Origin of the sequence: Thermomonas flagellata (genome assembly GCF_022419185.1) — a bacterium.
GTDB classification, from domain to species: Bacteria; Pseudomonadota; Gammaproteobacteria; order Xanthomonadales; family Xanthomonadaceae; genus Thermomonas; species Thermomonas flagellata.
Genome location: NZ_JAJOZK010000005.1, coordinates 1 through 56,069, shown reverse-complemented (window position 1 = coordinate 56,069; position 56,069 = coordinate 1). Strand labels below are relative to the sequence as shown.

General features: G+C 74.9%; 47 protein-coding genes and 1 tRNA gene (1 of these 48 running past the window's edge). 23 read left to right on the top strand and 25 right to left on the bottom strand.

From position 1 onward, the window contains the following. Positions 1 to 1,562, bottom strand: the 5' portion of a protein-coding gene (locus ML340_RS06265; protein ID WP_240097804.1) for a serine hydrolase domain-containing protein. 16 nt of this gene lie to the left of the window's left edge; 1,562 of the gene's 1,578 nt are visible here — the first part of the coding sequence; the start codon lies at positions 1,560 to 1,562; its stop codon lies beyond the left edge, outside the window. A gap of 111 nt (positions 1,563 to 1,673) precedes the next feature. On the opposite strand from ML340_RS06265, the gene ML340_RS06260 reads away from it, so the two are divergent. From ML340_RS06260 to ML340_RS06245, 4 genes are read left to right on the top strand one after another with little or no spacing between them, the layout of a single operon-like run. Further along, positions 1,674 to 3,086, top strand: a complete 1,413-nt coding sequence (locus tag ML340_RS06260; RefSeq protein ID WP_240097802.1) for a C40 family peptidase — start codon at positions 1,674 to 1,676, stop codon at positions 3,084 to 3,086. Then, the gene (locus tag ML340_RS06255) at positions 3,083 to 4,180 is read left to right on the top strand and encodes a dipeptide epimerase (protein WP_240097800.1); all 1,098 of its coding nucleotides are present in this window, start codon (positions 3,083 to 3,085) and stop codon (positions 4,178 to 4,180) included. The genes ML340_RS06260 and ML340_RS06255 overlap by 4 nt, the downstream gene beginning before the upstream one ends. A gap of 59 nt (positions 4,181 to 4,239) precedes the next feature. After that, a complete protein-coding gene (locus tag ML340_RS06250; RefSeq protein ID WP_240097798.1) occupies positions 4,240 to 5,028 on the top strand; it encodes a L,D-transpeptidase family protein in 789 nt (262 codons plus the stop codon). Beyond that, entirely contained in the window at positions 5,025 to 6,272 is a 1,248-nt protein-coding gene (locus ML340_RS06245; protein ID WP_240097797.1) for a dicarboxylate/amino acid:cation symporter, read from the top strand. Before ML340_RS06250 ends, ML340_RS06245 begins: the two co-directional genes overlap by 4 nt. Before the next feature lie 12 nt (positions 6,273 to 6,284). Here the strand turns inward: ML340_RS06245 and ML340_RS06240 are convergent, their stop codons facing one another. The 5 genes from ML340_RS06240 to modA are packed head-to-tail and all read right to left on the bottom strand — an operon-like array spanning position 6,285 to position 10,218. Further along, positions 6,285 to 6,707 (bottom strand): EamA family transporter, encoded by a 423-nt coding sequence (locus ML340_RS06240; RefSeq protein ID WP_240097795.1) that lies wholly within the window; start codon positions 6,705 to 6,707, stop codon positions 6,285 to 6,287. Positions 6,708 to 6,709: 2 nt separating this feature from the next. Further along, positions 6,710 to 7,690, bottom strand: a complete 981-nt coding sequence (locus ML340_RS06235) for a bile acid:sodium symporter (protein ID WP_240097793.1) — start codon at positions 7,688 to 7,690, stop codon at positions 6,710 to 6,712. Further along, on the bottom strand, positions 7,687 to 8,751 hold the full coding sequence (gene modC, locus ML340_RS06230; protein ID WP_240097791.1) for a molybdenum ABC transporter ATP-binding protein: 1,065 nt from the start codon (positions 8,749 to 8,751) through the stop codon (positions 7,687 to 7,689). Before modC ends, ML340_RS06235 begins: the two co-directional genes overlap by 4 nt. A gap of 2 nt (positions 8,752 to 8,753) precedes the next feature. Further along, positions 8,754 to 9,434, bottom strand: coding sequence for a molybdate ABC transporter permease subunit (gene modB, locus ML340_RS06225; protein ID WP_240097789.1), 681 nt, complete (start codon positions 9,432 to 9,434; stop codon positions 8,754 to 8,756). Positions 9,435 to 9,444: 10 nt separating this feature from the next. Next, the gene (gene modA, locus ML340_RS06220; RefSeq protein WP_240097788.1) at positions 9,445 to 10,218 is read right to left on the bottom strand and encodes a molybdate ABC transporter substrate-binding protein; all 774 of its coding nucleotides are present in this window, start codon (positions 10,216 to 10,218) and stop codon (positions 9,445 to 9,447) included. Between the two features lie 302 nt (positions 10,219 to 10,520). Between modA and thrA the strand changes: the two genes are divergently transcribed. The 9 genes from thrA to ML340_RS06175 all read left to right on the top strand — a co-directional run bounded on the left by thrA (position 10,521) and on the right by ML340_RS06175 (position 20,385). Continuing rightward, on the top strand, positions 10,521 to 13,013 hold the full coding sequence (gene thrA, locus ML340_RS06215) for a bifunctional aspartate kinase/homoserine dehydrogenase I (RefSeq protein WP_425608290.1): 2,493 nt from the start codon (positions 10,521 to 10,523) through the stop codon (positions 13,011 to 13,013). Continuing rightward, positions 13,010 to 13,939 carry a homoserine kinase gene (locus ML340_RS06210; RefSeq protein WP_240097786.1) on the top strand — a complete coding sequence of 310 codons (930 nt, stop codon included), beginning with the start codon at positions 13,010 to 13,012 and terminating at the stop codon, positions 13,937 to 13,939. The genes thrA and ML340_RS06210 overlap by 4 nt, the downstream gene beginning before the upstream one ends. Then, complete coding sequence (gene thrC / locus ML340_RS06205) at positions 13,936 to 15,234, top strand: threonine synthase (protein ID WP_240097784.1); 1,299 nt, start codon at positions 13,936 to 13,938, stop codon at positions 15,232 to 15,234. The genes ML340_RS06210 and thrC overlap by 4 nt, the downstream gene beginning before the upstream one ends. Before the next feature lie 91 nt (positions 15,235 to 15,325). Beyond that, positions 15,326 to 15,402, top strand: a tRNA-Arg gene (locus ML340_RS06200). Between the two features lie 78 nt (positions 15,403 to 15,480). After that, complete coding sequence (amaB, locus tag ML340_RS06195; protein ID WP_240097782.1) at positions 15,481 to 17,013, top strand: L-piperidine-6-carboxylate dehydrogenase; 1,533 nt, start codon at positions 15,481 to 15,483, stop codon at positions 17,011 to 17,013. 31 nt (positions 17,014 to 17,044) lie between these two features. Then, positions 17,045 to 17,335: a DUF4190 domain-containing protein gene (locus ML340_RS06190; RefSeq protein ID WP_240097780.1), complete on the top strand. Its 291-nt coding sequence runs from the start codon at positions 17,045 to 17,047 to the stop codon at positions 17,333 to 17,335. A gap of 4 nt (positions 17,336 to 17,339) precedes the next feature. Next, positions 17,340 to 18,395, top strand: a complete 1,056-nt coding sequence (locus ML340_RS06185; RefSeq protein WP_240097778.1) for a quinone-dependent dihydroorotate dehydrogenase — start codon at positions 17,340 to 17,342, stop codon at positions 18,393 to 18,395. Further along, positions 18,392 to 19,438 carry a UDP-N-acetylmuramate dehydrogenase gene (gene murB, locus ML340_RS06180; protein ID WP_240097776.1) on the top strand — a complete coding sequence of 349 codons (1,047 nt, stop codon included), beginning with the start codon at positions 18,392 to 18,394 and terminating at the stop codon, positions 19,436 to 19,438. Before ML340_RS06185 ends, murB begins: the two co-directional genes overlap by 4 nt. A 44-nt stretch (positions 19,439 to 19,482) precedes the next feature. Then, positions 19,483 to 20,385 carry a DMT family transporter gene (locus ML340_RS06175; RefSeq protein WP_240098045.1) on the top strand — a complete coding sequence of 301 codons (903 nt, stop codon included), beginning with the start codon at positions 19,483 to 19,485 and terminating at the stop codon, positions 20,383 to 20,385. Between the two features lie 12 nt (positions 20,386 to 20,397). On the opposite strand, the gene ML340_RS06170 is transcribed toward ML340_RS06175, so the two are convergent. Continuing rightward, complete coding sequence (locus ML340_RS06170; protein WP_240097774.1) at positions 20,398 to 23,103, bottom strand: serine/threonine-protein kinase; 2,706 nt, start codon at positions 23,101 to 23,103, stop codon at positions 20,398 to 20,400. Positions 23,104 to 23,200: 97 nt separating this feature from the next. Between ML340_RS06170 and ML340_RS06165 the strand changes: the two genes are divergently transcribed. Next, positions 23,201 to 24,088: a GGDEF domain-containing protein gene (locus ML340_RS06165; RefSeq protein ID WP_240097772.1), complete on the top strand. Its 888-nt coding sequence runs from the start codon at positions 23,201 to 23,203 to the stop codon at positions 24,086 to 24,088. A gap of 16 nt (positions 24,089 to 24,104) precedes the next feature. On the opposite strand, the gene ispG is transcribed toward ML340_RS06165, so the two are convergent. Beyond that, on the bottom strand, positions 24,105 to 25,349 hold the full coding sequence (gene ispG, locus ML340_RS06160; RefSeq protein WP_240097770.1) for a flavodoxin-dependent (E)-4-hydroxy-3-methylbut-2-enyl-diphosphate synthase: 1,245 nt from the start codon (positions 25,347 to 25,349) through the stop codon (positions 24,105 to 24,107). 50 nt (positions 25,350 to 25,399) lie between these two features. Between ispG and xseA the strand changes: the two genes are divergently transcribed. Beyond that, positions 25,400 to 27,010, top strand: a complete 1,611-nt coding sequence (xseA, locus tag ML340_RS06155; RefSeq protein ID WP_240097768.1) for an exodeoxyribonuclease VII large subunit — start codon at positions 25,400 to 25,402, stop codon at positions 27,008 to 27,010. A 13-nt stretch (positions 27,011 to 27,023) separates the two neighbouring features. Here xseA and ML340_RS06150 read toward each other — a convergent pair whose 3' ends face one another. Further along, positions 27,024 to 29,636: an EAL domain-containing protein gene (locus ML340_RS06150; protein WP_240097766.1), complete on the bottom strand. Its 2,613-nt coding sequence runs from the start codon at positions 29,634 to 29,636 to the stop codon at positions 27,024 to 27,026. A 481-nt stretch (positions 29,637 to 30,117) separates the two neighbouring features. Here ML340_RS06150 and ML340_RS06145 point away from each other — a divergent pair, with 481 nt between their 5' ends. Genes ML340_RS06145 through ML340_RS06135 form a run of 3 tightly spaced genes read left to right on the top strand, consistent with a single transcriptional unit; the run spans position 30,118 to position 33,188 of the window. Then, a complete protein-coding gene (locus ML340_RS06145) occupies positions 30,118 to 30,378 on the top strand; it encodes a hypothetical protein (RefSeq protein ID WP_240097764.1) in 261 nt (86 codons plus the stop codon). Between the two features lie 25 nt (positions 30,379 to 30,403). After that, positions 30,404 to 32,170 (top strand): ABC transporter transmembrane domain-containing protein, encoded by a 1,767-nt coding sequence (locus ML340_RS06140; RefSeq protein ID WP_240097762.1) that lies wholly within the window; start codon positions 30,404 to 30,406, stop codon positions 32,168 to 32,170. A gap of 7 nt (positions 32,171 to 32,177) precedes the next feature. Beyond that, positions 32,178 to 33,188, top strand: a complete 1,011-nt coding sequence (locus ML340_RS06135) for an NAD-dependent epimerase/dehydratase family protein (protein WP_240097760.1) — start codon at positions 32,178 to 32,180, stop codon at positions 33,186 to 33,188. 10 nt (positions 33,189 to 33,198) lie between these two features. Here the strand turns inward: ML340_RS06135 and ML340_RS06130 are convergent, their stop codons facing one another. From ML340_RS06130 to ML340_RS06065, 14 genes are all read right to left on the bottom strand, one after another. Continuing rightward, positions 33,199 to 34,824 (bottom strand): isovaleryl-CoA dehydrogenase, encoded by a 1,626-nt coding sequence (locus ML340_RS06130; protein WP_240097758.1) that lies wholly within the window; start codon positions 34,822 to 34,824, stop codon positions 33,199 to 33,201. 124 nt (positions 34,825 to 34,948) lie between these two features. Further along, entirely contained in the window at positions 34,949 to 35,155 is a 207-nt protein-coding gene (locus tag ML340_RS06125; RefSeq protein WP_240097756.1) for a cold-shock protein, read from the bottom strand. Positions 35,156 to 35,241: 86 nt separating this feature from the next. Further along, positions 35,242 to 36,000: an S-methyl-5'-thioinosine phosphorylase gene (locus tag ML340_RS06120; RefSeq protein ID WP_240097754.1), complete on the bottom strand. Its 759-nt coding sequence runs from the start codon at positions 35,998 to 36,000 to the stop codon at positions 35,242 to 35,244. A 57-nt stretch (positions 36,001 to 36,057) separates the two neighbouring features. Further along, on the bottom strand, positions 36,058 to 36,615 hold the full coding sequence (locus ML340_RS06115; protein ID WP_240097752.1) for a hypoxanthine-guanine phosphoribosyltransferase: 558 nt from the start codon (positions 36,613 to 36,615) through the stop codon (positions 36,058 to 36,060). Next, the gene (gene nagZ, locus ML340_RS06110; RefSeq protein ID WP_240097750.1) at positions 36,612 to 37,664 is read right to left on the bottom strand and encodes a beta-N-acetylhexosaminidase; all 1,053 of its coding nucleotides are present in this window, start codon (positions 37,662 to 37,664) and stop codon (positions 36,612 to 36,614) included. The genes ML340_RS06115 and nagZ overlap by 4 nt, the downstream gene beginning before the upstream one ends. Further along, complete coding sequence (locus ML340_RS06105) at positions 37,658 to 38,200, bottom strand: CYTH domain-containing protein (RefSeq protein WP_240097748.1); 543 nt, start codon at positions 38,198 to 38,200, stop codon at positions 37,658 to 37,660. The genes nagZ and ML340_RS06105 overlap by 7 nt, the downstream gene beginning before the upstream one ends. Positions 38,201 to 38,203: 3 nt before the next feature. Continuing rightward, positions 38,204 to 39,547 carry a 23S rRNA (uracil(1939)-C(5))-methyltransferase RlmD gene (gene rlmD / locus ML340_RS06100; RefSeq protein ID WP_240097746.1) on the bottom strand — a complete coding sequence of 448 codons (1,344 nt, stop codon included), beginning with the start codon at positions 39,545 to 39,547 and terminating at the stop codon, positions 38,204 to 38,206. A 90-nt stretch (positions 39,548 to 39,637) separates the two neighbouring features. Next, positions 39,638 to 40,111, bottom strand: coding sequence for a hypothetical protein (locus ML340_RS06095; RefSeq protein ID WP_240097744.1), 474 nt, complete (start codon positions 40,109 to 40,111; stop codon positions 39,638 to 39,640). Positions 40,112 to 40,122: 11 nt separating this feature from the next. Continuing rightward, on the bottom strand, positions 40,123 to 40,494 hold the full coding sequence (locus tag ML340_RS06090; RefSeq protein ID WP_240097742.1) for a hypothetical protein: 372 nt from the start codon (positions 40,492 to 40,494) through the stop codon (positions 40,123 to 40,125). Between the two features lie 110 nt (positions 40,495 to 40,604). Further along, on the bottom strand, positions 40,605 to 42,965 hold the full coding sequence (locus tag ML340_RS06085; RefSeq protein ID WP_240097740.1) for a plasma-membrane proton-efflux P-type ATPase: 2,361 nt from the start codon (positions 42,963 to 42,965) through the stop codon (positions 40,605 to 40,607). Then, positions 42,962 to 44,149, bottom strand: coding sequence for an acetate/propionate family kinase (locus ML340_RS06080; protein WP_240097739.1), 1,188 nt, complete (start codon positions 44,147 to 44,149; stop codon positions 42,962 to 42,964). The genes ML340_RS06085 and ML340_RS06080 overlap by 4 nt, the downstream gene beginning before the upstream one ends. Further along, positions 44,146 to 45,594: a bifunctional enoyl-CoA hydratase/phosphate acetyltransferase gene (locus ML340_RS06075; RefSeq protein ID WP_240097737.1), complete on the bottom strand. Its 1,449-nt coding sequence runs from the start codon at positions 45,592 to 45,594 to the stop codon at positions 44,146 to 44,148. The genes ML340_RS06080 and ML340_RS06075 overlap by 4 nt, the downstream gene beginning before the upstream one ends. 3 nt (positions 45,595 to 45,597) lie before the next feature. Then, complete coding sequence (locus ML340_RS06070) at positions 45,598 to 46,218, bottom strand: YdbL family probable chaperone protein (protein ID WP_240097735.1); 621 nt, start codon at positions 46,216 to 46,218, stop codon at positions 45,598 to 45,600. A 19-nt stretch (positions 46,219 to 46,237) separates the two neighbouring features. Next, entirely contained in the window at positions 46,238 to 48,253 is a 2,016-nt protein-coding gene (locus tag ML340_RS06065) for an intermembrane phospholipid transport YdbH family protein (RefSeq protein WP_240097733.1), read from the bottom strand. 33 nt (positions 48,254 to 48,286) lie between these two features. Between ML340_RS06065 and ML340_RS06060 the strand changes: the two genes are divergently transcribed. Next, complete coding sequence (locus ML340_RS06060) at positions 48,287 to 48,958, top strand: response regulator (protein ID WP_240097731.1); 672 nt, start codon at positions 48,287 to 48,289, stop codon at positions 48,956 to 48,958. Between the two features lie 8 nt (positions 48,959 to 48,966). Here the strand turns inward: ML340_RS06060 and fabB are convergent, their stop codons facing one another. Beyond that, positions 48,967 to 50,175, bottom strand: a complete 1,209-nt coding sequence (gene fabB / locus ML340_RS06055) for a beta-ketoacyl-ACP synthase I (protein WP_240097729.1) — start codon at positions 50,173 to 50,175, stop codon at positions 48,967 to 48,969. Positions 50,176 to 50,177: 2 nt separating this feature from the next. Continuing rightward, the gene (fabA, locus tag ML340_RS06050) at positions 50,178 to 50,693 is read right to left on the bottom strand and encodes a 3-hydroxyacyl-[acyl-carrier-protein] dehydratase FabA (RefSeq protein ID WP_240097727.1); all 516 of its coding nucleotides are present in this window, start codon (positions 50,691 to 50,693) and stop codon (positions 50,178 to 50,180) included. 207 nt (positions 50,694 to 50,900) lie between these two features. On the opposite strand from fabA, the gene zwf reads away from it, so the two are divergent. Genes zwf through glk form a run of 4 tightly spaced genes read left to right on the top strand, consistent with a single transcriptional unit; the run spans position 50,901 to position 55,952 of the window. Further along, positions 50,901 to 52,370: a glucose-6-phosphate dehydrogenase gene (zwf, locus tag ML340_RS06045; protein WP_240097725.1), complete on the top strand. Its 1,470-nt coding sequence runs from the start codon at positions 50,901 to 50,903 to the stop codon at positions 52,368 to 52,370. An 8-nt stretch (positions 52,371 to 52,378) separates the two neighbouring features. Further along, positions 52,379 to 53,092, top strand: a complete 714-nt coding sequence (gene pgl, locus ML340_RS06040; protein WP_240097723.1) for a 6-phosphogluconolactonase — start codon at positions 52,379 to 52,381, stop codon at positions 53,090 to 53,092. Further along, positions 53,092 to 54,951 (top strand): phosphogluconate dehydratase, encoded by a 1,860-nt coding sequence (edd, locus tag ML340_RS06035; protein WP_240097721.1) that lies wholly within the window; start codon positions 53,092 to 53,094, stop codon positions 54,949 to 54,951. Before pgl ends, edd begins: the two co-directional genes overlap by 1 nt. Beyond that, on the top strand, positions 54,948 to 55,952 hold the full coding sequence (gene glk / locus ML340_RS06030; protein ID WP_240097719.1) for a glucokinase: 1,005 nt from the start codon (positions 54,948 to 54,950) through the stop codon (positions 55,950 to 55,952). Before edd ends, glk begins: the two co-directional genes overlap by 4 nt. The last annotated feature ends 117 nt before the right edge of the window (positions 55,953 to 56,069 follow it).

Below are 56,069 nucleotides of genomic sequence, written 5' to 3'. Positions count from 1 at the left end.
ACCCGCACGAAGCGCAGGTGCTCGTAGTCGGAACTGGTGTCGCCGGCGGGGTTGAGCCGCTGCATGCGCAGCAGCGGGCGGCCGGACGTGCGTGCGAACAGCAGCACCGGATCCTCGTCCACCGCCTCGTCGTCCCACTTCACCACGTAGCGCCCGTCGAGCAGGCCGACCCGGCCGTGCATGCGCGGGGACTTGGCCGACCGCCACTCGACGCCGTCGCCGGCCGGGCACAGCGCGACCTCCCCGAACCAGGGATCGCGCCAGCGGCCCAGCCACGGCCGCAGTTGCGCCGGGGTGGCCGCGACCCGGCGCGCGATGTCGGGCACCGCTGCCGCGGGACTGCCGGCAGGGGCGGCGGCCGGATGCGCCAGTTCATCGGCGTAGCCGGCGACGCCGAGCGAGCGCGCCGGCGCGGTGAACAGCTTGAGCAGCACCTCGCCCAGCACGCTGCGCGCCTGGCCGGCATCGCCGTTGATCATGAACACGAAGCCGGAACGGGCATCCGGCAGCATCAGCAGCATCGAGTACATGCCGCCGAGGGTGCCGGTGTGCGAGACCGTCCACTGCCCGTCGGCATCGGCCAGGCGCAAGCCCAGCCCGTAGGCGAGCACGTGGGTGTTGTCCCAACGCCGGCGCAGCACGGGCACCGGCATGGGGGTGTGCGCGCGCAGCATCTGCGCACGCTGCTCCGGCCCCAGCCACTGCAACTGCGCGGCCTCCGGGGCCAGCCAGTTGCGCAGCCAGGCCAGCATCGCCTCAAGGTCGCAGCGGATGCCGCCGGCCGCGGCGGCGGCGCTCTCCGGCACCTGCGCCGGATCCGGCCGGGTCGGCACGTTGCGGCCGTCGCGGCGCGCATGCGGCTGCGCCACGCTGCCGGCATCGGCCAGCGCGAACGCGCCGACCCGGCAGCCGTCCAGTCCGAGCGGGGCGAACACCTCGCGCCGCAGCAGGTCCTCGTAGGACGCCCCGCCGACCGCGGCGGCGACCTCGCCGGCCACCACGTACAGCAGGTTGTCGTAGGCGTAGCCGGCGCGGAAGTCGTAGGCCAGCGGGATGTGGCGCACGCCACGCACGATGTCGGCACGGGTGAACAGGTTCGGCTCCGGCCACAGCATCAGATCGCCGCCGCCCTCGGCCAGCCCGCTGTTGTGCACCAGCAGGTCGCGCACGGTGATGTGGCGGGTGACCCAGGGATCGGCCATCGCGAACCCGGGCAGGTGGCGCACCACCGGATCCTCCCAGCGCAGGCGGCCCTGCTGCACCAGGCGCGCCAGCAGCGCGGCGGTGAACGCCTTGCTGTTGGAAGCGATCTTGAACTGGGTGTGTACGGTGATCGGATCGCCGCTGCCGACCCGGGTCTCGCCGAAGGTACCGCGGTAGAGGACCTGGCCGTCGGCCACCACCCCGACCGCGATCCCCGGCAGCTGGTAGCGCGCCACTACCTCGCGCACCGCGGCGTCGATCGCCTCCGGGCTCGGCACCGCGACCTGCGGCTGGGCCGCAGCGAACCCGGCCGCGCACAGGCAGGCGAGGCCGGCGAGCAGGCGCAGCAGGACGGGCATGGCAGCACTCAGGCAATGGGAGGGAGACGATGATGGCATCCATCGATGCCGACGGTCGCCGGACTGCGGCGGGATTGCTAGGCTTGGGCCGATCCCGGCCATCGCCTGCCCATGCCCTTGCCTGCCCGCCACCTTCCAACCCTGCGCGCCGCCCTGCTGGCGCTGCTGCTGCTCGCCACGGCACCGGGCTGGGCGCAGGCGCCGGAGCCGCGGGCGCGACGCCTGTTCGCCATCGAGGAAGCCCAGTTGAGCCCCGACTACTGGATCGCGCGCGTGGCCGAACCCGACGCGGTGCTGCTGCCGCCGCAGGCGATCGCGGCGCGCAACGCCCGCCTGCTGCGCGAGGACCCGTCGATGCACGACCTCGCCGCGCTGCCGGCGCAGATCGACGGCACCCGCGTGCGCGCATGGATCGACGCGCTGGCCAGGCTCCCGGACGCGCCGCTGTGGGACGTGCAGGGCCAGCCGGTGCCGGCGCCGACGCTGGCCGCGATCGCCGCCAACCGCGCGCTGGCGGCGATCCCGGCGGAGCAGCCGGCGCGCTTCGCGCTCGCGGTGCGGCGCGCCGACCTGCGCGCGTTCCCGACCGATCTGCGGGTGTTCAGCCGGCGCGGCGAGACCGACATCGACCGCTTCCAGGAGAGCGCGCTGTTCCCGGGCGATCCGGTGCTGGTGGCGCACGCCAGCGCCGACGGCGCCTGGCGGTTCGTGGTCAGCCCGCGCTACGCGGCCTGGGTGCGCGCGGAGGCGATCGCCGAGGGCCCGCGCGCGGTCGTGCTCGGCTACGGCGAACGCACCCCGTACCGGGTGATCGTCGGCGCCAAGCCGCGCACCGTCTTCACCCGCGAGGACCCGCGGGTGTCCGAACTGCAGCTGGACATGGGCCTGCGCCTGCCGCTGGCCGCGCTCTCCGCGGACGCCACGGTGAACAGCCAGAATCCGTACGCGGCGTGGGCGCTGGAACTGCCGGTGCGGCAGGCCGACGGCTCGCTGGGGTTCGCGCCGGCGCTACTGCAGAAAGGCCCCGACAGCGCTCCCGATTACCTGCCGCTGACCCGTGCCAACCTGCTGCGCCAGGCCTTCAAGTTCCTCGGCGAGCGCTACGGCTGGGGCCATGCCTACGATGGCCGCGACTGCAGCGGCTTCGTGTCCGAGGTGTACCGCAGCATGGGTTTGCTGCTGCCGCGCAACACCGGCGACCAGGCGCGCAGCCCGGTGTTCGCGCGCCGCGAATTCGCGCCTGACACGCCCCGCGCGCAGCGGCTGGCGGCACTGGCCGCACTGGACGTCGGCGACCTGGTCTTCGTGCCCGGCCACGTGATGATGGTGGTCGGCCAGCGCGACGGCCAGCCGTGGGTGATCCACGACATCAACGAAGGGCATGCGCTGGACCGCGACGGGCAGCTGCGCAACCTGCAGCTCAACGGGGTATCGGTGACCCCGCTGCTGCCGCTGCGCTTCGACCGCGCCCACGACTACGTGGACCGCATGACCGCGATCGTGCGCCCGGCGGCCGCGCCATGAGGCTGGCGGCGTTGGAGCTGGGGCTGCTGCGCGCGCCGCTGCGGGTGCCGTTCCGCACCGCGCTGCGCACGGTCGAACAGGTCGAGGACGTGGTGGTGCAGCTGATCGCCGACGACGGCCGCGTCGGCCACGGCAGCGCGCCGGCCACCGCCGCGATCACCGGCGAGACCCATGCCTCGATCATCGCGGCCATCCGCGACCACATCGCCCCGCGCCTGCTCGGGCGCACGCTGGACGACCTGCGCGCCTGCAGCACCGCGGTGCAGGGCGCGCTGGCCGGCAACGGCAGCGCCAAGGCCGCGGTCGAGATCGCCCTGCACGACCTGTGGGCGCAGAGGCACGGCGCCCCGCTGTTCCGCCTGCTCGGCGGCGGGCCGACCGAGCTGCGCACCGACCTCACCATCAGCGTCAACCCGCCCGAGCGCATGGCCGCCGATGCGCTGGACGCGCTGGCGCGCGGCTTCGACGCGCTCAAGCTGAAGGTCGGCGGCGACGCCGAGGCCGACATCGCGCGGGTGCGCGCGATCGCCGCCGCGGTCGCCGGGCGCGCGCGCCTGCGCCTGGACGCCAACCAGGCCTGGGGCGCGCGCGAGGCGATCCGGGTGGTGCGCGCGCTGGAGGATGCCGGGATCGCGCTCGACCTGGTCGAACAGCCGGTCCCGGCGCACGACCTCGACGGCCTGGCCCAGGTCACCGCCGCGGTGCACACCCCGGTGCTGGCCGACGAGAGCGCGTTCGGCCCGCGCGAGGTCTTGGAACTGCTGCGCCGGCGCGCGGCCGACATCGTCAACATCAAGCTGATGAAGGCCGGCGGGATCGTACCGGCGCTGCAGATCGCGGACCTGTGCGCGGCGCACGGGGTGCCGTGCATGCTCGGCTGCATGCTCGAATCCACGATCGGGGTGACCGCCGCCGCGCACGTGGCCGCCGCGCGCGCGGCGACCATCACCCGCCTCGACCTCGACGTGCCGGCGCTGTGCCGGCACGATCCGGTCGTCGGTGCGACCCGGTTCGCGGACGCGCGCATCCTGCTCGGCGACGCACCGGGGCTGGGCATCGCCGCGATCGACGGGCTGCAGCCGCTGCCGGGATGACCACGCCCGCCGCATCCGGCATCCTTGCCGCCTCGCTCACGCCCCGAAGGCCCGCCCGCATGCGTCCACGCCGGTCGCCCGCCCTGCTGCTGTCCGCCCTGCTGCCGCTGCTGCTGGCGGCGTGCGCGCCGCGCACGCCGCTGCGCCCAGAAGCCGCGCGCTGGGCGAATGCCGGCCAGCTGGTGCTGGTCACCAGCGCCGACTGGGACAGCCCGCGCGGCCAGCTGCAGCGCTTCGAGCGCGTGGAGGGCCAGTGGCGGCCGGTCGCGGCGCCGGTGCCGGTGATGCTCGGCCGCAGCGGCAGTGCCTGGGGCCTGGGGCTGCACACCGTGCCCGCCGACGGCCCGCACAAGCGCGAGGGCGACGGCCGCGCCCCGGCCGGGGTGTTCGCCCTCGGCCCGGCGTTCGGCTATGCGCCGCAGGCCGCGACCGGCCTGCCCTACCGCGCGATGGGCGCGGACGACTGGTGCATCGACGTGCCGGACTCGCCGCTCTACAACCGGATCGTCGATCGCCGCACGGCGCCGCCCGCGGCGGTCGCCGGCGCCACCGAACCGATGCGCCGCGACCTGCACGCCGATGGCGACCTGCGCTACCGCGAGGGGTTCGTGATCCTGCACAACCCGCAGGCGGTGGCCGGCGCCGGCAGCTGCATCTTCGCCCACCTGTGGCGGGCGCCGGACGAGACCACCGCCGGCTGCACCGCCATGGCGCCGGAATCGATGCAGGCGCTGCTGGCGTGGCTGGACGCGCGCCGGCACCCGGTGTTCGTGCTGCTGCCGCAGGCGCAGTACCGGACGCTGTGGGCGGCGTGGGGCCTACCGGCGCCGGCGGGGGCCGTGCCATGAGCCAGACCCTGCGCGTGCTGCTCGGGCTCCTGGCCGGGCTGGGGCTCGGCATCCTCGGCGAGTGGCTGGCGCCGGCGCTGGCCGGCCGCGCGGCGGCGCTGGTGCAGCCGTTCGGGCGGCTATGGCTGAACGCGCTGCAGATGACGGTGGTGCCGCTGGTGCTGGCGCTGGTGGTGGTCGGGGTGAACCAGGCCAGCGATGCGGCGCAGTCCGGGCGCATCGCCCGCCGCACGATCGGCCTGTTCGTGCTGCTGCTGGCGCTGGCCGGGGCGCTCACCGCCGTGCTCGCGCCGCTGGCGCTGGCGCAGGTGCGCCCGGACCCGGCGGTCGCCGCCGCCCTGCGCGGCCATGGCGCCGAACTGCCGGCCACCGGCGCCGGCGGGTGGGCCGACGCCCTGCTGGCGATCGTGCCCAGCAATGCGGTGGCGGCGGCCGCGGCCGGGGCCATGCTGCCGCTGGTCACCTTCGCCCTGTTCTTCGGCTTCGCCCTGACCCGCCTCGCGCCGGAGCCGCGCGCGCGCATGGTCGGCTTCTTCCAGGCGCTGGCCGAGGCGATGATCGTGATCGTGCGCTGGGTGCTGTGGGCAGCGCCGCTGGGCATCTTCGCGCTGGTGTTCGCGCTGGCGGCGCAGGCCGGCCTGGGCATGCTGCAGGCGCTCGGCCTGTATGTGCTGCTGGAGTGCGCGCTGTACCTGCTGGTCAGCGCGCTGCTGGTGCTGCTGGCGGTGGCCGCCGGGCGCCAGCGCCTGCGCCCCTACCTCGCGGCGCTGCTGCCGGTGCAGGCGGTCGCGGCCAGCACCCAGTCCTCGCTGGCCACCCTGCCGGCCATGCTCGACAGCGCCGAGCGCCGCCTCGCGCAGCCGCCGCGGGTGTTCGGGCTGGTGCTGCCGATGGCGGTGTCGCTGTTCCGGATCACCTCGCCGGTGCAGTACCTCGCGACCGCCTGCTTCATCGCCTGGGCACTCGGGATCGAACTGGGCGCGGCGCAGCTGGCCACCGGGGTGCTGCTGTCGGTGCTGGTCAGCATGGGCTCGGTCGGGCTGCCCGGGCAGGCGATCTTCATCGCCACCAACCTGCCGGTGACCTCGGCGATGGGCCTGCCGGTCGCGCCGCTGCTGGTGCTGATGGCGGTCGACGCGATCCCGGACGTGCTGGCGACGGTCGGCAACGTCACCGCGGACATGACCGCCAGCACCCTGATCGCCGCGCGCGAGCCGGACCCGGCGCGCGATCCCGCCCGCTAGCCCGCGCCGGTCTCAGCGCCGCGCGATCACCAGCAGGCCGCCGACGATCATCGCCGCGCCCAGCAGCATGCGCGCGGTGATGGCCTCGCGCAGCAGCAGCCAGGCCAGCAGCATCGCCACCACCACGCTGCCCTTGTCGATCAGGGCCACGGTGGCCACCTCGCCGGCCTTCAGCGCCTTGTAGTAGAAGATCCACGACAGCGCGGTGGTGACCCCGGACAGGCCCAGCCACAGCAGGTTGTTGGCGGTCAGCCCGCCCCAGTCGCGCAGCGGGACCGCGACCGCGGCGAACAGCAGCACGAACACCGCGACGTACAGGGTGCGCACGGTCAGGCCGAGCTCGCCGGAAATCCCGGCCAGGCCCAGCTTGGCGATCACCGAGGTGAACCCGGCGAACAGCATCGACACGAACGCATACAGCACCCACTTCTCCATCTTCATCGCACTCCTCGCGGGAACAGGTGGCGCGGCACCCACCAGACGAACACCATCATCCCCAGCAGCTCCACCAGCGCCTGCAGGACGATCGCCAGCGCGGCAGTCTCCCACCCCGCCGGCAGCGCGAGGGTGAAGGGCAGCACCACGAACGAGTTGCGGGTACCGAAGCTGAAGGCCAGGGTCCGCCCCTGCACCGCCGGCAGCCGCAACAGGCGGGTCAGCGCACGCGCCAGCAGCGCCGCCAGCAGCAGCCACAGCAGGTACACCGGCACCACCCGCGGCCACAGCGGCAGCGCCGCCCTTGCGGCCATGGCCTGGCTGGCCGCGATCGCCAGCACCACCAGCGCCAGCAGCGGCACCGGCCACCAGGCCAGCCGCTCGCGCCAGGACGCGCGCGCGGGCCGCGCTTCCAGCCAGCGTTCAGCAGCCGCGGCGGCCAACAGCGGCAGCAGCACCAGCAGCAGGGCCGGCCAGGCGCTGGCCGGGGCCAGGGCCGCGCCCAGCCCGGGCCCGCCCAGCCAGCCCAGCCACAGCGGCAGCAGCAGCAACTGCAGCAGCAGGTTGAGCGGGGTCACCGCGATCGCACGCGCCGGGTCGCCGCCACCGAGCTGGTTGAACGGCAGGAACCAGTCCGTGCAGGGCACCAGCAGCACCAGCAGCACCCCCAGCCGCAGCGCCGGGTCCGGCGGCAGCAGCGGCAGCAGCAGGGCCACCAGCAGCGGGGCCAGCACGAAATTGCCGAGCAGCACCGCGGCCAGGAAGCGCCCGTCGGCGAATGCGGCGCGCACGTGCAGCAACGGCACCTGCACGAAGGTGGCGAACAGCAGCAACGCCAGCAGCGGCCACAGCGCCCGTTCGAACCCGACACGCGCCGTCGGCCAGGCCTGGCCGAGGCCCAGCCCGAGCGCCAGCGCGAGCAGGTACAGCCAGGCCTGGTGGCGTTCCAGTGCCAGCCGCGCCTTGGGCCCCGGCACGCTCATTCCAGCAGCGCCGCGGTCTTGACCTGCACCCACACCGGATCGCCCGGCTGCAGGCCGAGCGCCGCCAGCGCCTGCCGGGTGACCCGCGCCAGCACCCAATCCGGCCCCACGCCCACCCGCGCCAGCGCCAGCGCGGGATGCACATCGTCCAGCACCGCCAGCAGCCGCCCCGGCAGCTGGTTGCGCACGCTGCTGTGCACCGGCGCGGTGGCCAGCGCGACGTCGCGCGCCAGCACCCGCACCCGCACCCGCCGGCCGCAGGCGAGGCCGGCGTCGCGCAGCCACAGGTCGCCGCCCGCGCACGCCACCCGCGCCAGGTGCCAGTGCGGGTCGCGCTCGGCGACCTCGCCCTGCAGCACCACCCCGGCCTCGCCGTCGGCGTCCGCGCCCGGCGCATGCCCGGCCAGCCACTGCGCCAGCGGCCCCTGCGCGCGCACCCGCCCGGCCTCCAGTTCGACCACGTGGTCGGCCAGCCGCAGCACCTCGTCCAGCGCGTGGCTGACGTACAGGATCGGGATCGCCAGCTCGTCGCGCAGGCGCTGCAGGTAGGGCAGGATCTCGCGCTTGCGCGGCGCATCCAGCGCGGCCAGCGGCTCGTCCATCAGCAGCAGGCGCGGGCCGACCGCCAGCGCGCGCGCGATCCCGACCCGCTGGCGCTCGCCGCCGGACAGCCGCTCCGGGCGCCGCTGCAGGAGGGGCTCGATGCCCAGCAGCGCGATCGCCTGTTCCAGCGGCACCCGCCCCGCGTCGCGGCTGCGGCGCTGGCCGTAGCGCAGGTTGTCGAGCACGCTCAGGTGCGGGAACAGGTTGGCGTCCTGGAACACATAGCCGAGCGGCCGCCGGTGCGGCGGCCGCCAGTGCGCGCCGTCCTGCCAGCATTCGCCGTCCACGTACAGCCGCCCGGCGCGGCTGCGCTCGAGCCCGGCCACGCAGCGCAGCAGGGTGGTCTTGCCGGAGCCGGAGTGGCCGAACAGCGCGGTCACCCCGCGCGCCGGCAGGCGCAGGTCCACGTCCAGCGCGAAGCCCGGCCAGCCGATCGCAAAGCGCGCCTCGATCGCCATCCCTAGCCCACCGCGCGGCCGCCCGGGCGACGGCTGTAGAGCGCCAGCAGCACCAGGAAGGAGAACACCAGCAGCACCGCCGCCAGCCGGTGCGCCTCGGCGTATTCCAGCGCCTCCACATGGTCGTAGATCTGCACCGAGGCGACCCGGGTGATCCCGGGCAGGTTGCCGCCGATCATCAGCACCACCCCGAATTCGCCCACGGTGTGGGCGAAGGTCAGCACCGCCGCGGTCAGGTAGCCCGGCAGCGCCAGCGGCACCGCGACCGTGAAGAAGGCATCCAGCGGCGAGGCGCGCAGGGTGGCCGCGGCCTCCAGCGGGCGCTGGCCGACGCCTTCGAATGCGGCCTGCAGCGGCTGCACCATGAACGGCAGCGAGTAGAACACCGACGCCACCACCAGCCCGGTGAAGGTGAACGGCAGCGGGGCCAGCCCCAGCGCGTGGGTCAGGCGCCCGATCGGGCCGTCCGGCCCCATCCCCAGCAGCAGGTAGAAGCCCAGCACCGACGGCGGCAGCACCAGCGGCAGCGCCACCACCGCCCCCAGCGGCCCCTTCCAGCGGCTGCGGGTGCGCGCCAGCCACCACGCCAGCGGGGTGCCCAGCACCAGCAGGATCGCGGTGACCACCAGAGCCAGGCGCAGGGTCAGCGCCAGAGCCTCGAGGTCGCTCGCGGTCAGCCACATGCGCCGGTCCTCAGCGCACCGGTTCGCCCGGCAGTACGAAGCCGTAGCGCGCCATCACCGCGCGCGCGGCCGGGCTGGCCATGTAGGCGGCGAACTGGCGCGCCGTCGGATTGTCCGCCGCGCGCCGGGTGATCACATAGCCCTGCTCGAGCGGCGCGTGCAGACGGTCCGGGATGGTCCAGTGCCCGCCCTCGCGCGCCAGCACCGGGCTGAGCGCCAGCGACAGCGCGATGATGCCGACGTCGGCATTGCCGGTCTGCACGAACTGCGCGGTCTGCGCGACGTTCTCGCCGAATACCAGCTTCGGCTGCACTCGCTCCCACAGCCCGGCGGCGCGCAGCGCCTCCTCCGCGCGCTTGCCGTAGGGCGCGTGCTTGGGATTGGCGATCGCGATCCGCCGGATCGCCGGATCGGTGAGGCTGGCCAGGGTCATCCGGCTGGCGTCGCGGCTGCGGCTCCACAGCACGATCCGGCCGAACGCGTACGGCCGCACCGGCGCCAGCGCGTGGCCGTCGCGCACCAGCGCCTGCGGGTAGGCGATGTCGGCCGAGAAGAAGAGATCGTAGGGCGCACCCTGCTGGATCTGGGTGTGGAACTTGCCGGAGGAGCCGTACACCACCTGGATGCGGTCCTGCGGGTGCGCCTTGCGGTAAGCGGCGACGATCTCGTCCAGCGCGAACTTGAGATCGGCGGCCGCGGCCACCGTGAGCGCGCCGGCGCTGGCGGCCCCGGCCAGCAGCAGGCCGGCGAGCAGACACAGCGAACGCAGCCAAAAGGAATGCACGAAGCGCATGGGCAGGCGCCGACGATGGGCGGGACAGGATATAACGGCCGGCGCCAGCCCGCCCGCGCGCCGCCGTTGCCCGCGCAACCAAAGTTGACACTGCCGCGCGCGCCCCCGCACAGTCCGCGCATGCCCATCCGCACGGCCCACGGCGCGACCATTACCACCGGTACCGGCACCCGCCGCCCGGTGCGGTCGCCCATGCCCGGATGATCCCTCCCCGCCATGGCCCCGCACCGCGAACAGCGACGGGGCCACGGCACCCGGCGCGAACGCGAGGCAGGCCCCTCCTGGAGCCGACGATGCCCGCCGCCGATGCCCCCGCCCCTCCGCCCGCCGCCGTGCCCTGCCGCGCCCACAAGTTCGGCGGCAGCTCGCTCGCCGATGCCGGGCGGATCGCCCACGTCGCCCGCCTGCTGCAGGACGCGCCGGAACCGCAACAAGTAGTGGTCGCCTCGGCGATGGCCGGGGTCACCGACGCCTTGATCGCGCTGGCCGATGCTGCGCGCAGCGGCGGCGAGTGGGCGCCCGCGCTGGAGGCGCTGCATGCCCGCCATCGCGCCGCCGCGGACTCCCTGCTCGGGCCGAGCCACCCGCTGCACGCCTGGCTGGACGCACAGTTCGCCGAGCTGGGCGAGCTGCTGCGCGCGGTCGGCCTGCTGCGCGAACCCGGGCGTGCCGCGCTGGAGCGCATCCACGGCCTCGGCGAAGTGCTGTCCTCGCGCCTGCTGCAGGCGCACCTGCAGGCGTTCGGCGCGGACTACGCCTGGCTGGATGCGCGCAGCGTGCTGCAGGTGCGCCATGGCGAGCTGGGCGCGATCGTGGATTGGGACGCCAGCCGCGCGCGCCTAGCCGCGTGGCGGCAGGCGCACTCGCAGCCGCGGGTGGTCGCCACCGGGTTCGTGGCGGCCGGGCCGGACGGCCTGCCGACCGTGCTCGGCCGCAACGGCAGCGACTACTCCGGGGCGATCTTCGCAGTCCTGTTCGAGGCCGCCGAGCTGCACATCTGGACCGACGTCGACGGCGTGCTGTCGGCCGACCCGCGGGTGGTGCCGGAGGCGGTGCCGCTGGCGGCGATGAGCTATCGCGAGGCCTGCGAGCTGGCCTATTTCGGGGCCAAGGTGATCCACCCACAGACCATGACCCCGGCGATCGCGCGCGACCTGCCGATCCTCATCCGCAACACCTTCAACCCCGGCTTCCCCGGCACCCGGATCGACGCCCGCGGCGATGCCAGCGGCCCGGTCAAGGGCCTGACCCTCAACGAGCAGCTGGCGCTGGTGAGCCTGGAGGGCGCCGGCCTGATCGGGGTGCCGGGCACCGCCGAGCGCATGTTCGCCGCGCTGCACCGGGCCGGGGTGTCGGTGGTGATGATCTCGCAGGGCAGCTCCGAGCACTCGATCTGCGCGGTGGTGCGCGCACCCGATGCGCAGGCCGCGCAGGCGGCCCTGCGCGAGGCGTTCGCGCGCGAGCTGGCCTGCGGCCAGGTGCAGGGCGTGGAGGCGCTGGCCGGGATCAGCGTGCTGGCCGCGGTCGGCGACGGCATGGCCGGCACCCCCGGGGTGGCGGCGCAGCTGTTCGGCGCGCTGGCGCGGGCGCGGGTCAACATCCGCGCGATCGCGCAGGGTGCGTCCGAGCGCAACATCTCGGTGGCGATCGCCGCCGCCGACGGTGCGCGCGCGCTGCGCGCCGCGCACGCCGCGTTCTGGCTGTCGCCGCAGACCATCGCGCTGGCGGTGATCGGCCCCGGCAAGGTCGGCGCAGCCCTGCTCGACCAGATCCAGGAGGCGCTGCCGCGCCTGCGCCGCGAGGCCAACGTGGACCTGCGCCTGCGCGCGCTGGCCGGCAGCCGGCGGATGTGGACCTTCGCCCACGGCGACGGCGCCGACTGGCGTGCGCGCATGGACCCGGCGCAGGCGCGCGCCACCGACCTGCCCGCGCTGGCCCGCCACCTGCTGGACAGCCACCTGCCGCACGCGGTGATCGTGGACTGCAGCGCCAGCGACGCGGTCGCCGCGCACTACGCCGACTGGCTGGCCGCCGGCATCCACGTGATCACCCCGAACAAGCAGGCGGGGGCCGGCCCGCTGGCGCGCTACCGCGCGATCCGCGCCGCGCAGGCGCGCAGCGGCGCGCGCTTCCGCTACGAGGCCACGGTCGGCGCCGGGCTGCCGGTGATCTCCACCCTGCGCGACCTGCTGGACACCGGCGACCAGTTGCTGGCGGTGGACGGCCTGTTCTCCGGCACCCTGGCCTGGCTGTTCAACCGCCACGACGGCCGCACCCCGTTCTCCGAACTGGTGCGGCAGGCGCACGCGCTGGGCTACACCGAGCCGGACCCGCGCGACGACCTGTCCGGCACCGACGTGGCGCGCAAGCTGGTCATCCTCGCGCGCGAGGCCGGGCTGCCGCTGTCGCTGGAGGACGTCACGGTCGAAAGCCTGGTGCCCGAGGCCCTGCGCAGCGCCGACCGCGACGGCTTCATGGCCGCGCTGGAGGCGATGGATGCACCGATGCAAGCGCGCCTGGAGACGGCGCGCGCGCAGGGCGGCGTGCTGCGCTACGTGGCGCATCTGGACGCCGACGGCCGCGCCGGGGTTGCGCTGCGCATCCTGCCGGCCGACCATGCCTTCGCCCATCTGCGACTGACCGACAACTGCGTGCAGTTCACCACCCGCCGCTACCACGCCAATCCGCTGATCGTGCAGGGGCCGGGTGCCGGCCCGGAGGTCACCGCCGCCGGGGTGTTCTCCGACCTGCTGCGGCTGTGCGCGGCGCTGGGAGCGCGCCTGTGAGCCCGCCGGCGCAGGCGCGCGCGTTCGCGCCCGGGTCGGTCGGCAACGTCGCGGTCGGATTCGACATCCTCGGCCATCCCATCGCCGGCATCGGCGACGTCGCCACGGTGCGTCGGATCGACGCCCCCGAAGTGCGGATCGCCGCGATCCGCGGCAGCGTCACCACCCTGCCGCTGCAGCCGGAGCGCAACACCGCCGGGCAGGCGCTGATCGCCCTGCGCGGCGCGCTGCGGCTGCCGTTCGGGTTCGAGCTGGAACTGGACAAGGGGCTGCCGCTCGGCTCCGGGCTGGGCGGCTCGGCCGCCTCCTGCGTGGCCGCGCTGGTCGCCGCCAACGCACTGCTGGACGCGCCGCTGCCGGTGGAGGCGCTGTATCCGTACGCGCTGGCCGGCGAAGTCGTCGCCAGCGGCGGCCTGCACGGCGACAACGTCGGCCCGATGCTGCTCGGCGGGCTGGTGCTGGCGACCGCGGCGCGGGTGACGCCGGTGCGGGTGCCGGCGGAGTGGCACGCCGCCGTGGTGCATCCGCATGCGGTGCTGGAGACCCGGCGCGCGCGCGAGGTGCTGCAGGGCGGCTATGCCCTGCGCGAGTTCGTGGCGCAGTCGGCCAACCTCGCCCAGGTGCTGCTCGGCTGCGAGCGCGGCGATCCCGAGCTGGTGCGCGCCGGCCTGCGCGACGTGCTGGTGGAGCCGCGGCGGGCGCCGCTGATCGCCGGCTTCCGTGCGGTGCAGGAGGCTGCGCTGGCGGCCGGCGCGCTCGGCGCCAGCATCTCCGGCGCCGGGCCGAGCGTGTTCGCCTGGTGCGAGCACCGCGCCGGCGCGCAGGCGGCGGCGGACGCCATGGCCGCCGCGTTCGCCGCGGCCGAGCTGGCCTGCGACGTGCACCTGACCCCGATCGCCGCGCCCGGCGCGCGGCTACTGGCATGAGGGTGTACAGCACGCGCGGACGGGCCCCGGCGGCCGGCCTGGCCGAGGCGATCGCCGCCGGGCTGGCGCCGGACGGCGGGCTGTACCTGCCGGAGGCGTGGCCGCGGCTGGACGCGGCGGCCTTCGCCGCCGACGCCGACCTGCCCGCGGTCGCCACCCGCCTGCTGGCGCCGCTGTTCGCCGGCGACGCGCTGGCCCCGGCGCTGCCGGGCATCTGCGCGCGCGCCTTCGCGGTGCCGGCGCCGCTGTGCCCGTTCGGGGCCGACGGCGATTTCCTGCTGGAGCTGTTCCACGGCCCGACCGCGGCGTTCAAGGACTATGGCGCGAGCTTCCTGGCCGGCTGCCTCACGGCCCTGCCGCGCACGCCAGCCGGACGCCCGTTGACGATCGTGGTGGCGACCTCCGGCGACACCGGCGCAGCGGTCGGCGCCGCCTTCCACGGGCAGCCGGGGCTGCGGGTGCTGATCCTGTACCCGGACGGCCGGGTATCGCCGCGCCAGGCGCACCAGCTCGGCAGCTTCGGCGGCAACGTGCGCGCGCTGCGGGTGGCGGGCAGCTTCGACGACTGCCAGCGGCTGGCCAAGGCGGTGCTGGCCGATGCCGGCCTGCGCGCCGAAGTGCCGCTGGGCTCGGCCAACAGCATCAGCCTCGGCCGCCTGCTGCCGCAGATGGCCTACTACGCGCACGCCGCGCTGGTCCACTGGCGCGCGCATGCCGCCCCGCTGCACCTGGTGGTGCCCACCGGCAACCTCGGCAACGCATTGGCCGCGCTGCTGGCGCGCCGGATCGGGCTGCCGCTGGGGCGGATCGTGCTGGCCAGCAATGCCAACAGCGTGCTGCCGGAGTTCTTCGCCGGCGGCGACTACCGCCCGCGCGCGAGCCTCGCCACCCTCGCCAACGCCATGGACGTGGGCGCGCCCAGCAACTTCGAGCGGCTGCAGGCGCTGTACCCGGATCCGGCCGCGCTGCGCCGCGAGCTGACCGCCGAGGCCGTGGACGATGCCGGCATCCGCGCCGCGATCGTGCGCACCCACGCCCGCCGCGGCCAGGTCGTGTGCCCGCACACCGCCTGCGCGGCGGAGGTGCTCGACCGCCTGCGCGCGCGCGGCGAGGGCGGGCATTGGGCGGTGGTCGCGACCGCGCACCCGGCCAAGTTCCCGGAGGTGGTGGAGCCGCTGCTGGAGATGCCGGTGCCGCCGCCGCCCGCGCTCGCGGCGATGCTGGCGCGCCCAGCGCAGGCCGAGCCGCTGGCGAACGACCTGGCCGCGCTGCAGGCCCTGCTGCGGGCATGGTGAGCCTGGCGATCCGCCGGATTCCCCCGGCGATCCGTCGGCCGCGTGGTCGGATTGGCCGGCAGGCGCGGCCACTGCGATAATGGCCGCGCCAGGCCTCGTAGCTCAGCTGGATAGAGCGTCCCCCTCCTAAGGGGAAGGTCGCACGTTCGAATCGTGTCGGGGCCGCCACCGCAGCACGGGCGCACGCCGCCCCCGTCCACGGCGGCGCCGCCGCCATGCCGTTTGCCTTTCATCCCGGAGTCCGCCATGCCCCACCCCGTCCTCGCAGCCCTCGGCCTGAACGACGTCGAATCCGGCACCTACCTCGGCCACGGCGAGTGGTCGCGCACCACCGACGCCGGGGTGCTGGAACCGGTCAACCCGACCACCGGCGAGGTGCTGGCGCGGGTGCATGCGTCCTCGCGCGCCGACTACGAGTGCATCGTCGAGCGCGCCCAGGCCGCGTTCAAGGTCTGGCGCACCACCCCGGCGCCGCGCCGCGGCGAGGCGATCCGCCTGTGCGCGGACGCCCTGCGCCGGCACAAGGACGCGCTCGGCTCGCTGGTCGCGCTGGAGATGGGCAAGTCCAAGCCCGAGGGCGACGGCGAGGTGCAGGAGATGATCGACATCGGCGACTTCGCGGTCGGGCTGTCGCGCCAGCTCTACGGCCTGTCGATGCACAGCGAGCGCCCCGGCCACCGCATGTACGAGCAATGGCACCCGCTCGGGCTGGTCGGGATCATCAGCGCGTTCAACTTCCCGGTCGCGGTGTGGGCCTGGAACAGCTTCATCGCCGCGGTGTGCGGCGACATCAGCCTGTGGAAGCCCTCGCCCAAGGTGCCGCTGTCGGCGATCGCCAGCATGAAGATCTGCAACGAGGCGCTGCGCGCCGGCGGCTTCCCGGACATTTTCTTCCTGTTCAACGATGCCGGCACCGAGCTGGCCACCGCGCTGGTGGACGACCGCCGGGTGCCGCTGATCAGCTTCACCGGCAGCACCCAGGTCGGGCGCGTGGTCGGTGAGCGGGTCGCGCGCCGGCTCGGCCGCTCGCTGCTGGAGCTGGGCGGCAACAACGCGATCATCGTGGACGAGACCGCCGACCTGGCGCTGGCGATCCCGGCGATCGTGTTCGGCGCGGTCGGCACCGCCGGCCAGCGCTGCACCACCACCCGCCGCCTGCTGGTCCACGAGAGCCGCTACGACGAGGTGCTCGCACGCCTGGTCGCGGCCTACAAGCAGGTCGAGCAGAAGATCGGCGACCCCACCGACCCGCGCAACCTGATGGGCCCGCTCAACAACCGCGCCGCGGTCGACGCCTACCTGGACGCGATCGCGCAGGCGCGCGCGGCCGGCGGCAAGGTCGAGACCGGCGGCGCGGCGCTCGACCGCCCCGGCTTCTTCGTGCTGCCGACCATCATCACCGGCCTGGCCAACGATACCCCGGTGGTCCAGCACGAAACTTTCGCGCCGATCCTGTACGTGATGAAGTACAAGGAGCTGGACGAGGCCATCGCGATGCAGAACGCGGTGCCGCAGGGCCTGTCGTCGGCGATCTTCACCCAGAACCTCAAGCGCGCCGAGGCGTTCCTGTCGGCGGCCGGCAGCGACTGCGGCATCGCCAACGTCAACATCGGCACCAGCGGCGCCGAGATCGGCGGCGCGTTCGGCGGCGAGAAGGACACCGGCGGCGGCCGCGAGTCCGGCTCCGACGCGTGGAAGGCGTACATGCGCCGGCAAACGAATACCATCAACTACTCCGACGCCCTGCCGCTGGCCCAGGGCATCAAGTTCGACCTGTGAACCGCCAGCGCCTGCGAGGGGAGCCGCCGCGATGAACGCCAGCATCCGCCAGACCAGCAGCCTGGCCGTGGTCAGCCTGATCGCCGGGATCCTCGGCTGGACCCTGCTGCCGTTCCTGGGCAGCATCGCCGCGGTGATCACCGGGCACATGGCGCGCAGCGAGATCCGGCGCGCCCCGGACCGGCTCGACGGCGACGGCCTGGCGGTGGCCGGGCTGGTGCTGGGCTGGCTGTCGATCGCGCTGGCGGTGCTGGCGGTGGCCGCGGTGGTGCTGTTCTTCGGCGGACTGGCGGCCTTCCTCGCCTTCGCCGCCCACCACTGAGCGCGTGTACGGCCTGCTGCGCCCGCTGCTGTTCGCCCTCGACCCCGAGCGCGCCCATGCGCTCGGCCTCGGCGGGCTGGACCTGCTGCGGCGGACCGGGCTGGGCGGGCTGCTCGGGCAGCCGCCGGCGCCGCTGCCGACCCGCGCGTTCGGGCTGACCTTCCCCAATCCGGTCGGCCTCGCCGCCGGGCTGGACAAGAACGGCGCCCACGTGGACGCGCTGCTGGCGCTCGGCTTCGGCTTCGTCGAGGTCGGCACCGTCACCCCGCGCCCGCAGCCCGGCAACCCGCGCCCGCGCCTGTTCCGCCTGCCGCAGGCACAGGCGCTGATCAACCGCATGGGCTTCAACAACGACGGGGTGGACGCGCTGGTGCGCAACGTCGCGCGCGCGCAGCGCCGCGGCGGGCTGCTCGGCATCAACATCGGCAAGAACAAGGACACCCCGAACGACGAGGCCGCGCTCGACTACCTGCACTGCCTGCGCAAGGTGTATCCGCTGGCGGACTACGTCACCGTCAACATCTCCTCGCCCAACACCGCCGGCCTGCGCGAGCTGCAGGAGGAGCAGGCGCTGCGCCGGCTGGTCGCGATCCTGCGCGAGGAGCAGGAGCGCCTGGCCGCGCGCCACGGGCGGCGCGTGCCGGTGCTCGTCAAGATCGCGCCGGACCTGTCCGACAGCGACATCGACGCCGCCGGCCGGGTGCTCGGCGACCTCCAGGTGGACGGGGTGATCGCCACCAACACCACCACCGCGCGCCCCGGCATCGGCGGCCTGCGCCACGCCGACCAGGCCGGCGGGCTGTCCGGCGCGCCGCTGATGGGCAAGTCCACCGCGGTCCTGCGCATGCTGCGCACGCGCTTGCCCGAGCAGATCCCGCTGGTCGGGGTCGGCGGCATCCTGCACGGCGCCGACGCCGCCACCAAGCAGACCGCCGGCGCGGTGCTGGTGCAGCTCTACACCGGGCTCGTCTACCGCGGCCCGGCACTGGTCGGCGAGTGCGTGGAGGCGCTGCGCCGGCGCAAGGAGGCCCCCAGCCGCGGCCTGGTGCCGAACGCATGAGCGCAGCCGCCCCGGGCCTGCGCCTGGCGCACGAGGTGCCGCTGCGCACGCGCAACACCTTCGGCGTCGAGGCCACCGCGCCGCTGCTGGTGGAGGTGCTGGACGCGGCCGCGCTGCCGGCGGCGTTCACGCTGGCGGAACTGCGCGCGGCCCCGCCGCTGGTGCTGGGCGGCGGCAGCAACCTGCTCTTGGCCGCAACGCGCACCCCACCCCTGCTGCAGCTGCGCAGCGATGCGATCGCGCTGGTCGCGGACGACGGCACCTGCGCGCGCGTGCGCGCCGAAGCCGGCGCCGGCTGGCATGCGCTGGTGGAGTGGACCCTGGCACGCGGGCTGCGCGGGCTGGAGAACCTGGCCTTGATCCCCGGCAGCGTGGGCGCCGCGCCGATCCAGAACATCGGCGCCTATGGGGTGGAACTGGCCGAGCACGTGCACGCGGTCGAGGCCTACGACCCGGCGACCGCGCGCTGGCACCGCTTCGACCGCGCGCAGTGCCGCTTCGGCTACCGCGACAGCCTGTTCAAGCAGGCCGGCGCCGGGCTGGTGGTGACCGCGCTGGAACTGGAGTTGCGGCGCGACGCGCCGCTGCGGCTGGGCTATGCCGGAATCCGCGAGGAACTGGCCGCGCGCGGCATCCACGCGCCGGACGCGCGCGCGGTGGCAGACGCGGTGATCGCGCTGCGCCGGGGCAAGCTGCCGGATCCGGCGCAACTCGGCAATGCCGGCAGCTTCTTCAAGAACCCGCTGGTGCCCGCGGCCCAGGCCGCCGCGCTGCGCGCGGCGCATCCGCACCTGCCGCACTGGCCGGCCGCGGACGGGCGCTGCAAGCTGTCCGCGGCGTGGCTGATCGAGCAGACCGGCTGCAAGGGCACGCGCGCCGGCGATGCCGGGATCAGCGACCGCCATGCGCTGGTGCTGGTCAATCACGGTGCCGCCAGCGGCGCGCAGCTGCTCGCCCTCGCGCGCGAGGTCGCGGCCGCGGTGGCGGCACGCTTCGGCGTGGCACTGGAGCCGGAGCCGCGGATCGTCGGAGCCACGTGGTGAGCCCACGCCCGCCGGCCCCGGTGCAGCTGCGCGCGGCCGGCCTGATGCTGGCCAGCACCGTCGGGTTCGGGCTGATGGCGGTGTGCATCCGCCTGGCCTCGCGCACCGAGCCGGTGGCCGAGGTCGCGTTCTTCCGCAACCTGTTCGGGCTGCTGGCGCTGCTGCCGGTGCTGCTGTGGCCGGCGCTGCGCGCAAGCGCCCCGGTGGGCATGCACCTGCGCGCGACCCTGCGCACCCGCCAGCTCTCGCGCTATTTCGTGCGCTGCCTGATCGGCGTGGCCAGCATGTGGATGGGGTTCTGGGCGATCGCCCACCTGCCGCTGGCGCAGGCGGTGGCGCTGGCCTATTCCTCGCCGATCTTCGTGACCGTCGCGGCGGTGCTGCTGTTGGGCGAGCGCGTGCGCCTGCGCCGCTGGCTGGCGGTCGCGGCCGGCTTCCTCGGCGTGCTGGTGATCGTGCGCCCATGGTCGCACGCGTTCACCCCGGGCACCCTGGTGGCGGTGGCGGCGGCGGTGATCACCGCGATCGTGGCGATCCAGATCAAGCAGCTGGCCCGCCACGACCGCTCCGACACCATCGTGCTGTGGACCTACCTGTTCTGGGTGCCGCTGTCGCTGCTGCCGGCGCTGTGGGTCTGGCACACGCCGCAGGGCATCGCCTGGCTGTGGCTGTTGCTGGCCGGCGTGCTCGGCACCGTCGGCCAGCTGCTGTGGACGCGCGCGCTCAAGCTCGGCGAGGTCTCCGCGCTGACCCCGATCAGCTTCGTGCAGCTGGTGATCGTCGCGCTGGCCGGCTGGCTGTGGTTCGGCGAGCCGCTGGACCGTTGGACCGCATTCGGCGCGGCGATCATCTTCGCCGCCACCGCCTACATCGCGCACCGCGAGGCGGTGCTGGCACGCCAGCACCGCAGCCAGGCCCCGAGCGAGGCGGTCGAGCCGGGCAGCTGAGCCGGTGCCGGCTCACCCGGCCGAACGCGCGTCCCCGCCCTGGATGCGCCGGCGCAGCGCCGCGCGGGCCGCGTCCAGCGTGGACGGGTCGGCGCGCAGCAAGGGCAGCACGTAGCGCGCGTGCACGGCATCGGCGTCCGCGGCCCGGCGCTCGGCGCGCAGGACCGTCTCCAACCGCCACGCCGCCTCCACCGTGCGCGCATCCTCGCGTCCGCCGGCCGCCTCGGCACCGGCCAGCAGGCGCTGCAGGGCTTCGCGCTCCAACGTGCGGTCGCCGAGGGCGGCGGCATCCTGGGCACGCACGTCGTGGCCCATCAGCACCTGCGGATGGTGTGCACCGAGCACCCGTTCGGCGACCGGCATCGCCTGCGCCAGCTGCGCCAGCGACGCCCGCGACTGCCCGGCCTGGTGCAGGGTCGCGGCCAGGTTGAGCGCGATGAACAAGGTGTCCGGATGCTCCGGGCCAAGCAGCCGGCGGCGCGCGTCCAACACCTGCCGCTGCAGCGCCAGCGCCTCCGGGAACCGCTTCAGGCGGGCGTACAGGCTGGCCAGGTTCAGGCGCGCGCGCAACGTCTGCGGATGCTCCGGCCCGAGCACGCGCGCGCGCGCGGCCAGCACCGCGGTCGCGATCGGCAGGGCGGCGTCCCACTGCCCGCTGTCGATCAGCATGCTCGCCAGGTTGCCGCGCTCGGCCAGGGTGAGCGGATGCTCGGCCCCCAGGCGCCGGGTCTGCACCGCCACCAGTTCGCGCTGCAGCGCGAGCGCGCCGGCGGCATCGCCGGTCATGATCCGCATCACCGCCAGGTTGTGCAGGGTGGCCAGGGTGTCGGGCGCCTGCGCGCCGAGCAGGCGGGTGCGCCGCGGCAGCACCTGCTCCAGCACCCGGCGTCCGGCCGCAGGCTCGCCCATGCGCCCGAGCAGGATGCCGAGGTCGTTGCCGACCTGCAGGGTGACCGCGTCGTCGTCGCCGCGTAGCTCCTGTGCCTGCGCATACAGCTGCTGCAGCAGGGCGCGCGCCTGCGCGCGCTCGCCGAGCGCGGCCAGGGCGTTGGCCCGCGCCAGCTGCAGCCGCAGGCGCAGCGGGTCGCTCACCGCCAGCGCCGCGGCGCCCGCCAGCGCGGCCTCGGCGACGCGGCGCGCCGGCTCCGGCTGGGCCGCGTCGAGCAGGGCGAAGGCCTGCTCCTCGCGCGCCTTGAGCGCCTGCGGATCGCCCGCGCCGAGCGCGCGTTCGCGCGCGGCGGCGACCGCGGCGAAGCCGGCCGCGGCCGGCTGCGGCAGCCCGAGGTTCTGGCGCACCCGCGCCACCGACTCGCGCAGGTCCGCCGCCAGCAGCGGCTGGGCGGCGAACCCGCGGGCGATCGCCTGCTCCGCGCTGGCCAGCAGCTGGCGCTCGATCAGCGTGCGCGCCACGTCCGCGGCGGGCAGCGCGGCCAGGGTGCGCGCGGCGGCGGCCCGCTCCGGCGCCGGAACGGCCTCCAGCTGGCCGCGCAGGCCGGCGGCGAGTCCTGCGCCCATCGCCTCGATGTCGATGCCCTCCAGCAGCGCCTGCTGGAACGCCACCACCTGCTCCAGCTGGGCCAGCCGCTGCTCGGCCAGCGCGCGCTGCGCGCGCGCCTGCAGCAGGCCGTACACCGACAGGCCCAGGCCCGCCAGCAGCGCCGCGGCGACCAGCGCGCCGGCGCCGATCCCGAGCCGGTGGCGCTGCACGAACTTGGCCAGCAGGTAGCGCCGGCGCGGCGGCACCGCCTGCAGCGGACGGCCGTCGAGGAAGCGCTGCAGGTCCTCGGCCAGCGCCGCCGCGGACGGATAGCGCTGCTCGCGGTCGTACGCCATCGCGCGCGCCACCACCCAGTCCAGCTCGCCGCGCAGCAGCCGCCGCATGCGCGGCAGCGGCTCGTGCAGCTCGCCGGCCAACTGCGCCGCGCGCGCGGGCGGCAGGGTGGTCAGCTGCTCGGACGGCAGGCGCAGGCTGTGCGCGCGCCCGGTGACGGTCTGCCCGACGGCCGGCGGGCGCTGCCCGGTCAGCAGCTCGTTGAGCACCACCCCGAGCGCGTACACGTCGCTGCGGGTGTCGATCGCGCCGGCATCGCCCGCGGCCTGCTCCGGGCTCATGTAGTCCGGGGTGCCTGCGACCTCGCCGCCGGCGTCGGCGCGCGCCGCGGCGATCCCGAAGTCGATGATCTTCGGCTGCGGCCGCCCGTCCACTTCGTCCACCAGCAGGTTGGCCGGCTTCAGGTCGCGGTGCACCACGCCCTTCTGATGCGCGTGCTGGACCCCGGCGCAGACCCGGATGAACAGGCCCAGGCGCTGGCGCAGGTCGAGCGCATGCGTGCGGCAGTAGTCGGTAATCGGGACCCCGGCAATGAACTCCATCGCGAAGAACGGATGGCCCTCGGGCGTGGTGCCGGCATCGAAGATCTGCGCGATCGCCGGATGCCGCATCTGCGCCAATAGCTGGCGCTCGATCTCGAAATAGGCCAGATGGCGCGCGTCCAGGGTCTGCCCGCGCAGCAGCTTGAGCGCGACCGTGCGCCGCACCGGCTCCAGCTGCTCGGCGCGGTAGACCTCGCCCATGCCGCCGCGCCCGATGAGTGCCTCGATCCGGTAGCGTCCGAGGCGGGTGCCCGGCGCGAGCAGCCCCGGGCGAGCGTCCGCGAGGGCCTGCGGCCCGCGCGCCCCGAGCCATTCGGTGCGATCCTGGTCCTGCCCCTGGCCCATCCCCCACCCCGCTCCGCCAGCGCCGTCGGGCATTCTAAGCGCGCCGCCCGCGCCCGCCCGCGGACGCTACACTGCCCGGGCCCCCGACCGCGCCGCCATGCACGACCCGCACGACACCACCCAGCGCACCCTGTTCAGCCCCGGCCCGCCGCGGCCGGAACAGCGCAGCGCCTGCGTGGTGGTGATCCACGGCGAGGGCCTCGGCCGGCGCGCCGACATCGGCGCGGCCCCGGTGCTGATCGGGCGCTCGAGCGAGGCCGACCTGGTGATCGCGCACAAGAGCGTCTCGCGCAGCCACTGCCGGATCTGGTGCGCGGCGGACGGCTATCGGATCGCGGACCTCGGCGCGACCAACCCAACTCGCCTCAACGACGCGCCCTTGGCCGGCGAGTCACTGCTGGCCGACGGCGACCAGATCACGGTCGGCGAGAGCATCCTCAAGTTCATCAGCCAGGACAGCGTGGAGGCCAGCTACCACGAGGAGATCTACCAACTGGCCACCCACGACCCGCTGACCGAGCTGTGCAACCGCCGCCACTTCATCGAGCTGGCGGACAAGGAGATCCCGCGCGCGCTGCGCCATGCGCGGCCGCTGGCGCTGTGCATCGTGGACGTGGACCTGTTCAAGCCGGTCAACGACCGCCACGGGCACATCGAGGGCGACGAGGTGCTGCGCCGGATCGGGCGCGTGCTGCGCCAGCACGCGCGCCACGACGACGTGGCCGCGCGCATCGGCGGCGAGGAGTTCGCGGTACTGCTGCCCGAATGCACGCTGGAGGCCGCCTGCCAGTGGGCCGAGCGCCTGCGCGAGGCGGTCGCGCAGACGCCGTTCGCGCCCGGCGGGCAGCCGTGCCGGATCACGGTCAGCATCGGGGTCGCCGCACTCGCCGCCGAGCGCGCCAGCCGCCCGGCATTGATGGCCGCGGCCGACGCGGCGCTCTACCGCGCCAAGGACGGCGGCCGCAACCGGGTGTGCAGCGCCTGAACCGGGCGGATGCCGCTCAGCGCCGCGCGAAGCGGCGCGCGACGTAGCCGTCGATGATGCCGAGGAATTCCTCGGCGATGCGCTCGCCGCGCAGGGTCGTCGCCTTCTCGCCGTCGATGAACACCGGCGCCGCCGGGGCCTCGCCGGTGCCGGGCAGGCTGATGCCGATGTGAGCGTGGCGCGATTCGCCCGGGCCGTTGACCACGCAGCCCATCACCGCCAGGGTCAGGGTCTCGGCGCCCGGGTACTGCTGCTTCCACTCCGGCATCTTGGCGCGCACGTGCGCCTGCACCCGCTGCGCCAGCTCCTGGAAGAACGTGCTGGTGGTGCGCCCGCAGCCCGGGCAGGCGGTGACCATCGGGGTGAACGCGCGCAGCCCGAGCGACTGCAGCAGCTCCTGCGCGACCACCACCTCCTGGGTGCGCGATTCGCCCGGCGCCGGGGTCAGCGAGACCCGGATGGTGTCGCCGATGCCCTCCTGCAGCAGCACCGCCAGCGCGGCGCTGGAGGCCACGATGCCCTTGCTGCCGATCCCGGCCTCGGTCAGTCCCAGGTGCAGCGCGTAGTCGCCGCGGCGCGCCAGTTCGCGGTACACCGCGATCAGCTCCTGCACCCCGCTGACCTTGGCGCTGAGCACGATCCGCTCGCGCGGCAGGCCCAGCTCCTCGGCGCGCGCGGCCGACTCCAGCGCGGAGCGGATCAGCGCCTCGCGCAGCACCTGCCCGGCCTCCCACGGCTGGGCGCGGCGCGCGTTCTCGTCCATCAGCCGCGCCGCCAGCGCCTGGTCGAGCGAACCCCAGTTGGCGCCGATCCGCACCGGCTTACCGTGGCGGCAGGCCAGCTCGATCAACTGCGCGAACTGGGCGTCCTTCTTCTTGCCGAAGCCGACGTTGCCGGGATTGATGCGGTACTTGGCCAGCGCCTCGGCGCAGGCCGGCTCGCCGGCCAGCAGCTGGTGGCCGTTGTAGTGGAAGTCGCCGATCAGCGGCACCGGCACGCCCTGCATGTCCAGGCGCTCGCGGATGCGCGGCACCGCCGCCGCGGCCTCCGGCGTGTTCACCGTGATCCGCACCAGCTCCGACCCGGCCCGCCACAGCGCGGCGACCTGCTGCGCGGTCGCCTTGACGTCGGCGGTGTCGGTGTTGGTCATCGACTGCACCACCACCGGTGCGCCGCCGCCGAGGGCGACCGTCCCGATCCGGACCTGGCGGGTGGGATGGCGCGGCGCGGGGCCGGCGTCGGTGGGGATGTCAGCATGCATGTGCAAAGTGTAGCGGCAGGCCCGCCCCGGGCGCGCTAGCATGCCCGCCCATGCCCACGCCCGACGACCGCCCGCTCACCCCCAGCCAGCTCAACACGCTGGCCTGCGACCTGCTGGAGGGCAGCTTCCCGAACATCTGGGTCGAGGGCGAGATCGCCGATCTCAAGACGTACCCCTCCGGGCACATGTACTTCGTGCTCAAGGACGCCGCCGCCCAGGTGCGCTGCGTGCTGTTCCGCAGCCGCCGCCAGTGGCTGCGCTTCGCCCCGCGCGAGGGGCAGCTGGTGCAGGCGCGCGGCAAGGTGACGCTGTATGCGCAGCGCGGCGACTACCGGCTGGAGTGCGAGACCCTGCGCGACGCCGGCGAGGGCGCGCTGCGCCAGCGGCTGGAGGAGCTCAAGGCGCGCCTGCGCGCGGAGGGCCTGTTCGAACCGGGGCGCAAGCGCCCGCTGCCGGCGATGCCGCGCCGGATCGGGGTGCTGACCTCTGCCACCGGCGCGGTGATCCGCGACATCACCAGCGTGCTGGCGCGGCGCTTCCCGCTGGTGGCGCTGGAGCTGCTGCCGGTGCCGGTGCAGGGCGACGGCGCCGCGGCGCGCATCCGCGCCATGCTGCACCAGGCCGCGGCCAGCGGCCGCTACGACGTGCTGCTGCTGGCGCGCGGCGGCGGCGCCCAGGAGGACCTGTCGGCGTTCAACGACGAGGCGCTGGTGCGCGCGATCGTCGCCAGCCCGGTGCCGGTGGTGACCGCGATCGGGCACGAGACCGACACCACCCTCGCCGATTACGCCGCGGACCTGCGCGCGCCGACGCCCTCCGCAGCGGCAGAGCGGCTGGTGCCCGACCGCGCCGAGCTCGCGCTGCGCATCGCCGGCCACGGCCGGCGCCTGCAGCGGCTGTACCTGTATGCGCTGCAGCAGGGCACCCAGCGCTGCGACCATGCCTGGCTGCGGCTGCAGGCGCAGCATCCGCAGGCGCGCCTGGCGCTGCAGCGGCAGCGCGCCGCGCAAGCCCGGCTGCGCCTCGGACACATGCTCGACCGCCGCCTGCAGCCGGCGCATGCCGGGCTGCACCACCTGCGCTCGCGGCTGCAGGCGCAGCATCCGCTGCAGCGCCTGCAGCGGCAGCGCGCGCGCCTGCAAACGGCCATGGAGCGCCTGCGGCGGGCGCAGGAACAGGCCTTGGCGCAGGCCGGCACACGCCTGCAGCAGGCGGCATGGCGCCTACCCTCGCCACGGCAACGCCTTCAGGCGGACCGGGATGGCATCCATCTCGCCGCGCAGCGGCTGCAGCGCGCGCTCGCGCAGCGGCTGCGCGAACTCCGCCAGGGACTGGCGCTGACGGCGCCGCGCCTGCGCGCGCAGCATCCGGCACGCCTGCTGGCGCACGTGCGCACCCGGCTGGAGCGCCTGCACGGGCGCCCGCAGGCCGCGATCGCACGCCGCCTGCGCGAGGATGCCCTGCGCCTGCGCACGCTCGGGCAGACCCTGCGCGCGCTCGGCCCGCGCCCGCTGCTGGAGCGCGGCTACGCCCTGCTGCAGCACCCGGACGGGCGCCTGCTGCACGGCGTCGCCGAGGCCGCCCCCGGCACCCGCCTGGTCGCACAACTGGCGGACGGGCGCCTCGAGCTGCGGGTCGAGGCCCGCCATCCGGCGCCCTGAACCGCAGCCGCCGTCAGCCCTCCGCGGCGGCGGCCGGGCGCCCGAACAGGTAGCCCTGCGCGTAGCCGCAGCCGAGCTGGCGCAGGCCGTCGCGCTGGGCGGTGGTTTCCACGCCCTCGGCGATGGTCTCGATGCCGAGGCTGTCGGCCAGTGCGATGATCGCGCGCACCACCGCGCGGTTCTCGCTGCCGGCGCTGGCGTCCAGGCCGGCGATGAAGCTGCGGTCGATCTTGAGCGCGGCGATCGGGAAGCGGTGCAGGTAGGACAGTGCCGAGAACCCGGTGCCGAAGTCGTCCAGCTGCGCCAGCACCCCGCGCTCGCGCAGCTGCTGCAGGCTGCGGCTGGTGCGGGGCTCGTCGTCCAGCAGCGCGACCTCGGTGATCTCGATCCGCAGCCGCGCCGGGTCCACGTGCGCGTCCTCCAGCAGCCCGAGCAGGCGCGCCGCGAACCCGGGCGAACGGAAATGCCGCGGCGAGACGTTGATCGCCACGTAGCCCGGCGTGCGCCCGCGCGCCATGCCCTCGACCACGCGCGCGTACAGCAGCCAGTCCACCACCTCGATCAGGCCGCTGTCCTCGCCGACGTCGAGGAAGGCGTCCGGCGCCAGCAGCCCGCGCCGGTCGTGGCGCCAGCGCAGCAGCGCCTCGTGCCCGACCACCTCGGCGTCCGCCAGGCGCACGATCGGCTGGTAGTGCGGTTCGAACGCATCCGCGTGGATCGCGCGCCGCAGGTCGGCCTCGAGGTCGAGCGCGCGCACCGCCTGCTCGCGCATGCCGGCGTCGAACAGCACGCAGCGGTCGCGGCCCTCGCCCTTGGCGCGGTACATCGCGGCGTCGGCGTCGCGCAGCATGTCCTCGCCGCCGTGGTAGCGCGGATGCCACATGGCGATGCCGATGCTGGCGGTCGGGAACAGTTCGCGGCCGGCGATCCAGACCGGCGCCCCGAGCGCGGCCAGCACCCGCCGCCCGAGCTCCATCGCCGGCTCCGCGCCGTCGAGGTCGCAGGCCAGGATCGCGAACTCGTCGCCGCCGAGGCGCGCGACCATGTCCGCGGTGCGCACCGCGCCCACGATCCGGCGCGCGGCCTCCACCAGCAGCTCGTCGCCGACCTGGTGGCCGACGCTGTCGTTGACCAGCTTGAAGCGGTCCAGGTCGAGGAACAGCACCGCGAACCCCGCCTGCCCGCCCTCGCGCGCGCGCGCGATCGCCCCCGACAGCCGCTCCAGCAATTGCGCGCGGTTGGGCAGGCCGGTCAAAGCGTCGTGGGTCGCCTGGTGGGTGAGCTTGCGTTCGATCCGCAGGCGCTCGCCGATCTGCTGCATCAGCTCGGCATTCGCCTCGGCCAGTTCGCGGGTGCGCTCCTCGACCCGCTGCTCGAGCCCGGCATAGGCCTGGATCAGGCGCTCCTGGGCCTGCTTGCGGGCCAGGCCGTTGGCGATGTGGAACGCGACGAAGGTCAGCAGCTCCTGGTCCTGCGGGCTGAAGCTGATCTGCGGGGTATAGCTCTGCACCGCCAGCACGCCCACCACCCGGTCCTCGCGCTGCAGCGGCACCCCCAGCCAGGAGTGCGCCAGGCTGCCGTGGCTCTGCACCCGGCCGCTGGCCTCCAGCGCGCGGATGCAGGCGCGGTCGGCCAGCAGGGGCAAGCCGGTGCGCAGCACGTACTCGGTCATGCCCTTGCCGAGCGGACGCGCGCTGCGGTGCGGGTCGCGCTCGTCCACCGAGTACGGGAACTCGAGCCGGGTGCCGTCCTCGCTGAGCATGGCGATGTACAGGTTGCGCGCGTACAGCAGCCCGGCGACCACCGCATGCACCTCGGCGTAGAACTGCTCCATGCTGCGGGTGCCGAGCGAGAGCTCGGCGATCCGGAACAGGGCGCGCTGGACCTCTTGCGCGCGCTTGCGCTCGGCGATCTCGGCCTGCAGGTCCAGGTTGGCCTGGCGCAGCTCCGCGGTGCGCTCCGCGACCCGGCGTTCGAGTTCGTCGCGCGCGCGCCGGCGGTCGAGCGCGGCGAGGATGTGCTGCGCGACGTAGGCCAGCAGGGCGCGGTCGCCGTCGTCGTACACCTGCGGCTGCTCGTAGCTCTGCACCACGATGCCGCCGACCACCTGGCCGTCGCGCAGCATCGGCACGCCCAGCCAGTCCGCGCTGTCCGGGCCGTTCTGCTCGTCCCACGGGATGCCGCGCTGCTCGCGCAGCAGGCGCGATGGCCCGCGCATCGGCTCGCCGCCGCGCAGCAGGGCGAGGGTCAGGCTGGTCTCCCCGGGCGCGACCGGGATCGCCGCGTCCGGATCGTTGACGTAGGGGTCGGAACGGTCGACGAAATAGAGGAAACGCAGGCGCTCGCCGCCGTCGCGCTCGTACAGGACGATGTAGCAGTTCTCGGCATAGGTCAGGCCGCCGAGGATGGCGTGGATCCGGCGCAGCATCTCCTGCATGTCCAGCCCGGCGGAGGAGACGTCGGCGATCTCGTACAGCGCCTGCTGCAGCCGCTGCGCCCGCTGCAGCTCCTCGATCCGCGCCTGGGCGGCAGCCAGCGCCGCGCGCAGCTGCGCCGGATCGGCCTCCCCCGCCGATCCGCCGGTCGCGCGCGGCCCCGCCCCCGGCGATCGCTCTGCCCCGTTCATGCTGGTGAGCATAGCCGGTATCTACGCAAGACGAGGCAGGCGCCGGCAATCCCGGCGGGCGGCGCACCGTTGCGGAAGCAACCTCGCGCCGGCTCTGGGCAGGTGGATGCACACATGCGAGGCTGATGGCATGACGACTGAACGCCGCAGCCTCCGCCTCGGATTTGGCGGCACCACGCGCCGACTGGCCTGGGCCGGAGCTGCCCTGGTGGTCGGCGCACTGGCCTGGCGCGCCTGGCAGGCGCGCGGCCCGACCATCGTAGCGCCTGCGCCTGGCGCCGGGCGGCTCTCCGCGTCGCCTGCGCCCAACCCACGCGCCGCACCGAGCGCCGCGTCGCCCCCCGCCGCCGCGGCCAGGCCGGCACCGCCGCCGCCCGCGCGCCCCCCAGTCGCGGCCCGTGCGGACGCGGAGGACTCGGCCGCCGCGCCCCGGAAGTCGAATGACGCTGCCCAGCCAGCGCCCCCGCCAGCCGCCATCCCCATGCCGGCAGCCGCCGAGCAGGCGGATGCCCGCGCACCGGCGGAGACCCAGGAGGACGCGATCCCCGAGGACGCCCACGCGCTGCCGCCGGCCACCCTGGACGATCCGGCCCTCCGCCAGGCCTGGATGGCGCGCATCCTGGCGCTGTGGCGCGCCGGCCAGGAGGCGGAGGCGCGCGCGGGCCTGGCCGAATTCCGCCGCCGCTACCCGCAGCAGCCGCTGCCGCCGGAGCTGCAGGCACTGGCCGCACCCTCCCCCTGAACCCGCCTGCGGCTACCATGTCGGCATGACTGCTGCTGACCCGGCGCCCGCGCGGGCGCCCATCGGATCCCTGCGTGCGCTGTGGCCGTTCATCCGCCGCCACCGCCCGCTGTTCGTCGCCTGGTTGCTGGCCCTCGGGGCGTCCTCGACGGCCTCGCTGAGCCTGCCGGTCGCGTTCCGCACCATGATCGACCACGGCTTCCGCAGCGGCGCCCCCGGGCAGATCGACCGCGCCTTCCTGCTGTTGTTTGCGGTCGCGCTGGTGCTGGCGGTGGCGACCGCGGCGCGCTTCTTCTTCGTTTCCCTGCTCGGCGAGAAGGTGGTGGCCGACCTGCGCACCACGCTCTACGCGCACCTGATCGCGCTGGACGCCGAGTTCCACGACCGCACCCGCAGCGGCGAGCTGGTCTCGCGCCTGACCGCCGACGTCGAGCTGATCCGCAACCTGGTCGGCAGCGTGATGTCGATCGCCCTGCGCAGCAGCATCACCGCGATCGGCGCGCTGGTGATGCTGTTCGTCACCAGCCCGCGGCTGGCGGCGTGGGCGCTGCTCGGCATCCCGGCGGCGGTGCTGCCGGTGGTGCTCGGCGCGCGCCGCATCCGCAAGGTCGCGCGCCACAGCCAGGACAAGGTGGCCGAGGCCAACGCGCTGGCCAGCGAGACCCTGGGCGCGGTGCGCACGGTGCAGGCGCACGCGCGCGAGGCCTACGAGCGCGGCCGCTTCGCGCAGGCGGTGGCGCACGCGGTGGGCGTGGCGCGTCGGCGGATCGGCGCGCAGGCGCTGATGACCGGCACCACCATCACCCTGTTCTTCGGCGCGATCTCGCTGGTGCTGTGGTCGGGCGCGCACGACGTGATCGCCGGCCGCATGAGCGCCGGCACCCTGCTGCAGTTCGTGCTGTACGCGGTGTTCGGCGGCGGCTCGGTGGCGGCGCTGGCGGAGGTCTGGAACGAGCTGCAGAAGGCCGCCGGCGGCATGGGCCGGATCGACGACCTGCTGCGCGAGCGCGCGGCGATCACCGCGCCGGCCTCGCCGCGCGCGCTGCCGCGCCCGCTGCGCGGCGAGATCGCGTTCGAGGCGGTGACCTTCCACTACCCGCAGCATCCCGAGCGCCCCGCCCTGCGCGACTTCAGTCTGCGCATCGCGCCCGGCGAGACGGTGGCGCTGGTGGGCCCGTCCGGCGCCGGCAAGAGCACCGTGCTGGCGCTGCTGCTGCGCTTCCACGACCCCCAGGCCGGCCGCATCCTGGTGGACGGGATCGACCTGCGCGAGGTCGATCCGGTGCAGCTGCGCGAGGCGATCGGGCTGGTGCCGCAGGCGCCGGTGATCTTCGCCGCCAGCGCGCGCGACAACATCCGCTACGGCCATCTGGAGGCGAGCGACGCCGAGGTCGAGCAGGCGGCGCGGCGCGCGGAAGCCGACGAGTTCATCCGCGCCCTGCCGCAGGGCTATGCGACCGAACTGGGCGAGCGCGGCGCGCGCCTGTCCGGCGGCCAGCAGCAGCGCATCGCGATCGCGCGCGCGCTGCTCAAGGACGCCCCGGTGCTGCTGCTGGACGAGGCCACCTCGGCGCTGGACGCGCAGAGCGAACGCGCGGTGCAGGTCGCGCTGGAGCACCTGATGGCCGGGCGCACCACCCTGGTGATCGCGCACCGGCTGGCCACCGTGCTGCGCGCCGACCGCATCGTGGTGATGGACGCCGGGCAGGTGGTGGCGGAAGGCACCCACGCGCAGTTGCTGGCGCAGGGCGGGCTGTACGCCGAGCTCGCGAAACTGCAGTTCCTGGACTGACGGCGCCGTGGCGCGGGTGCTGGTCACCGGCGGTTCCGGCTTCCTCGCCGGGCAGCTGGTCGCCGCCCTGCTCGCGCGCGGCGAGGCGGTGCACGCCAGCGTGCGCGATCCGGCCGCCGGCGCGCGCCTGCAGGCGCGGCTGGCCGCCGCCGGGATCGATCCGCAGCGGCTGCGGCTGTTCACCGCGCGGCTGGAGGACGACGCCGGCTGGGACGCGGCGGTGGCCGGCTGCGACCGCGTGCTGCACGTGGCCAGCCCGTTCCCGGCGCGCCTGCCGCGCGACCCCGACGCGCTGCTGCCGGCCGCGCGCGGCGGCACCCTGCGCGTGCTGCACGCGGCCGCCCGCGCCGGCGTGCGGCGGGTGGTGCTGACCTCCTCGTTCGCCGCGGTCGGCTATGGGCATCCCGAGCGCGCCGCGCCGTTCGGCGCCCGCGACTGGTCGTCGCTCGACGGCCCCGGGATCACCGCCTATGTCCGCGCCAAGACCCTGGCCGAGCAGGCGGCGTGGACGCTGCATGCCCGCCTCGGGCAGCCGTTCGAGCTGGTGGCGGTGAACCCGGTGCTGATCGTCGGTCCGCCTCCGCCCGGGCCGCTCGCGGCCTCGCTGCGGCTGGTGCGCGGCCTGCTGCGCACGCCCCTGCCGCTGCTGCCGCGGCTGTGCTACGGCGTGGTCGACGTGCGCGACGTCGCCGACCTGCACCTGCGCGCGCTGGCGCATCCGCAGGCACCGGGCCGGCGCTTCATCGCCAGTGCCGGGGAGTTCCTGTGGCTGGCGCAGCTGGCCCGCCACGTGCGCGCCCACGCCGGCCGCCGCGGTCCGGTGCGCGAGCTCCCGGACGCGCTCGCACGCCTGCTGCTGCGGCTGGACCCGGGCCTGCGCCCGCTGGCCGGCGACCTTAGCCGCTGGCGCGGCGCCGACAGCACGCCCGCGCGGGCACTGTTGGGCTGGCAGCCGCGCGGCGTGGCGCAGGTGCTGGCCGACTGTGCCGACGGCCTGATCCGGTGGACGCCGGGGTGAGCGGGCGCGGTCAGTCCGGCAGCACCCGCGCCAGCGCGGCGTCCACGTCCACGGCCGCCGCCAGCGCGCCGTAGGTCGCACCGCCGCCGGCCGCGAGCCGGGTGCGGCACCAGTCGCCCGCCAGCGGATGCCCGGCGCGCAGCAGGATCGCGCCCTGCGCCAGCAGCGCCAGGCGCTCCACGAAGAAGCGCGCCTGCGCCTCGGCCACGCCGGCGGACAGCCGCGGTGCCAGCGCGGCGAACGCGGCGTCGAACGCCGGGTCCAGCCCGCGCGCCGCCTCCCACTCGGCCAGCAGCGCCTGCGCGGTCGCCGGCTCGCGCGCCAGCGCGCGCAGCACGTCCAGGCATTGGATGTTGCCGCTGCCCTCCCAGATCGAGTTCAGCGGCGCCTGCCGGTACAGCCGCGGCAGGCCGGATTCCTCCACGTAGCCGGCGCCGCCCAGGCACTCCTGCGCCTCGTTGGCGAAGGCCGGGGCGCGCTTGCAGATCCAGTACTTGCCGAGCGCCGTGGCGATCCGCGCGTAGGCCGCCTCCTGCGCATCGTGGCCGGCGCGGTCGACCGCGCCGGCGACCCGGAACGCGAAGGCGATCGCGGCCTCCGCCTCCAGTGCGAGGTCGGCCAGCACGCTGCGCATCAACGGCTGCTGCAGCAGCGGCCGCCCGAACGCGCGCCGGTGGCGGGCGTGGTGCAGCGCCTGCGCCAGCGCGATCCGCATCAGCCCGGCGGAGCCGAGCATGCAGTCCAGCCGGGTCAGCATCACCATCTCGAGGATGGTCGCCACCCCGCGCCCCTCCTCGCCGATCCGCTGCGCCCAGGCCTGCTCGAACTCGACCTCCGAGGACGCGTTCGACCAGTCGCCCAGCTTGTCCTTCAGCCGCCGCAGGCGCAGCGCATTGCGGCTGCCGTCCGGGCGCCAGCGCGGCAGCAGGAAGCAGGTCAGTCCGCCCGCCGCCTGCGCCAGCACCAGAAAGCCGTCCGACATCGGCGCCGAGAAGAACCACTTGTGCCCGACCAGCGCGTACTCGCCGGGCACCGCCAGCGGCTCGGCGCGGGTAGTGTTGGCGCGCACGTCGCTGCCGCCCTGCTTCTCGGTCATGCCCATGCCAAGGGTGATCCCGGGCTTGGCCGCCATCGGCCGGTCGCTGCCGTCGTAGGCGAAGGCCTGCGCCTTGTCCGCCCAATGCCGCAGCGCCGGCACCTGGCGCAGCACCGGCACCGCCGCGTGGGTCATGGTCAGCGGGCAACTGCTGCCCGGCTCGACCTGGTAATGCAGATAGCTCAGCGCCGCGCGCGCGACGTGCGCCCCCGGCTCCGGCTGCGCCCACGACAGCCCGGCCACGCCGTGTTCGATCGCCGCCTGCATGATGCGGTGGTAGGCCGGATGGAACGCGACCTGGTCGATGCGGTGGCCGTAGCGGTCGTAGGCGCACAGGCGCGGGCGGTCGCGGTGGGCCTCGTCCGCCAGCGCCGGCAGTTCGGCGCCGGCCAGCGCCCCGTAGGCCGCCAGGCGCGGCGCGAAGCCCTGCCCGCCCTCGCGCGCGACCGCCTCGCGCAGGGCCGCATCGTCGGCCCACAGATCGCGCGGGAAGAACGGCGGCGGCTGGTTGAAGACCTCGTGGGTGGCGAATGCGTCCATGGCGGCCCTCCTGGGTGCGGTGATTGCGTGCGGCGATGCCGGCGATTGTGCGGGCATCGGTGCTGCGCGCACATGAAAAAAGCCCCGCACGGGGCGGGGCTCGTGGAATCCGGAACGGGACGGCTCAGGCGACGACCTTGACCCCGGCCGCCTGCAGGCCCTTCGCCCCCTGCTGCACTTCGTAGCTGACGCGCTGGCCTTCCTGCAGGCTGCGGAAGCCCTTGGCGTCGATCGCCGAGAAATGCACGAACACGTCTGCGCTGCCGTCCTCGGGGGAGATGAACCCGAAGCCCTTGGCGTCGTTGAACCACTTCACGGTGCCGTATTGCATGGATGCCCTGACCTCTTGCGGATGCGTTGCCGACCAATGCCGCACGCGCGGCAGGCCGAGTATGCACCAACTTCCGGCACTTGCAATCAGCCCTCGCCGCCGGCGAGCAATGCGTGCAGGATCCGCGGCACCTCCTGCATGGCCGCGGCGACGTTGGCCAGCACGTCCTGCAGGGTGATCACCTCGTCCGGAGTGGGACCGGCCCCGGCCGCCCAGTTGGCGACGATCGCCAGGCAGGCGTAGTCCAGCCCCAGCTCGCGCGCCAGCCCGGCTTCCGGCATTCCGGTCATGCCGACCAGGTCGCAGCCGTCGCGGCGCATCCGCGCGATCTCGGCGCGGGTCTCCAGGCGCGGGCCCTGGGTCGTGCCGTAGCAGCCGCCGTCCACCACCGCCACCCCGGCGCACGCCGCCGCGGCCAGCACCTGCCGCCGCAGCGACGGGGTGTACGGTTCCCCGAAGTCCACGTGCAGCACTTCGCTGCCCGGCTCCTCGCAGAAGGTGGAGATGCGGCCCCAGGTGTAGTCGATGAGCTGGTCCGGGCAGGCCAGCACGCGCGGGCCGTAGCCTACGGTGATGCCGCCGACGGTGTTCAGGGCCAGCACCCGCTGCGCCCCCAGCGCCTTCAGCGCGGCGAGGTTGGCGCGGTAGTTGATGCGGTGCGGCGGCAGCGCGTGGCCTTCGCCGTGGCGGGCCAGGAAGGCCACCCGCCGGCCTGCATACAGGCCCACCCGCACCGGGCCCGAGGGCGCGCCGTAGGGCGTCACCGGCTGGTGGGTTTCGACCTCGGCCAGCTCGCCCAGCGCATACACGCCGGTGCCGCCGATCACGGCCAGTTCGATGGTCATCGTCGACTCCGTCTTCGTCGCAGGCAGACGCACGCGCCGGCCGCCATCGCAATTCCGCTAGTCCCCCAGCGCGTAGATCGCCGGCAGGTTGCGGCCCTGCTCGTGGAAGTCCATGCCGTAGCCGAACACGTAGGCGTCCGGCACTTCGACCCCGACGTGGTCGGCCGCGATCCCGGCCACGCAGCGGTCGTGGCGCTTGCGCGCGAGCACCGCCACCCGCACCTCGGCCGCGCCCTGGTCCTCGCACCACTGCTTGACCGCCAGCAGGGTGTGGCCCTCGTCGAGGATGTCGTCGGCCAGCAGCACCCGCCGCCCGCGCAGGGGCGTCGCCGGGCGGTGCAGCCAGGCCAGCCCGGAACCGGTGGTCTGGCCGCGGTAGCGGGTCGCATGCAGGTAGTCGAACTGCAGGTCCAGCCCGAGTTCGCCGAGCGCCAGCGCCAGCTGCGCCGCGAACGGCATGCCGCCGTGCATCACCGTCAGCAGCAGCGGCACCTCGCCGTCGGCATAGGCCGCGCGCAGTTCGACCGCGATCCGCGCGATCGCCTGCTCCAGCGCGACGTGGTCGTGCAGCAGGCGCGCATGCGCCAGCGCGTCGGCCAGGCGCGGCGCGCTCACGCCAGGTACCCCGCATCGTTGGCGCCGGAGGCGATCGCGGCATCCGCCCCTGGCGTCGGCACCTGCACCAGCGCGGCGCGCGCCTGTGCGTGGCGGGGATCGGCCAGCAGCGCGTCCCAGCCGAGCGGGCCGCGCCCGATCAGGCCGAGCAGCGCGGCGGTGTTCGCAGGTCGGCCTTGCAGCGCCTGCAGCGCCTCTGGCACCAGCTCCGGGTGGCAGACCGGCACCACGTCGCAGCCGGCGTCCAGGTGCGCCGCGATCCGCGCGGCCACCCCCCCGACCGGGGTCGCCGCCGCCATCCCGATGTCATCGGCGAACACCACCCCGCGGAAGCCCAGCTCGCCGCGCAGGATGTCGCCGATCCAGCGCGGCGAGTACCCGGCCGGCTCCGGCGCGACCTGCGGATAGGTGACGTGCGCCATCATCACCGCATCCGCGCCGGCGGCGATGCCGGCCGCGAACGGCACCAGGTCCTCGCGGCGCAGGGCCTCCAGCGGACGGTCGTCCACCGCGGCCTCGAAATGGGTGTCCTCGGCGACCGAGCCGTGCCCGGGGAAATGCTTGAGGGTGGCGGCCATCCCGGCCTCGTGCATGCCGGCCACGTAGGCCGCGGCGAACGCCGCGACCACCTGTGGGTCGGCGGAGAATGCACGGTTGCCGATCGCGCGGTTGCCGCGGGCCAGGTCCACCACCGGCGCGAAGCTGAGGTCGAACCCGGCGGCGCGCACCTCGCTGGCCATCAGCCAGGCGTGCTCGCGCGCCAGCGCCAGCGCCGCCTGCGGGTCGCGCCGGTACAGCGCATCGAAGCCGTGCAGCGCCGGTAGCGCGGTGTGGCCCTCGCGCAGGCGCTGCACGCGCCCGCCCTCCTGGTCCACGCACAGCAGCAGCGGGCGCGCCGCGGCGGCGCGGATCGCGGCGGTGAGTTCGGCCACCTGTTCCCGCGAAGCGACGTTGCGCGCGAACAGGATCGCGCCGGCGCAGGCAGGATGCTGCAGCCAGTCGCGCTCCTGCGCGCGCAGTTCGGTTCCGGCGATCCCGATGATCAGCATCCGGCGAGGTCCTCGGTGGCGGGCAGGTCGGCGGCCGCGCGCTCGTCCGCGCTCCAGCGCGCGTACGGGCGGTCGGCCAGGGCCAGATTGTAGTAGCGGCGCAGGTGGGTGACCTCCGGGCCGAGCCAGGGCGGGCGCGCGAACGGCGCGTCCTCCGCCTCCAGCTCGAGCTCCGCCACCACCAGCCCGGCGTTGGCGCCGAGGAATTCGTCCACCTCCCACAGCCGCCCGGCGTACTCGACATAGTGGCGGTTCTTCTCGACCAGGCCGCCGACGCACAGCGCCAGCAGCGCGCGCGCGTCCGCGACCGGGATCGGGTAGTCGAACTCCTGCCGGCGCGGGCCGGCCTCGCGCGACTTGATGTTGAGGAAGGCGGCGTCGCCCTCGATGCGCACCCGCACCGAGGCCTGCATCGCACCCGACTCCGCCTGCGCCAAGTCGTTGAGGTAGCCCTGTGCCATCGGCACCACCTCGTGCGCGGCGGCGCGCCAGGCCTCGCTGCGCGGCAGGAACTTGCGTTCGATCTCGATGCCCACGGCCTATCCCTTCCTCGGCGGATCGAACACCGCGATCGACTCGACGTGCGCGGTGTGCGGGAACATGTCCATCACCCCGGCCGCGCGCAGCGTCCAGCCGGCCGCGTTGACCAGCCAGCCGGCGTCGCGCGCCAGCGAGCCCGGATGGCAGCTGACGTACACGATGCGCTTCAGGCCCTTCAGCGGCAGCTGGCGCAGCACCTCGATCGCGCCGGCGCGCGCCGGGTCCAGCAGCAGCTTGTCGAAGCCCGCCTTCAGCCACGGCTGGCCGGCCAAGTCCTGCGCAAGGTCGGCGGCATGGAACTGGACGTTCGCCATGCCGTTGCGCGCGGCGTTGGCGCGCGCGCGCGCCACCAGCCCGGCATCGCCCTCGACCCCGACCACCGCGCCGTCGCCGGCCATCCGCGCCAGCGGCAGGGTGAAGTTGCCCAGCCCGCAGAACAGGTCCAGCACGCGCTCGCCGGGCTGCACCTCCAGCAGCTCCAGCGCGCGCGCGATCATCGCCTCGTTCAGGCGCGCATTGACCTGGATGAAGTCCAGCGGGCGGAACTCCAGGGTGACGTCCCACTGCGGCAGGCGGAACGCCAGCGCCGCGTCCTCGCCCAGCGGATGCACCGACTCCACCCCGCCCGGCTGCAGGTAGATCGCGAACCCGTGTGCCTGCCCGAACCCGGCCAGGCGCTCGCGGTCGGCCGCGGACAGCGGCTGCAGGTGGCGGAACACCAGCGCGGTGGCGGCCTCGCCGGCGATGAATTCGATCTGCGGGATGTCGCGGCGCGCATCCAGGGCATCCACCAGCGCGCCCAGCGCCTGCAGCTTGAAGCCCAACTGCGGCACCACGACGTGGCATTCGGACAGGTCGGCCACGAAGCGCGGGTCCTGCTCGCGGAAGCCGACCAGGGTCTTGTCCTTCTTCTCCACCCGGCGCACCGAGAACCGCCCCTTGCGGCGATAGCCCCAAGCCTCGCCGCGCAGCGGCGGCAGCACGGCGGCCGGCGCCACGTGGCCGATCCGCTGCAGGTTGTCCAGCAGCACCTGCTGCTTGTAGGCGATCTGGCGGTCCTCGGCCAGGTGCTGGAGCACGCAGCCGCCGCAGATGCCGAAGTGCGGGCAGCGCGGCGGCACCCGGTCGGCGGAAGGCTGCAGCACTTCCAGCGTGCGCGCCTCGTCGAAATGGCGCGAACGCGCGGTCTGCAGCGCGCGCACCGTCTCGCCCGGCAGCGCACCGGACACGAACACGGTCTTGCCGGCCTGCGCATGGCCGTCCGGCCAGCGCGCCACGCCGCGGCCGTCGTGGCTGAGGTCGAGGATCTCGAGCGTGTGCGGGGTCGGATCGAGGCGCGCCACGGCGTGCGGAGGCTGGAACGGGCGCGCATTGTCGCATCCGCGCGCGCGAAATCACCGGCGGCCGTCGCGGCCGCCGGCGCCCCCTCCGCCTCACTCGCGGCTGATGTGGATGCCCGAAGCCCCTTCCACGATCCGGATGCGGTCGCCGACCGCCAGCGGATGCTGGGGATCGACCGGCTGCACCGTCACGTACACCTCGTCGCTGCCGTCTTCCTTGTAGCTGATCTGCAGGCCGGTGCGGCGCGCCAGCTGCTGCTCGACCGCCCCGCCGGCGGCCTGCCCGAGCGCGGCGCCGACCACGCCGCCGGCAATGTGACCGCGGCCGCCGCCGAGCTGGCTGCCGGCCAGGCCGCCCAAGCCACCGCCGGCGACGATGCCGGCGCCGGTGGGGCTACCCTGCAGGGTCGCCTCGCGGATCGCCACGATCACGCCGTGGCGCTCCACCATCTTCTGCATCACCTCGCCCGGGCCATACACCGACGGCGTGGGCAGGTTCGCGCACGCGGCCAAGGCCAGCAGCGGCAGCAGGCCGAACGCGCGCAGGCAGGATGCGGTCGTGGGCATGGCGGCGGGCCTCACTGGGTGTCGCGGCGTGGCTTGACCTCGCCGGTGAGGGGATTGATGCACGTGCCCTGCTGGCCCGGCTCCATGTTGATTTGATAGCCCGGCGGGCACGGCGACGGGGTATTGGGCAGCTTGGGCACGGCCTGCTTGACGATCTGCTTCTGCGCCGGCAGCGCCGCGGGCTTGCCCGCAGAGCTCTGGACCGCTTCGTCCTCGTGCGGCCGCAACTTGCCCTTGTTCACGGAGTTCGACAGCTCGGCCCCGTTGCGCGGGCGGGCGGTTTCCTGGGCGTGCGCGAGGCTGGCGAGCGCGGTGGCGAGCATGCCGGCCAGGCAGGCCAGGCGCAGAGCATGCGAGGGGATGGAATGCACGGAAGCGGGCATGGGATCGGCTCCTGGGTGGTGGGATGCGGCCGTTTCCCCGGCCGCCCTCTTCCATCGCCGCCGGCGGCGGGTTTTTTCATCCCACCGCAGCCGCGCCCTGCCCGCGCGCTTCAGCCAATCGCAAAACGCGCGAACAGCGGGCGCTTGAGCGCGTCCAGCAGCAGCGCGAACGCCGCGCTGGCCAGGTACAGGGCCAGCAGCACCGGCCACGGCACCGCCGCCATCAGTATCCCGAAGCCGGCCAACAGGCCGACCACCACCAGGTCGCCGGCGGTCGCCGCCAGCAGCCAACGCGAGGGCCGCTGCCGCCACAGGCGCGCATCGGTGCGCAGCACGTAGATGCCGGCCTGGTTGCCGAGCACCAGCAGCAGGAACACCACCGTCTGCAGCTGCGCCTGGTCCAGCCCCTGGCGCGCGGCCCAGGCGTAGAACACGGCGGCGAACAGCAGCGAGGGCACAGCCAGCAGCGCTGCCGCCCCCATCAGCTTGCCGACCTGCCAGCGCTGCGGGCGCGGCGCTGGATGCGCGTGGTCGCCGGCGATGCTCATCGACACGAAATCGTTGGCGAACAGCATCAGCACGATCAGCAGCGGGCTGATCACGAAGTGCCCGGTCACCACCAGTCCGAGGGTCAGGAACAGCACGATCTGCAGCGTGCGCAGGACCTTGTTCAGGGTGTAGGTCAACATGCGCCGGTGCACCTTGCGCCCGGTGCGCACCACCCGCAGCACGCCGCCCAGGCCGGGATCGGTCAACACCACCCCGGCCGCGGCCTTGGCCACGTCGGTGGCGCTGGCCACGGCGATGCCCATCTCGGCCTGGCGCAGCGCCGGGGCGTCGTTGACGCCGTCGCCGGTCATCCCGACCACGTGCCCGGCCTGCTGCAGCGCGGTCACGATGTGGTGCTTGTCCTCCGGCAGCACGCGCGCGTACAGGTCGCAGCCGGCCGGGTCGGGCATCGCCCCCGGCTGCACCCGGCAGGCGCGCTCGCCGAGCCCGAGCTGCGCGGCGATCGCGCGCGCGGTGTTCTCGGCGTCGCCGGTGGCCATGCACACGCGCAGGCCGAGTCCGCGCAGCTGCGCGATCACGTCGGCCGCATCCGCGCGCAGCGGGTCGGCGAGGCCGACCACCCCGAGCAGCCGCGGCGGGGCGTCGCCGCGCGCCGCGGCCACCGCCAGCACCCGCGCGCCGTCCGCGGCCAGGCGCTGCTCGGCCTGCTCCAGCGCGGCCTGGGCGGCGGCATCCAGCCCGCACAGCGGGCCGATCACGCTGGCCGCCCCCTTCAGCGCGCGCAGGCGCACGCCGTCCGCGGCGTACTCGCCCTCGCTGCGGCGGGTCGCCGGGTCGAACGGATGGAACGCCTGCCGCGGCGGCAGCGCCGCCAGCGCGCCCTGCGCGCGCGCGGCGTCGAGGATCGCCAGGTCCAGCGGATCCTGGGTCGCCTCGTCGCTGGCGAGCGCCGCCATCCGCAGCAGGCCCGCCTCGTCCACGTCCGCCTGCAGCGGCTGCGCGCCGGCATAGCGCAGGCTGTTCTGGGTCAGGGTGCCGGTCTTGTCGGTCACCAACACGTCGATCGCTGCGGCCTCCTCGACCGCGGTCAGGCGCGTCACCAGCACCCCGTGGCGGGCCAGCCGGCGCCCGCTCAGCGCGGTGGCGAGGGTATAGGTCGCCGGCAGCGCCACCGGCACCGAGGCGACCAGCAGCATCAGCGCGAACACCAGGGTGTCCAGCCACGGCAGGCCGTGCCAGAGGGCGAAGCCGATCACCAGCAGCGCCAGCACCGCATCGAACAGCACCAGCCGCTCCACGATCGCCAGGATGGTGCGCTGCATGTGGCTGGGGGCGCTGGCGCTGCGCACCAGTTCGGCGGTGCGGCCGAAGCGGGTGCGCGCACCGGTCGCGGTGACGGTACCGGTCGCCTCGCCCTGGCGCACGATGCTGCCGGTGTAGGCGCTGGCGCCCGCGCTGGCCTCGACCGGCAGCGATTCGCCGGTGAGCGCCGCCTGGTCGAGCGCGACCACGCCGTCCACCAGCGCCACGTCGGCCGGCACGATGTCGCCGGCGCGCAGGTGGATGAGGTCGCCGGCGACCAGCTGCGCGGCCGCGATCTCCTGCCACTGGCCGTCGCGCCGCACCCGCGCACGCACCTGCAGCTGGCGCTTGAGCAGGGCCAGCGCGTCACGCGCGCGCCGCTGCTGCAAGAACGCGACCACCGCGTTGAACACCAGCAGCACCGCGATCACTCCAGCCTCCAGCCGGCGCCCGAGCACCAGCTGCAGCACGATCACTGCCTCCAGCATCCATGGCACCGGCCCCCAGAAGCGCGCCAGCAGCTGGCGCCAGGCCGGCACGGTCTGCTCGACGATGGCATTGGCGCCGTCGCGCGCTAGGCGCGCGGCGGCCTCGGCCGCGCTCAGGCCGGGGTTGTCGCCGGCGGGCGGTGGCGGCATCGGTGCGGCGGGCGCGGTCATGCGGTCTGCTCCGGCAGCGCGGCCGCCTCCAGTGCCATCATCGCCTCCTCGTCGGTCGCCAGCGCCAGCACCGGCACGCCGCTGTCGGACGCGCTGATGCGGCCGGGCCCGGCGGCATTGGCGGCCGCGTCCAGGCGCAGGCCGAGCCAGCCGAGCCGGCGCACGACCTCGGCGCGGATCGCCGGCTGGTAGGTGCCGATCCCGCCGGTGAACACCAGCGCGTCCAGCCCGCCGAGGTCGGCGGCGATCGCCCCGACGTGGCGGACCACGCTGGCCACGAACAGCTCGACCGCCAACCGCGCCGGCGCGTCCTCGGCGCCCGCCAGATCGCGCAGGTCCCCGCTGCGGCCGGACACCCCGAGCAGGCCGCTGCGGTGGTACAAGAGATCCTCGACGGCCGCCGCATCCATCCCGGGTTGCCGGCACAGCAGCAGCACCAGGCCCGGATCCAGCGCGCCGCTGCGGGTCGCCATCACCAGCCCGTCCAGCGGGGTCAGGCCCATGGTGGTGGACACGCTGCGGCCGCCGCGCAGCCCGCACAGGCTGGCGCCGCTGCCGAGGTGCGCGACGACCACCGCACCGTCCGCCCGCGGGCCGAGCCAGGCCGGCAGCTGGCGCGCGATCGCCGCGTAGGACAGGCCGTGGAAGCCGTATTTGCGGAATCCCCGCGCATCCCATTCGGCGGGGATGGCATACCGGCGCGCGGCGGCGGCCTGCGCGGCGTGGAAGGCGGTATCGAAACAGGCGACGTGGCGCGCCTGCGGCAGCGCCGCCTGCGCCGCGCGCACTCCGTCCAGGCCCGGCCCCTGGTGCAGCGGCGCCAGCGCCGCCAGCGCCGCCAGCTGCGCCAGCACCGCCGGGGTGACCACGGTCGCGGCGGTGAAGGCCTCGCCGCCGTGCACGATGCGATGCACCACCGTGCGCGGCGACGGCAGGCCCTGCGCGCGCAGCCAGTCCAGCAGCCAGGCGACCTCACTGCCGATCTGCCCGCGTACACCGCCGGCGGCCAGCACCCGGCGCGCCTGCCCGGCGGCCTGCACGGACAACCGGGCACAGCCGCCCGGGGCATCGATCTCGCCGCGCAGGGTCGCCTCCGGTAGGGCGGCGCCGGCGGCCGGCACGCCACCGTCGAACAGCGCGAACTTGAGGCTCGAGGAGCCCGCGTTCAGGCACAGCAGGGTCATGCCGGCCCCGCCGCGGCCGGCGCGACGTCCTGCGCCAGCGCCCACAGCACGGCCAGCGCGGCCGAGGCCATGCGCGCGTCCGGCAGGTCGGCGCGGCTGGTCAGCACCACCGGCACGCGCGCACCGAGCACGATCCCGGCCAGCTGCGCTTCGGCCAGATATTCCAGCTGCTTGGCCAGCAGGTTGCCGGCCTCCAGATCCGGCGCGATCAGGATATCGGCCTGCCCGGCGACCGCCGAGGCGATGCCCTTGGTGCGCGCCGCGCGCAGGCTGACGGCGTTGTCGAACGCGAGCGGGCCATCGAGGATGCCGCCGGCGATCTGCCCGCGCTCGGCCATCTTGCACAGCGCCGCCGCCTCCAGGGTCGAGGGGATCTTCGGGGTGACCGTCTCCAGCGCGGACAGGATCGCCACCTTCGGCTGCGCGATCCCGAGCGCGTGCGCCAGGTCGATCGCGTTCTGCACGATGTCGCGCTTGGCCGCCAGGTCCGGCAGCACGTTGACCGCGGCATCGCTGAGCAGCAGCGGGCGCGGCCAGCCGACCACGTCGATCAGGAACACGTGGCTGACCCGGCGCTCGCCGCGCAGCCCGGACTGCGGATCGACCACCGCGTGCATCAGCGCGTCGGTGTGCAGCGAACCCTTCATCAGCGCGCGCACCCGGCCGCTGCGCGCCAGCGCCACCGCGGCGGCCGCGGCGGCCTCGGGGTCCGGCGCATCCTGCAGCGGCCAGGCCGACAGGTCGATCCCGGCCTGCGCGGCCGCCGTGCGGATCGCCGCCTCGGGGCCGATCAGCACCGGCGCGATCAGGCCGGCCTGCACCGCCTCCGCGACCCCGCCGAGGGCGACCGCGTCCACCGGATGCACCACCGCCATCGGCAGCGGGCGGCCCGCGCGCGCGCGCAGCGCCGCCTGCGCCTGCGCGACGAGCGCGCGCAGGCGCGCGCCCGGATCGCGCAGCTGCAGTTCCGGCAGGTGCGCGCGCGGCCGCCGCAGCTTCTCCAGCGGCGGGCATACCCACAACCGGCCCACGGCGAGCAGGCGGCCATCGCCGGCCTGGGCGCGCGCGGCCAGCACCACCTGCGGGCCGTCCGCCGGCTCCGCCGCGATCGTCTCCACCCGCAGCCGCAGGTGCACGTCCTCGCCGGCGGCCGGCAGCGCGCGCCACTCCAGCTCCTGCCGCAGCAGGCGCGTCCCCGGGCCCGGCAGGCGGCCGGCGGCCAGGCCGGCCAGGCGCGCGCCCAGCCACATCGCCGCCGCCTGCGTCGGCACCGCCGCGGCGCCGGCCTCCGCTGCGGGCTCACCGTCCCCGGCGAGGATCGCGAACGCCTGCGCGTCCTGTGCGCCGAAGCGGCAGGCCTCGGCCACCTCGTCGCCGACCCGCAGCTGCGCCAGCGGGCGGTTCTCGATCCAGTCCTGCGCGGCCTCCTCCATGGCGGCGGCCATGGCCTACTTCTGCTTCCAGCTGCCGTCCGCGGCCTGGTACCACCAGCCGGGACGCGCGCTGGCGATCCACTGCCGCGCGAACACTTCGCGGATCTGCGGCTCCCACTCCGGATGGCCGTTGGCCACCGCGATCTCGCGGTACAGTGCCTTGCGGTCGCGGTTGTCGTCGGCCACCGCCGCGTTCACCGCCACCCGGTCCTTGAGCGCCAGCCGCGCCGGGTCGCGCACGCTGATCAGGCCGTCGTGGGTGAAGCCGAGCGCGCCGTCGTCGAAGCCGGCGCGCAGCACGCCGTCGAAGCGCTGCTGCATGCGCGCCTGCAGGGCCTGGATCGCCGGGGTCTTGAGGGTGATGTCCGGGGTCGCCTGCGCCTGCGCGCTGCCGATCCCGAGCAGCAGCCAGGGGTCGAACCCGGGCGCGGGCCCGCGCAGGGCCATCCCGCCGCCCCCGCCCGGCTTCGGCTCCGCCGGCGGCGGCGCCGGCGCCGGGGGCGCGGCGTCGATTACCTTCTCGACGAACTCGCGCGCGGCCTCGCGCGCTTCGGCCGCGGGGAAGTACACGTTGATGGTGACGCAGGCGCTGAGCATCAGCGCCGCCACCGCCGGGAGTCCGAGCCACCGTTGCATCGCTTCCTCCGTGCGTCGTCTATTGCATGACCGGTTTGACCTCGCCGCGGGCGACCGCGCGCAGGCGCTCGACCAGGGTGGGCCAGTCCACCTCGCGATTGTGGCCCACCACGTCCAGCCGCGGCAGGCCGCTGCCTTCGACGAGGATAAAGCCGGAACCGGCGTCCGCCAGCCCGCGCATGCGGCACACGTCGTTGGCGAGCCGGCAGCCGATGCCCAGCCGGCGGTAGCCGAAGGTGTCGAACAGCGCGATCAGCCGCCCCTGCAATCCGGACGCGAAGCTGGCATCGCCGACGCTGCCGATGTCCTGCACCGCGTTCTGGCTGATGCGCTGCGGCACGCCCGGCTGCGGCGCGGTCGCGAGCCAGGCGTCGAACGCGACCGGCGTCCAGTCCACCAGGCGCAGGCCGCGCACCTGCCCGCCGAGGCGGCCGTCGATCCGGCCGAAGCCGAGCACCGAGGTCAGCCGCGCCAGATCCAGGCCCTCGAAGGTGATGTCGGTGGCCAGGCTCGGCGCGCTGCCGAACGGGCGCTCCAGCGCCAGCCCGGTGAACACCACCTCGCCGTCGAACAGCTGCATCGACAGCCCGCCGTCGAAATCGATGCGGTCGTCAGCGTAGTGCGCGTCCGGCATCGCCCCGCTGAGCCGGCCCTGGAACGGCGGCAACGCGAATGCGCGCGCGATCGCGCCGAAGTCCACGTCGTCCACCACCAGCCCGAAGCGCAGGTCCAGCCCGCGCCCGCCGCGCGGCGGCCGCAAGCGCAGGTCGTGCAGGCGCACCTCGCCATCCAGGAATGGCAGGCGCGCGTCCGCGGCCGAGCGCAGCAGGCCGTCGCCGCTGGCGAACGGCAGCCGCGCCGCGCCGAACGGCAGCCCGTACAGGCGCGCCGAATGCCATTGCAGCGCACTGTCCACCGGCGCGCCGGCGGAATAGCGCAGATCGCCGGCCAGGCCCTGCAGCGCGAAGCGGCCGCGGCCGTCCGCGAGCGCCAACTGCGCCGGCACGGCCTGCAGCTGCGCCAGCCCGGCGGCGTCCCAGTCGGCCGCGATCGCCAGCGCGCCGGACAGGCGCAGATCGCCGAGCCCGAGCACGCCCAGCCAGCCGGACAGGTAGCGCGCCGGCAACGCGCTGGCATCGGCACTGCGCGCCTGCACCTGCAGCGCGCGCAGGCGGGCATCCGGCGCCAGCGCCAGCCGCGCCTGCGCCTGCAGCGTCGCGCCGTCGTCCCAGGCCAGCCGCGGCGCCTGCCAGCCACCATCGCCAGCGCGCTGCCACTGCATGTGCAGGCCGACCGGGGTGGCCGGCAGCACCAGGTAGGCCGGGCCGGCGAGGTATTGCCCGCCCTGCAGCTGGCCGGCGACGTCCAGCCGACGCTCGGGGCCGCGTTGGCGCAGGTCGAGCCGCAGGGAGGCGCCGGCCTCCTGCGCCGCAACCGTGCCGTCGCGGGTCTCCAGCCCCAAGCCCGCCACCTGCAGCGGTCCGTGCAGATGCAGCCCGCCGGCGGCCTGGGTGTCGAGCGCGAGCCGCCCCTGCAGCCGCCCGCCGGTGAAGCGCGCCGACGGCCAGGCCTGCGCCAGCAGGGCCTGCGCCCATGCCAGCGGCACCTGCCGCACGTCCAGCTGGAACCGCTGCGGCGCGTCGCGGCGGTGCTGCACCGCCAGCGCCGTGCGCGCATCGCCGAGCCGCACGCCGACCGCCTGCGGCGCGAAGGCGACCGCCAGCGGCAGCCCGGGTCCGCGGCCGGCGCGTACCGGCCCGGCGCAGGCCCAGCCGCCGCCGCTGCGCCGCAGCGGGCAGCGCCAGTGCAGGTCGCGGTAGCGATAACCGAGATCGGGGGCCTCGACCCGCGCCGCCCATAGCTGCAACTGACCCTGCGCGGCGCCGTCCGGCCAGTCCAGGCGCACGCGCACGCCCTCGAGGGTGGCCGCCGCGGTCGCGATCCGCGCGATCCGCGCCTGCGCCGTGCGTGCCTGGGCCGCGCCCGTGGCCAGGCAGGCCGCCGCCAGCAGGGCTATGATGCGGATGCCACACATGCAGGAAGCATACCGATCCGGCGAGGGCCCGCCATGCACACCGAACTGCCGCAGCTGCTGGTGGCCGAGGACGACCCGGTCAGCGCCGCCTTCCTGTGCGACGGCGCGCGCCGGCTGCCGGCCGCGGTGCACTGCGCCGACAGCATCGCCACGGCCCTGCGGCTGGCGCGCGCGCAACGCTTCGACCTGCTGCTGCTGGACGCCAACCTGCCGGACGGGCGCGGCGAAGCCCTGCTGCAGCGCCTGCGCAGCGGCGGCGTCGAGGCGCCGGCGATCGCGCACACCGCCGCGGTCGACCCGGCGGTCGCCTCGCGCCTCTTGGCCGCTGGGTTCGAGGAGGTGCTGGCCAAGCCGCTACCGTTGGCGAGCCTGCTCGACGCCCTGCGCCGGCACCTGCCGGGCGTCGCCGCGGCGGACTGGGACGATGCCGCCGCGCAGGCCGCGCTCGGCGGCCAGGCCGGCCACGTGCAGGCCCTGCGCGGCCTGTTCCTGCAGGAGCTGCCGGGCCAGCGCGCGCGCATCCGCGGCGCCCATGCCCGCGGCGACCTGGCCGCCCTGCGCGCGGAGCTGCACCGGCTGGCCGCCAGCTGCGGCTTCGTCGGCGCGCCGCGGCTGGCCGCCGCGGTGCGCGGGCTGCAGCAGGCGCCGGCGGACCCGGCGCGGCTGCAGCGGCTGGAGGAGGCGGTGGCGGCCCTGCTCGGCTGAGTCGCGCCTCAGGGCGCGCCGAACACCAGGCAGGCGTTGGTGCCGCCGAAGCCGAAGCTGTTGGACATCACCGTGCGCAGGCGCGCCTGCCGGCTCTCGCGCACGATCGGATAGCCGGCGCAGCGCGGGTCGAGTTCGTCGATGTTGGCGGAGCCGGCGATGAAGCCCTCGCGCAGCATCAGTAGGCAATACACCGCCTCGTGCACGCTGGCCGCGCCGAGCGAATGCCCGGACAGCGCCTTGGTCGAGGACAGCGGCGGCATCGCTTCGCCGAACACTGCGCGCACCGCCTCCAGCTCGGTCACGTCGCCGAGCGGGGTCGAGGTGCCGTGGGTGTTGAGGTAGTCCACCGGCTGCTGCAGGCCCGCCAGCGCCATCCGCATGCAGCGCACCGCGCCCTCGCCGCTGGGCGCGACCATGTCGGCGCCGTCGCTGGTGACCCCGTAGCCGAGCAGCTCGGCATGGATGCGCGCGCCGCGCGCGCGCGCGTGCTCCCAGTCCTCCAGCACCAGCATGCCGCCGCCGCCGGCGATCACGAAGCCGTCGCGGCCGGCGTCGTACGGGCGCGAGGCCGCCTGCGGGCGGTCGTTGTAGCGGGTGGAGAGCGCGCCCATCGCGTCGAACATCGCGCTCATGGTCCAGTGCAGGTCCTCGCCGCCGCCGGCGAACACGATGTCCTGCGCACCATGGCGGATCAGGTCCGCGGCCGCGCCGATGCAGTGCGCCGAGGTCGCGCACGCGGCGGCGATCGAATAGCTCAGCCCGGTGATGCCGGACGCGGTGGCGAGGTTGGCCGAGACCGTCGAGCACATCGTGCGCGGCACCATGTACGGGCCGACCCGGCGCACGCCGCGGCTGCGCGCGATGTCCGCGGTCTCCACCTGCCAGTGGCTGGAGCCGCCGCCGGAGCCGGCGATCAGGCCGGTGCGCGGGTGCCGCACCTGCGCCTCGTCCAGCCCGGCATCGGCGATCGCATCGCGCATCGCCAGCCAGGCGTAGCCGGCCGCGTCGCTCATGAAGCGGCGCAGGCGGCGGTCGATCGCGGCGTCGAGGTCGACCGCGACCGCGCCGCCGACCTGGCTGCGCAGGCCGTGCGCGACCGCGTCCTCGAGCAGGCGGATGCCGCTGCGCCCCTCGCGCAGGGCCGCGCCGACGCTGGCGGCGTCGTTGCCCAGGCAGGAGGCGATGCCGAACCCGGTGATGGCGACCCGGCGCATGCTCAGAACCCCGCGGTGGAGGTGAACAGGCCCACGCGCAGGTCGCGCGCGGTGTAGATCTCGCGCCCGTCGACCAGGGTGCGGGCATCGGCCTGCGCCATCACCAGCTTGCGGTTGATGACCCGGCTGATGTCCACCTCGTAGCGCACCACCCGCGCCTCCGGCAGCACCTGCCCGCTGAACTTCACCTCGCCCACGCCGAGCGCGCGCCCGCGCCCCTGCGCGCCCAGCCAGGTCAGGAAAAACCCGGTCAGCTGCCACATCGCGTCCAGGCCCAGGCAGCCGGGCATCACCGGGTCGCCCTGGAAGTGGCAGCCGAAGAACCACAGGTCGGGGCGGATGTCGAGCTCGGCATGCACCAGCCCCTTGCCGTGCGCGCCGCCGTCGGCGCGGATCTCGGTGATGCGGTCGAACATCAGCATCGGCGGGGCCGGCAGGCGCGCGTTGTCGGCGCCGAACAGCTCACCGCGGGCGCAGGCCAACAGCTGCTCGCGGTCGAGCGAGGAAGGACGGGTCATGGGGGAGGCAGGCAGGGAAACGAAGCGGCGATGCTAGCCCGGGCAGGGCCGACATACCTATCGGTATGCAGGCGCGGCCACGGATCCGGCATGCCAGCGCGGGCATGCCCCGGATGCGTCCGGGTGAAATCGAATGTAACGGCGTTACAGCGCCAGCGCGGCGGCAAACGCCCCTACACTGCGGGCAACGAGCCACAGGACCCCCGCGTGACCGCTGCGACGCCCGCCACCCTGCTCACCATCTTCGGCGCCACCGGCGACCTCGCCCGGCGCATGCTGCTGCCCTCGCTCTACAGCCTGCAGGCCGAGGGCCTGCTGCCGGCCGGCCTGCGCATCCTCGGCAGCGCGCGCAGCGCGCTCGACCGCGCCGGCTTCGCGGCGCTGGTCGAGGCCAGCGTGTGCGAGCGCATCCCCGCCGGCGAGCGCGATCCGACCGCCCTGCGCGGCCTGCTCGAGCGGCTGGAGTACCAGCCGGCCAGTGCCGACGACGCCGCCGCGATGGCGGCGCTGGCCGCGCGCGTGCAGGCCCTGCGCAGCGGCGACGTGCTCTACCACATGAGCACCGCGCCGAAGTTCTACGGGCCGGCCTGCCAGGCGCTGGCCGCGCACGGCGTGGCCGGGCCCGGCACCCGGGTGATGCTGGAAAAGCCGATCGGCAAGGACCTGGCCAGCGCGACCGCGATCAACGACGCGGTGGCGCGCGCGTTCGACGAGGACCGCATCTACCGGGTCGACCACTACCTCGGCAAGGAGGGCGTGCAGAACCTGATCGCGCTGCGCTTCGGCAACGCGCTGTTCGAACCGCTGTGGAACGCCCGCCACATCGAGCAGGTGCAGATCACGGTCGGCGAGACGGTCGGGGTGGAGGGCCGCGGCGACTACTACGACGAGGCCGGCGCCGCCCGCGACATGCTGCAGAACCACCTGCTGCAGCTGCTGTGCCTGGTGGCGATGGAGCCGCCGGCGCGGTTCGAGCCGACCGCGGTGCGCAACGAGAAGATCAAGGTGCTGCGCTCGCTGCGCGCGATCGACGCCGGCAACGTCGCCGCCGAATCGGTGGCCGGCCAGTACACCGCCGGTGCGATCGACGGCGTCGCCGTGCCCGGCTACGCGGAGGAGCTGGGCCGCCCCAGCCGCACCGAGACCTTCGTGGCCCTGCGCGCGCTGGTGGACAACTGGCGCTGGTCGGGGGTGCCGTTCTACCTGCGCACCGGCAAGCGCCTGGCCGCGCGCAGCACCGAGATCTTCATCCAGTTCCGCAAGGTGCCCTACTCGATCTTCGGCGGGCGCGCCGCCGCCGACATGCGCCCGAACGGGCTGCTGATCCGGCTGCAGCCGGAGGAACGCATCGAGCTGCAGCTGATGAGCAAGACCCCGGGCCTGGACCGCAGCGGCCTGCGCCTGTCGCAGGTCGCGCTCGACCTCGACTTCCACCAGGAGTTCCGCAACGCGCGCCGGCGGATCGCCTACGAGCGCCTGTACCTGGACGCGCTGGAGGGCAACGGCACCCTGTTCGTGCGCCGCGACGAGGTCGAGGCGGCCTGGGCCTGGGTGGACGCCATCCTCGAGGGCTGGCGCCAGCAGGGCGAGCCGCCGCGGCCCTACCCGGCCGGGACCTGGGGCCCGGCGGCGGCGATCTCGCTGATCGAGCGCCACGGCCACAGCTGGCACGAATGAGCACGGCCATGGGCTGGCAGGAACACGCCTACCCCGATCCGGCGGCGCTGGCGCAGGCCCTGGCCGATGCCCTCGCCGGCGCCTGCCGCGCCGCGATCGCCGCGCGCGGCCAGGCCTGGCTGGCCCTCGCCGGCGGGCGCACTCCGCTGCCGGCCTACCGCCGCCTGGCCGCCGCCGGGCTCGCCGGGCCGGTGCTGGCCATCCCCGGCGACGAGCGCTGCGTGCCGCACGCCGACCCGGCATGCAACTTCAGCCAGTTGCAGCAGGCGCTGGCCGCCGACCCGCACCTCCGGGTGCGGCCGCTGACCTGTGCCGACGGCGCGCCCGCACCCTCGCTGGCGCACGCGCGCGCGCTGCTGGCCGCGCATCCGCAGCCGTTCGACGCGGTGGTGCTGGGGATGGGCGCGGACGGCCACTTCGCCTCGCTGTTCCCGGGCGCGGGCAATCTCGCCGAGGGCCTGGACCCGCAGGGCGACGCGGACGTGCTGGCGCTGCTGCCGGACCCGCTGCCGCCGGAAGCGCCCTACCCCCGCCTCAGCCTGACCCTCGCGCGCCTGCGCCGCGCCCAGGCGCTGCACCTGGTGGCCACCGGCCAGGACAAGCGCGCGGTGCTGCGCCGCGCGCAGGCCGCCGACCGCGTGGATCCGGCGCTGCCGGTGACCGCACTGCTGCACGCCGCCGGCACCGGCGCGCCCCCGCTGCACATCCACTGGAGTCCGTGATGGCCCTGCATCCCGTCGTCGAACGCGTCACCGCCCGCATCGCCGAGCGCAGCCGCGCCAGCCGCGCGGCCTACCTCGCGCGCATGGACGCCCAGCGCGAGCGCGAGCCGGCGCGGCGCGCGCTGGCCTGCGGCAACCTGGCGCACGGTTTCGCCGCCGCCGGCCCCGACCAGGACCGCCTGCGCAGCGGCCAGGGCGGCCACCTGGCGATCGTGACCGCCTACAACGACATGCTCAGCGCGCACCAGCCGATGGAGCAGTATCCGGCGCTGATCCGGATGGCGGCGCGCAACGCCGGCGGCAGCGCGCAGGTCGCCGGCGGGGTGCCGGCGATGTGCGACGGCATCACCCAGGGCCGCGCCGGGATGGAGCTGTCGCTGTTCTCGCGCGACGTGATCGCGCAGGCCACCGCGGTCGCGCTGTCGCACGCGATGTACGACGGCATGCTGCTGCTGGGCGTGTGCGACAAGATCGTGCCGGGGCTGCTGATCGGCGCGCTCAGCTTCGGGCACCTGCCGGCGATCTTCGTGCCGGCCGGGCCGATGCCCTCGGGCATCCCCAACAAGCAGAAGGCCGAGGTGCGCCAACGCTATGCCCAGGGCCTGGCCAGCCGCGACGAGCTACTGGCGGCGGAGGCCGCGTCCTACCACGCGCCCGGCACCTGCACCTTCTACGGCACCGCCAACTCCAACCAGATGCTGATGGAGGTGATGGGCCTGCACCTGCCCGGAACCGCCTTCGTGCCGCCGAACACGCCGCTGCGCGATGCGCTGACCGTGGCCGCGGCCGAGCAGGCGCTGCGCATCACCGCGCTCGGCGACGATTACCGCCCGCTGGCGCGCACCGTGGACGAGAAGGCGATCGTCAACGCGATGGTCGGCCTGGCCGCGACCGGCGGCTCCACCAACCACGCCATCCATCTGGTCGCGGTGGCGCGCGCCGCGGGGCTGCGCATCGACTGGGACGACCTCGACGAGCTCTCGCGCGCGACCCCGCTGCTGGCGCGCATCTACCCCAACGGCGCGGCCGACGTGAACGGCTTCCAGGCCGCCGGCGGGCTGGGGCTGGTGATCCGCGAACTGCTGGCGGGCGGCCTGCTGCACCCGGACATCGCCTGCGTACACGGCGGCGACCTGCACCGCCAGGCGCAGGTGCCCTACCTCGACGACCTCACCCTGCGCTGGCGCGACCCGCCGGCCGCGAGCGGCGACCCGGGCATCGTGCGCCCGCTGGCGGATCCGTTCGACGCCGAGGGCGGGCTGCGCCGGCTGCAGGGCAACCTCGGCCGCGCGATCGTGAAGATCTCCGCGGTCGCGCCGGAGCTGCGCCGGATCCAGGCGCCGGCGCGCCTGTTCGACTCCCAGGACGCGCTGCTGCAGGCCTTCCGCAAGGACCGCCTGCACGGCGACTTCGTGGCAGTGGTGCGCTGGCAGGGCCCGCGCGCGAACGGCATGCCCGAGCTGCACAAGCTCACCCCGACCCTGGCCGCGCTGCAGGACCGCGGCCAGCGCGTCGCCCTGCTCACCGACGGGCGCATGTCCGGCGCCTCCGGCAAGGTGCTGGCGGCGATCCACCTGAGCCCGGAGGCCGCGGCCGGCGGCCCGCTGGCGCGCCTGCGCGAGGGCGATCTGGTCTGCATCGATGCCGAAGCCGGCCGCGTCGATGCGCTGGTCGAGCCGGCGGAGTGGGCGGCGCGCGCGCCGGCCCGCGCCGACCTGCGCGGCAACCACCGCGACCACGGCCGCGAGCTGTTCGCCCTGATGCGACGCCACGTCGGCAGCGCCGAGGAAGGCGGCAGCGCGCTGTTCGCGGCGATGGACGCCGAACAGGCCGAGGACGCGGAGGACGCAGGCGCATGAGCGGCGCGCTGGCCCTGGTCGGCGACGTCGGCGGCACCAACGCGCGCTTCGCCCTGACCGACCTCGACGCGCCGCAGCCGGCGCTGCAGCACCTGCTGGCGCTGCCGAACGCGCAGTTCGCCAGCCTGCAGCACGCGATCGAGCACTACCTCGCGCAGGTCGGCGTGCGCCCGGCGCGCGCGGCGCTGGCGGTGGCCAGCCCGGTCGGGCAGGACGAGATCCGCCTCACCAACCGCGCCTGGTCGTTCAGCCGCAGCGAACTGCAGGCGCGCCTGGGACTGGCCGAGCTGCGCATGCTCAACGACTTCGGCGCGATCGCATGGGCGGTGCCCAGCCTCGGCGCGCAGGCGCGGATCACCCTGCACGGCGATCCCGAGGCGCCGCTGCGCGGCCCGGTGAGCGTGCTCGGTCCGGGCACCGGGCTGGGCGTGGCGCTGCTGGTCGGCGATCCGGCGCGCGGCTGGCAGGTGGTCGAGACCGAGGGCGGCCACGTCAGCTTCGCCCCGATCGGCGAGGAGGAGCGCGCGATCGACGCCTGGCTCACCGCCCAGCACGGGCGCACCTCCAACGAGCGCCTGCTCAGCGGCAAGGGCCTGTCGGAGATCGACCTGGTCCTGCGCGGCGGCGCGCGCCCCCCGGCGCCGGCGCTGCTGCCGGGCGAGGCCAGCCTGGCCCGCCCGCCCCTGCGCGACCCGGCCGAGATCGTGGCCGCGGCGCTCGACGGCCACGACCAGGCCGCGCGGCGCGCGCTGGCGCGCTTCTGCGCGGTGCTCGGCAGCGTCGCCGGCGACTGCGCCCTGATCCACGGCGCGCGCACGGTCGTGATCGCCGGCGGGATCGTGCCGCGCTTCGTGCCGTTCCTGCGCAGCAGCGCCTTCCGCGAGCGCTTCCTCGCCAAGGGCCGGTTCGCGCCCCTGCTCGAGCAGGTCGCGATCCACGTCATCACCCACCCGCAACCGGGCCTGCTCGGCGCCGCCACCGCGCTGCGGGCCCCCGCCTGAGCAACCGTCTTGGCAGTCAAGCGTGATGAAGAGTCAAGTCCCAGCTGGAGCGGTGCCTTGCAATGGCATTGAGCACGGTCAGCAGCTTGCGCATGCAAGCCACGAGGGCAACCTTCT

Bases quoted from the DNA above. Each gene is read 5' to 3' on its own strand.
- ML340_RS06260 (WP_240097802.1), top strand. From the start codon at position 1,674: ATGCCCTTGCCTGCCCGCCACCTTCCAACCCTGCGCGCCGCCCTGCTG.
- ML340_RS06255 (WP_240097800.1), top strand. From the start codon at position 3,083: ATGAGGCTGGCGGCGTTGGAGCTGGGGCTGCTGCGCGCGCCGCTGCGG.
- ML340_RS06250 (WP_240097798.1), top strand. From the start codon at position 4,240: ATGCGTCCACGCCGGTCGCCCGCCCTGCTGCTGTCCGCCCTGCTGCCG.
- ML340_RS06245 (WP_240097797.1), top strand. From the start codon at position 5,025: ATGAGCCAGACCCTGCGCGTGCTGCTCGGGCTCCTGGCCGGGCTGGGG.
- ML340_RS06240 (WP_240097795.1), bottom strand. From the start codon at position 6,707: ATGGAGAAGTGGGTGCTGTATGCGTTCGTGTCGATGCTGTTCGCCGGG.
- ML340_RS06235 (WP_240097793.1), bottom strand. From the start codon at position 7,690: ATGAGCGTGCCGGGGCCCAAGGCGCGGCTGGCACTGGAACGCCACCAG.
- modC (WP_240097791.1), bottom strand. From the start codon at position 8,751: ATGGCGATCGAGGCGCGCTTTGCGATCGGCTGGCCGGGCTTCGCGCTG.
- modB (WP_240097789.1), bottom strand. From the start codon at position 9,434: ATGTGGCTGACCGCGAGCGACCTCGAGGCTCTGGCGCTGACCCTGCGC.
- thrA (WP_425608290.1), top strand. From the start codon at position 10,521: ATGCCCGCCGCCGATGCCCCCGCCCCTCCGCCCGCCGCCGTGCCCTGC.
- thrC (WP_240097784.1), top strand. From the start codon at position 13,936: ATGAGGGTGTACAGCACGCGCGGACGGGCCCCGGCGGCCGGCCTGGCC.
- amaB (WP_240097782.1), top strand. From the start codon at position 15,481: ATGCCCCACCCCGTCCTCGCAGCCCTCGGCCTGAACGACGTCGAATCC.
- ML340_RS06190 (WP_240097780.1), top strand. From the start codon at position 17,045: ATGAACGCCAGCATCCGCCAGACCAGCAGCCTGGCCGTGGTCAGCCTG.
- murB (WP_240097776.1), top strand. From the start codon at position 18,392: ATGAGCGCAGCCGCCCCGGGCCTGCGCCTGGCGCACGAGGTGCCGCTG.
- ML340_RS06175 (WP_240098045.1), top strand. From the start codon at position 19,483: ATGCTGGCCAGCACCGTCGGGTTCGGGCTGATGGCGGTGTGCATCCGC.
- ML340_RS06170 (WP_240097774.1), bottom strand. From the start codon at position 23,103: ATGGGCCAGGGGCAGGACCAGGATCGCACCGAATGGCTCGGGGCGCGC.
- ML340_RS06165 (WP_240097772.1), top strand. From the start codon at position 23,201: ATGCACGACCCGCACGACACCACCCAGCGCACCCTGTTCAGCCCCGGC.
- ispG (WP_240097770.1), bottom strand. From the start codon at position 25,349: ATGCATGCTGACATCCCCACCGACGCCGGCCCCGCGCCGCGCCATCCC.
- xseA (WP_240097768.1), top strand. From the start codon at position 25,400: ATGCCCACGCCCGACGACCGCCCGCTCACCCCCAGCCAGCTCAACACG.
- ML340_RS06150 (WP_240097766.1), bottom strand. From the start codon at position 29,636: ATGAACGGGGCAGAGCGATCGCCGGGGGCGGGGCCGCGCGCGACCGGC.
- ML340_RS06145 (WP_240097764.1), top strand. From the start codon at position 30,118: ATGCCGGCAGCCGCCGAGCAGGCGGATGCCCGCGCACCGGCGGAGACC.
- ML340_RS06140 (WP_240097762.1), top strand. From the start codon at position 30,404: ATGACTGCTGCTGACCCGGCGCCCGCGCGGGCGCCCATCGGATCCCTG.
- ML340_RS06130 (WP_240097758.1), bottom strand. From the start codon at position 34,824: ATGGACGCATTCGCCACCCACGAGGTCTTCAACCAGCCGCCGCCGTTC.
- ML340_RS06125 (WP_240097756.1), bottom strand. From the start codon at position 35,155: ATGCAATACGGCACCGTGAAGTGGTTCAACGACGCCAAGGGCTTCGGG.
- ML340_RS06120 (WP_240097754.1), bottom strand. From the start codon at position 36,000: ATGACCATCGAACTGGCCGTGATCGGCGGCACCGGCGTGTATGCGCTG.
- nagZ (WP_240097750.1), bottom strand. From the start codon at position 37,664: ATGCTGATCATCGGGATCGCCGGAACCGAACTGCGCGCGCAGGAGCGC.
- ML340_RS06095 (WP_240097744.1), bottom strand. From the start codon at position 40,111: ATGCCCACGACCGCATCCTGCCTGCGCGCGTTCGGCCTGCTGCCGCTG.
- ML340_RS06090 (WP_240097742.1), bottom strand. From the start codon at position 40,494: ATGCCCGCTTCCGTGCATTCCATCCCCTCGCATGCTCTGCGCCTGGCC.
- ML340_RS06085 (WP_240097740.1), bottom strand. From the start codon at position 42,965: ATGACCGCGCCCGCCGCACCGATGCCGCCACCGCCCGCCGGCGACAAC.
- ML340_RS06080 (WP_240097739.1), bottom strand. From the start codon at position 44,149: ATGACCCTGCTGTGCCTGAACGCGGGCTCCTCGAGCCTCAAGTTCGCG.
- ML340_RS06075 (WP_240097737.1), bottom strand. From the start codon at position 45,594: ATGGCCGCCGCCATGGAGGAGGCCGCGCAGGACTGGATCGAGAACCGC.
- ML340_RS06070 (WP_240097735.1), bottom strand. From the start codon at position 46,218: ATGCAACGGTGGCTCGGACTCCCGGCGGTGGCGGCGCTGATGCTCAGC.
- ML340_RS06065 (WP_240097733.1), bottom strand. From the start codon at position 48,253: ATGTGTGGCATCCGCATCATAGCCCTGCTGGCGGCGGCCTGCCTGGCC.
- ML340_RS06060 (WP_240097731.1), top strand. From the start codon at position 48,287: ATGCACACCGAACTGCCGCAGCTGCTGGTGGCCGAGGACGACCCGGTC.
- fabB (WP_240097729.1), bottom strand. From the start codon at position 50,175: ATGCGCCGGGTCGCCATCACCGGGTTCGGCATCGCCTCCTGCCTGGGC.
- fabA (WP_240097727.1), bottom strand. From the start codon at position 50,693: ATGACCCGTCCTTCCTCGCTCGACCGCGAGCAGCTGTTGGCCTGCGCC.
- pgl (WP_240097723.1), top strand. From the start codon at position 52,379: ATGGGCTGGCAGGAACACGCCTACCCCGATCCGGCGGCGCTGGCGCAG.
- edd (WP_240097721.1), top strand. From the start codon at position 53,092: ATGGCCCTGCATCCCGTCGTCGAACGCGTCACCGCCCGCATCGCCGAG.
- glk (WP_240097719.1), top strand. From the start codon at position 54,948: ATGAGCGGCGCGCTGGCCCTGGTCGGCGACGTCGGCGGCACCAACGCG.